Source organism: Microbacterium sp. Leaf436 (assembly GCF_001424715.1).
Lineage (GTDB): Bacteria > Actinomycetota > Actinomycetes > Actinomycetales > Microbacteriaceae > Microbacterium.
The window spans coordinates 673,207-730,135 of record NZ_LMRB01000001.1 but is presented as its reverse complement, the minus strand read 5'-3'; the positions used below and the strand labels follow the sequence as shown (position 1 = coordinate 730,135).

At 71.7% G+C, this 56,929-nt stretch carries 48 protein-coding genes (2 of these 48 running past the window's edge); 16 read left to right on the top strand and 32 right to left on the bottom strand.

What is annotated here, in order from left to right; all coding sequences use genetic code 11:
• The 6 genes in view from ASG45_RS03465 to ASG45_RS03440 are tightly spaced (at most 44 nt apart) and all read left to right on the top strand, a layout consistent with a single transcriptional unit that may run on beyond the window.
• Positions 1-497, top strand: the 3' portion of a protein-coding gene (locus ASG45_RS03465) for an ABC transporter permease (RefSeq protein ID WP_082516434.1). The gene continues 616 nt to the left of window position 1, outside the view; only the last 497 of its 1,113 coding nucleotides appear in the window; its start codon lies beyond the left edge, outside the window; its stop codon occupies positions 495-497.
• Positions 494-2,149 carry an FGGY-family carbohydrate kinase gene (locus tag ASG45_RS03460; RefSeq protein ID WP_055832844.1) on the top strand — a complete coding sequence of 552 codons (1,656 nt, stop codon included), beginning with the start codon at positions 494-496 and terminating at the stop codon, positions 2,147-2,149. The genes ASG45_RS03465 and ASG45_RS03460 overlap by 4 nt, the downstream gene beginning before the upstream one ends.
• A complete protein-coding gene (locus ASG45_RS03455; protein WP_055832843.1) occupies positions 2,146-3,114 on the top strand; it encodes an NAD(P)-dependent oxidoreductase in 969 nt (322 codons plus the stop codon). Before ASG45_RS03460 ends, ASG45_RS03455 begins: the two co-directional genes overlap by 4 nt.
• Positions 3,111-3,815 (top strand): acireductone synthase, encoded by a 705-nt coding sequence (gene mtnC, locus ASG45_RS03450; protein ID WP_055832842.1) that lies wholly within the window; start codon positions 3,111-3,113, stop codon positions 3,813-3,815. Before ASG45_RS03455 ends, mtnC begins: the two co-directional genes overlap by 4 nt.
• Entirely contained in the window at positions 3,812-4,444 is a 633-nt protein-coding gene (gene mtnB / locus ASG45_RS03445; protein WP_055832841.1) for a methylthioribulose 1-phosphate dehydratase, read from the top strand. The genes mtnC and mtnB overlap by 4 nt, the downstream gene beginning before the upstream one ends.
• A gap of 44 nt (positions 4,445-4,488) precedes the next feature.
• Complete coding sequence (locus ASG45_RS03440; RefSeq protein ID WP_055832840.1) at positions 4,489-5,070, top strand: 1,2-dihydroxy-3-keto-5-methylthiopentene dioxygenase; 582 nt, start codon at positions 4,489-4,491, stop codon at positions 5,068-5,070.
• Positions 5,071-5,254: 184 nt separating this feature from the next.
• Here ASG45_RS03440 and arfA read toward each other — a convergent pair whose 3' ends face one another.
• The 6 genes from arfA to ASG45_RS03410 all read right to left on the bottom strand — a co-directional run bounded on the left by arfA (position 5,255) and on the right by ASG45_RS03410 (position 12,363).
• Positions 5,255-6,769 carry an arabinosylfuranosidase ArfA gene (gene arfA / locus ASG45_RS03435; RefSeq protein ID WP_055832839.1) on the bottom strand — a complete coding sequence of 505 codons (1,515 nt, stop codon included), beginning with the start codon at positions 6,767-6,769 and terminating at the stop codon, positions 5,255-5,257.
• A complete protein-coding gene (locus ASG45_RS03430; protein WP_055832838.1) occupies positions 6,766-8,022 on the bottom strand; it encodes a family 1 glycosylhydrolase in 1,257 nt (418 codons plus the stop codon). The genes arfA and ASG45_RS03430 overlap by 4 nt, the downstream gene beginning before the upstream one ends.
• A gap of 11 nt (positions 8,023-8,033) precedes the next feature.
• Positions 8,034-8,927: a carbohydrate ABC transporter permease gene (locus ASG45_RS03425; protein ID WP_055832837.1), complete on the bottom strand. Its 894-nt coding sequence runs from the start codon at positions 8,925-8,927 to the stop codon at positions 8,034-8,036.
• Positions 8,924-9,886: a carbohydrate ABC transporter permease gene (locus ASG45_RS03420; protein WP_055832836.1), complete on the bottom strand. Its 963-nt coding sequence runs from the start codon at positions 9,884-9,886 to the stop codon at positions 8,924-8,926. The genes ASG45_RS03425 and ASG45_RS03420 overlap by 4 nt, the downstream gene beginning before the upstream one ends.
• 70 nt (positions 9,887-9,956) lie before the next feature.
• Entirely contained in the window at positions 9,957-11,216 is a 1,260-nt protein-coding gene (locus ASG45_RS03415; protein WP_235561554.1) for an ABC transporter substrate-binding protein, read from the bottom strand.
• A 136-nt stretch (positions 11,217-11,352) separates the two neighbouring features.
• On the bottom strand, positions 11,353-12,363 hold the full coding sequence (locus ASG45_RS03410) for a LacI family DNA-binding transcriptional regulator (protein ID WP_055832835.1): 1,011 nt from the start codon (positions 12,361-12,363) through the stop codon (positions 11,353-11,355).
• Between the two features lie 196 nt (positions 12,364-12,559).
• Between ASG45_RS03410 and ASG45_RS03405 the strand changes: the two genes are divergently transcribed.
• Positions 12,560-14,656, top strand: a complete 2,097-nt coding sequence (locus ASG45_RS03405; protein ID WP_055832834.1) for an RICIN domain-containing protein — start codon at positions 12,560-12,562, stop codon at positions 14,654-14,656.
• A 153-nt stretch (positions 14,657-14,809) separates the two neighbouring features.
• On the opposite strand, the gene ASG45_RS03400 is transcribed toward ASG45_RS03405, so the two are convergent.
• Positions 14,810-18,631, bottom strand: coding sequence for a proline dehydrogenase family protein (locus tag ASG45_RS03400; protein ID WP_055832833.1), 3,822 nt, complete (start codon positions 18,629-18,631; stop codon positions 14,810-14,812).
• A gap of 189 nt (positions 18,632-18,820) precedes the next feature.
• On the opposite strand from ASG45_RS03400, the gene ASG45_RS03395 reads away from it, so the two are divergent.
• On the top strand, positions 18,821-19,798 hold the full coding sequence (locus ASG45_RS03395; RefSeq protein WP_055832832.1) for an acetylxylan esterase: 978 nt from the start codon (positions 18,821-18,823) through the stop codon (positions 19,796-19,798).
• A 40-nt stretch (positions 19,799-19,838) separates the two neighbouring features.
• Here the strand turns inward: ASG45_RS03395 and ASG45_RS03390 are convergent, their stop codons facing one another.
• Positions 19,839-20,399 carry an acyl-CoA thioesterase gene (locus ASG45_RS03390; protein WP_055832831.1) on the bottom strand — a complete coding sequence of 187 codons (561 nt, stop codon included), beginning with the start codon at positions 20,397-20,399 and terminating at the stop codon, positions 19,839-19,841.
• A 141-nt stretch (positions 20,400-20,540) separates the two neighbouring features.
• Here ASG45_RS03390 and ASG45_RS03385 point away from each other — a divergent pair, with 141 nt between their 5' ends.
• Positions 20,541-21,047 carry a GNAT family N-acetyltransferase gene (locus tag ASG45_RS03385; RefSeq protein WP_055832830.1) on the top strand — a complete coding sequence of 169 codons (507 nt, stop codon included), beginning with the start codon at positions 20,541-20,543 and terminating at the stop codon, positions 21,045-21,047.
• Position 21,048: 1 nt separating this feature from the next.
• Complete coding sequence (gene cofE / locus ASG45_RS03380) at positions 21,049-21,825, top strand: coenzyme F420-0:L-glutamate ligase (protein ID WP_055832829.1); 777 nt, start codon at positions 21,049-21,051, stop codon at positions 21,823-21,825.
• A gap of 161 nt (positions 21,826-21,986) precedes the next feature.
• On the opposite strand, the gene ASG45_RS03375 is transcribed toward cofE, so the two are convergent.
• The 3 genes from ASG45_RS03375 to ASG45_RS03365 are packed head-to-tail and all read right to left on the bottom strand — an operon-like array spanning position 21,987 to position 25,537.
• Complete coding sequence (locus tag ASG45_RS03375) at positions 21,987-23,768, bottom strand: cytochrome b/b6 domain-containing protein (protein WP_055832828.1); 1,782 nt, start codon at positions 23,766-23,768, stop codon at positions 21,987-21,989.
• Positions 23,769-23,795: 27 nt separating this feature from the next.
• Positions 23,796-24,761, bottom strand: a complete 966-nt coding sequence (locus ASG45_RS03370) for an electron transfer flavoprotein subunit alpha/FixB family protein (protein ID WP_055832827.1) — start codon at positions 24,759-24,761, stop codon at positions 23,796-23,798.
• Entirely contained in the window at positions 24,761-25,537 is a 777-nt protein-coding gene (locus ASG45_RS03365) for an electron transfer flavoprotein subunit beta/FixA family protein (RefSeq protein WP_055832826.1), read from the bottom strand. Before ASG45_RS03365 ends, ASG45_RS03370 begins: the two co-directional genes overlap by 1 nt.
• Positions 25,538-25,711: 174 nt before the next feature.
• Here ASG45_RS03365 and ASG45_RS03360 point away from each other — a divergent pair, with 174 nt between their 5' ends.
• Positions 25,712-26,239 carry a MarR family winged helix-turn-helix transcriptional regulator gene (locus tag ASG45_RS03360; protein ID WP_055832825.1) on the top strand — a complete coding sequence of 176 codons (528 nt, stop codon included), beginning with the start codon at positions 25,712-25,714 and terminating at the stop codon, positions 26,237-26,239.
• 88 nt (positions 26,240-26,327) lie between these two features.
• Here the strand turns inward: ASG45_RS03360 and ASG45_RS03355 are convergent, their stop codons facing one another.
• The 3 genes from ASG45_RS03355 to ASG45_RS03345 form a co-directional block, all read right to left on the bottom strand.
• Positions 26,328-27,116: an enoyl-CoA hydratase-related protein gene (locus ASG45_RS03355; protein WP_055832824.1), complete on the bottom strand. Its 789-nt coding sequence runs from the start codon at positions 27,114-27,116 to the stop codon at positions 26,328-26,330.
• Positions 27,117-27,196: 80 nt separating this feature from the next.
• The gene (locus ASG45_RS03350; protein WP_055832823.1) at positions 27,197-28,375 is read right to left on the bottom strand and encodes an acyl-CoA dehydrogenase family protein; all 1,179 of its coding nucleotides are present in this window, start codon (positions 28,373-28,375) and stop codon (positions 27,197-27,199) included.
• A gap of 81 nt (positions 28,376-28,456) precedes the next feature.
• The gene (locus ASG45_RS03345; protein WP_055832822.1) at positions 28,457-29,176 is read right to left on the bottom strand and encodes a VIT1/CCC1 transporter family protein; all 720 of its coding nucleotides are present in this window, start codon (positions 29,174-29,176) and stop codon (positions 28,457-28,459) included.
• Between the two features lie 164 nt (positions 29,177-29,340).
• Between ASG45_RS03345 and ASG45_RS03340 the strand changes: the two genes are divergently transcribed.
• Entirely contained in the window at positions 29,341-32,838 is a 3,498-nt protein-coding gene (locus tag ASG45_RS03340) for a choice-of-anchor I family protein (protein WP_055832821.1), read from the top strand.
• 105 nt (positions 32,839-32,943) lie between these two features.
• Here the strand turns inward: ASG45_RS03340 and ASG45_RS03335 are convergent, their stop codons facing one another.
• The 6 genes from ASG45_RS03335 to ASG45_RS03310 all read right to left on the bottom strand — a co-directional run bounded on the left by ASG45_RS03335 (position 32,944) and on the right by ASG45_RS03310 (position 39,560).
• Entirely contained in the window at positions 32,944-33,660 is a 717-nt protein-coding gene (locus tag ASG45_RS03335) for a Type 1 glutamine amidotransferase-like domain-containing protein (protein ID WP_082516432.1), read from the bottom strand.
• 272 nt (positions 33,661-33,932) lie between these two features.
• Positions 33,933-35,111 carry a thiolase family protein gene (locus ASG45_RS03330; RefSeq protein ID WP_055832820.1) on the bottom strand — a complete coding sequence of 393 codons (1,179 nt, stop codon included), beginning with the start codon at positions 35,109-35,111 and terminating at the stop codon, positions 33,933-33,935.
• On the bottom strand, positions 35,111-36,295 hold the full coding sequence (locus ASG45_RS03325; RefSeq protein WP_055832819.1) for a bifunctional 2-methylcitrate synthase/citrate synthase: 1,185 nt from the start codon (positions 36,293-36,295) through the stop codon (positions 35,111-35,113). Before ASG45_RS03325 ends, ASG45_RS03330 begins: the two co-directional genes overlap by 1 nt.
• A 136-nt stretch (positions 36,296-36,431) precedes the next feature.
• Positions 36,432-37,331 (bottom strand): methylisocitrate lyase, encoded by a 900-nt coding sequence (gene prpB, locus ASG45_RS03320; RefSeq protein ID WP_055832818.1) that lies wholly within the window; start codon positions 37,329-37,331, stop codon positions 36,432-36,434.
• A gap of 76 nt (positions 37,332-37,407) precedes the next feature.
• Positions 37,408-38,934 (bottom strand): MmgE/PrpD family protein, encoded by a 1,527-nt coding sequence (locus tag ASG45_RS03315; RefSeq protein WP_055832817.1) that lies wholly within the window; start codon positions 38,932-38,934, stop codon positions 37,408-37,410.
• Positions 38,931-39,560, bottom strand: coding sequence for a GntR family transcriptional regulator (locus tag ASG45_RS03310; RefSeq protein WP_055832816.1), 630 nt, complete (start codon positions 39,558-39,560; stop codon positions 38,931-38,933). The genes ASG45_RS03315 and ASG45_RS03310 overlap by 4 nt, the downstream gene beginning before the upstream one ends.
• 212 nt (positions 39,561-39,772) lie before the next feature.
• Here ASG45_RS03310 and ASG45_RS03305 point away from each other — a divergent pair, with 212 nt between their 5' ends.
• Complete coding sequence (locus ASG45_RS03305; RefSeq protein WP_055832815.1) at positions 39,773-40,087, top strand: YbjQ family protein; 315 nt, start codon at positions 39,773-39,775, stop codon at positions 40,085-40,087.
• A gap of 85 nt (positions 40,088-40,172) precedes the next feature.
• Here the strand turns inward: ASG45_RS03305 and ASG45_RS03300 are convergent, their stop codons facing one another.
• Positions 40,173-40,760 (bottom strand): TetR/AcrR family transcriptional regulator, encoded by a 588-nt coding sequence (locus tag ASG45_RS03300; RefSeq protein ID WP_055832814.1) that lies wholly within the window; start codon positions 40,758-40,760, stop codon positions 40,173-40,175.
• A 100-nt stretch (positions 40,761-40,860) separates the two neighbouring features.
• On the opposite strand from ASG45_RS03300, the gene ASG45_RS03295 reads away from it, so the two are divergent.
• Entirely contained in the window at positions 40,861-41,835 is a 975-nt protein-coding gene (locus ASG45_RS03295; RefSeq protein WP_055832813.1) for a zinc-binding dehydrogenase, read from the top strand.
• 350 nt (positions 41,836-42,185) lie between these two features.
• Here the strand turns inward: ASG45_RS03295 and ASG45_RS03290 are convergent, their stop codons facing one another.
• The 11 genes from ASG45_RS03290 to ASG45_RS03240 all read right to left on the bottom strand — a co-directional run bounded on the left by ASG45_RS03290 (position 42,186) and on the right by ASG45_RS03240 (position 54,986).
• Positions 42,186-42,665: an NUDIX domain-containing protein gene (locus ASG45_RS03290; RefSeq protein WP_055832812.1), complete on the bottom strand. Its 480-nt coding sequence runs from the start codon at positions 42,663-42,665 to the stop codon at positions 42,186-42,188.
• Entirely contained in the window at positions 42,665-44,323 is a 1,659-nt protein-coding gene (locus ASG45_RS03285; RefSeq protein ID WP_055832811.1) for a DUF4407 domain-containing protein, read from the bottom strand. Before ASG45_RS03285 ends, ASG45_RS03290 begins: the two co-directional genes overlap by 1 nt.
• Positions 44,324-44,435: 112 nt before the next feature.
• Positions 44,436-45,449 carry an aldo/keto reductase family protein gene (locus ASG45_RS03280; protein WP_055832810.1) on the bottom strand — a complete coding sequence of 338 codons (1,014 nt, stop codon included), beginning with the start codon at positions 45,447-45,449 and terminating at the stop codon, positions 44,436-44,438.
• A 74-nt stretch (positions 45,450-45,523) separates the two neighbouring features.
• Positions 45,524-46,156, bottom strand: a complete 633-nt coding sequence (locus ASG45_RS03275) for a response regulator (protein ID WP_235561553.1) — start codon at positions 46,154-46,156, stop codon at positions 45,524-45,526.
• The gene (locus tag ASG45_RS03270; RefSeq protein WP_055832809.1) at positions 46,153-47,400 is read right to left on the bottom strand and encodes a sensor histidine kinase; all 1,248 of its coding nucleotides are present in this window, start codon (positions 47,398-47,400) and stop codon (positions 46,153-46,155) included. The genes ASG45_RS03275 and ASG45_RS03270 overlap by 4 nt, the downstream gene beginning before the upstream one ends.
• Positions 47,397-48,200 carry an ABC transporter permease gene (locus tag ASG45_RS03265; protein ID WP_055832808.1) on the bottom strand — a complete coding sequence of 268 codons (804 nt, stop codon included), beginning with the start codon at positions 48,198-48,200 and terminating at the stop codon, positions 47,397-47,399. The genes ASG45_RS03270 and ASG45_RS03265 overlap by 4 nt, the downstream gene beginning before the upstream one ends.
• Complete coding sequence (locus ASG45_RS03260; protein ID WP_055833235.1) at positions 48,197-49,072, bottom strand: ABC transporter ATP-binding protein; 876 nt, start codon at positions 49,070-49,072, stop codon at positions 48,197-48,199. Before ASG45_RS03260 ends, ASG45_RS03265 begins: the two co-directional genes overlap by 4 nt.
• A 237-nt stretch (positions 49,073-49,309) precedes the next feature.
• Entirely contained in the window at positions 49,310-50,626 is a 1,317-nt protein-coding gene (rlmN, locus tag ASG45_RS03255) for a 23S rRNA (adenine(2503)-C(2))-methyltransferase RlmN (protein ID WP_235561552.1), read from the bottom strand.
• A gap of 139 nt (positions 50,627-50,765) precedes the next feature.
• Positions 50,766-51,596 carry a PRD domain-containing protein gene (locus tag ASG45_RS03250; protein ID WP_055832807.1) on the bottom strand — a complete coding sequence of 277 codons (831 nt, stop codon included), beginning with the start codon at positions 51,594-51,596 and terminating at the stop codon, positions 50,766-50,768.
• A 44-nt stretch (positions 51,597-51,640) separates the two neighbouring features.
• Entirely contained in the window at positions 51,641-53,092 is a 1,452-nt protein-coding gene (locus tag ASG45_RS03245) for a family 1 glycosylhydrolase (RefSeq protein ID WP_055832806.1), read from the bottom strand.
• Positions 53,079-54,986 carry a beta-glucoside-specific PTS transporter subunit IIABC gene (locus tag ASG45_RS03240; protein ID WP_055832805.1) on the bottom strand — a complete coding sequence of 636 codons (1,908 nt, stop codon included), beginning with the start codon at positions 54,984-54,986 and terminating at the stop codon, positions 53,079-53,081. Before ASG45_RS03240 ends, ASG45_RS03245 begins: the two co-directional genes overlap by 14 nt.
• 263 nt (positions 54,987-55,249) lie before the next feature.
• On the opposite strand from ASG45_RS03240, the gene ASG45_RS03235 reads away from it, so the two are divergent.
• Entirely contained in the window at positions 55,250-56,158 is a 909-nt protein-coding gene (locus tag ASG45_RS03235) for a PRD domain-containing protein (RefSeq protein WP_055832804.1), read from the top strand.
• Between the two features lie 190 nt (positions 56,159-56,348).
• A protein-coding gene (locus ASG45_RS03230; protein ID WP_055832803.1) for a beta-glucoside-specific PTS transporter subunit IIABC crosses the window boundary here: on the top strand, positions 56,349-56,929 show its beginning. Its footprint extends 1,279 nt past the window's final position; 581 of the gene's 1,860 nt are visible here — the first part of the coding sequence; it begins with the start codon at positions 56,349-56,351; its stop codon lies beyond the right edge, outside the window.

The following is a 56,929-nucleotide window of genomic DNA, read 5'->3' as shown; positions in this document are numbered from 1 at the left end:
TGGGCCTGCAAGACCGCGCGGCGGTCGTCGCGGGGCTGCGCACCCGCCGCATCCGCGTGCTCGTCTACGTCGGTGCGGGCGTGCTGTGCGCGGCGGGCGGCATCCTGCTGAGCGCATCGCTGCGCCTGTACACCCCGCTCGCCGGGTTCAGCTACCTGCTCGACGCCATCGCCGCGGTGTTCATCGGCGCCTCGATGCACCCGCGGTCGCGGCCCAACGTCCCCGGCACCGTCGTGGGAGTGCTGTTCCTCGGCGTGCTCGCGAACGGCCTCGACCTGCTCGGCCTCGACTTCAACGTCAAGGCCGCCGTGCAGGGCGTGGTGCTGCTCGTCGCCCTCGTGCTGGCGTACACCGTCGCGCAGCGCGCGCGGGCCGCGGCGGAGCGCCGGCCCGCCCCGGCGGCCCCCGCCGCCGGCACCGTGGGCTCGGCCCCGGCCGGCGAGCGCACCACGATCCCGCCCTCGACCACCGACACCACCTCGGGCGGCACGGCGTGACCCCCGCCGTCCTCGGCATCGACGCCGGCACCACCGCGGTCAAGGCCGTGCTGTACTCGCTCGAGGGCGAGACGCTCGCCGCCGGCCACCGGGCCGTGGGCGTCGTGCGCACCCCCGACGGCGGAGCCGAGAGCGATATCGACGCGGTCTGGGACGCCGTCGTCGGCGCCGTCCGCCAGGCCCTGTCGCTCGCGCGGAGCGCCCAGCCCGATGTCGTCGCGATCGGCGTCACGGGCCAGGGCGACGGCGCCTGGCTGGTCGACGGCGAGGGACGCCCGGTGCGCCCCGCGGCCCTGTGGCTCGACGGCCGAGGCGCCGACCGCGTCGCCGCCTGGCAGCGCGACGGGCGCGACGCCGCCGTCGTCGCCGCAACCGGCTCGGCCAGCTTCCCCGGCACCCTGCCCGTGCTGCTCGACGGCTTCGCCGAGACCGAGCCCGAGACGCTCGCCCGCGCGGCCCACCACCTCAACTGCAAGGACGCGGTGCGCCACCGCCTCACCGGCGAGGTCGCCACCGATCCCTCCGAGGCCTCGCGCACCTACCTCGACCCGGCGACTCTGGCGTACTCCGACGAGATGATCGACGCGCTCGGTCACCGCCGGTTCGCCCACCTCCTCGCCCCGGTGCGCGCCCCGCACGAGGTCGCCGGACCGCTCACCGACGCGGCCGCCGACGAGCTCGGCCTCACCGCCGGGGTCCCGGTGGCCGTGGGGCTCGTCGACTCCGCCGCGTGCCCGGTGGGCCTGGGCGCCCTCGACGATCAAGACGGCTGGGTCGTGCTCGGCACCACCGCCACCGTGGCCGTCAACCGGGCCGATCGGGCCGCCGCCGACAGCGGTATCGGCATCCTTCTCCCCACCGGTCGCGGCACGCAGGTGATCGAGGCCCTGTCGTCGATGGTCGGCACCCCCAACCTCGACTGGGTGCGGGACTCGCTCGGGCTGTCCGATCGCGGGTGGAGCGAGCTGGAGCGCCTCGCCCGCACCGCGACCGACGGCAGCGGGGGCGTCGTCTACCTGCCGTACGGATCGCCGAGCGGCGAGCGCGCCCCCTTCGTCGACTCCGCGGCCTCGGCCTCGTGGGTGGGCATGAGCGTCACGACCACCCCGGCGCAGTTGCTGCGCAGCGTCTTCGAGGGGCTCGCGTTCACCGTGGCCGAGAGCCTCGACCTGCTGGATGCCGGTGACCGGGTGCCCGTGTGCGGCGGCGGCGCGCGCAGCGACCTGCTCTGCCAGTTGCTCGCCGACGTGTCGGGACGCACCATCGTGCGCACCATCGACCCCGAGATCGGCGCGCGCGGAGCCGCGACCGTCGCACTGGTGGCCGCCGGGCTCGCCGACGACCTGGCGGCCGCGGTGCGGGTGTTCCCCGCCGACACGGTCGAGTTCACCCCCCACCTCTCGCTCGCCCTGGGGGCTGCGCGCGACGTGTTCGCGCGCGTGCGCGCGGCGCTGCGGCCGGAGTGGCCCGCGCTGCGCGTGCTGGGTCGACTGTCGCCCCCGGCGGAGACGGCCGCGTCCGATCCCGCGCGCGAGGGCACGCGCCCCGCCACCGACCCCGCCGAGACCGAGCGCGTCGACGCCGCGGCCCCCGCCGCCCACCTCGACGCGTCCCGCCCCGAATCCCCCACCCCCGAGAGGACACGCGCGTGACCCGCACCGTCATCACGGCCCCCTTCGACCCGCGCACCGCCGCCGAGATCGCGGGCGACGTGCTCGTGGCATCCGAAGCCGAGACCGGCCAGTCGCTCGGCGCCCGCGCCGCCGCCGACCCCGCCTTCGCCGCCGCCCTGGCCGACGCCGACGTGGTGATCGCCGAGCTCGACCGCATCGACGATGCGGCCCTCGCGGCCGCCCCCCGCCTCGCGCTCGTCGTCGCGTGCCGCGCGAACCCCGCCAACGTCGATCTGGCCGCGTGCGCCGCGCGCGGGGTCGAGGTGCGCACGACCCCGGGCCGCAACGCCGACGTCACCGCCGACTTCACCCTCGCGCTGCTGCTCGCGACGGTGCGCCACGTGCCCGCAGCCTCGGCATGGCTCCGCGAGGGCCACTGGAGCGCCGACGACGTGTTCGAGCCCTACGCGCGCTTCCGCGGCATCGGGCTGTCGGGCCGTCGGCTCGGCGTCGTCGGCGGCGGAGCGGTCGGCCGCCGCGTCGTCCGGCGCGCCCAGGGCTTCGGCCTGCGCATCGCCGTGTACGACCCGTTCCTCGCCCCCGGCGCCCTCGGCGACGACGTACAGCACGTCGAGCTCGACGACCTGCTCGCCGAGAGCGACATCGTCACCCTGCACGTCCCGCTGACGCCCGAGACGACCGGGCTGCTGGGGGCGCGCGAGTTGGCGCTCCTGCGCTCCGACGCCTACCTGATCAACGCCGGGCGCGCCGCCCTCGTCGATCGTGACGCGCTGCTCGCGGTGCTCCGCGACCGACGCATCGCCGGCGCCGGGTTCGACGTGTTCCACGGCGAGCCCCTCGCGCCCGACGACGAGCTGCTCAGCCTGCCGAACGTCACCCTCACCCCGCACATCGCCGGGGCCTCCGACGACGTCGTCGTCGAGCACTCCCGCCTGGCGGCCGCGGCCGTGGCATCGTTCTTCTCCCGGAAAGAGACCTCATGACCGTCACCCCCACCGCCGACGTCGTCGTGCTCGACATCGAGGGCACGACCTCGGCCGCCGGCTTCATCCTCGGCGACCTCTACGACTACGCCCGCCCGCGCCTCGACGAGGTGCTCGGCCGCGACGACGACACCGTCCGCGCCGCCCGCGCCGACGCGATCGTCGAGACGGGCCTGGATGCCGATGCCTCCGACGCCGAGATCGCCGAGGCGCTGCGCGGACTCATGGCGAAAGACGTCAAGTCGACGCCGCTGAAGACGCTCCAGGGCATCATCTGGGCCGAGGGCTTCGCCGCGGGCGAGATCCACTCGCAGTTCTTCGACGACGTGCCGCCACGCCTGCACGCGTGGCACGAGGACGGCATCCGTCTCGCCGTGTACTCCTCGGGCTCGATCGCCTCGCAGGTGCCGTGGTTCCGCCACGCCCCGCAGGGCGACCTCACCCCCCTCGTCGAGGACTTCTTCGACACCGTGAAGGCCGGGCCGAAGAAGGAGCGCGCGTCGTTCGACGCCATCGCCGCGGCCCTCGATGTCTCGCCCGAGCGCGCCCTGTTCCTCACCGACCACCCCGACGAGGTGACCGCCGCGCTCGCCGCGGGCTGGCAGGTCGTCGCCCTCGACCGCGCGGGCGAGCCGTGGGCCGGCGCCGACTTCGCCGCCCCCGCCGTGGCGTCCTTCGACGAGATCGAGGTCACCCGATGAGTCTTCCCGCCGCCGGTCGCGTGCAGGCCGCCGGGGCCGCCCTCGCCGCCGAAGCCTCGCGCTTCTCGGGCTACGGCTGGATGCGAGGGACCTCGGGCAACCTCTCGGTCGTCGTCGACCGCGACCCGCTCGTGCTCGCCGTCACCGCCTCGGGCCTCGACAAGTCGCTGCTCACCGACGCCGACGTCGTGCTCATCGACGCCGCCGGTCACGCCATCGACGCCGACGACCCCCGTCCCCCGTCGGCCGAGTCGGGCCTGCACGCGCACATCGCCGCCCGCACGGGCGCGAACGCCGTGTTCCACGTGCACGCGTTCGACGCCGTCGTCGCCGGGCACCGGTGGCCGAGCGGCGTCGAGATCCGCGACATGGAGATGCTCAAGGGCATCGGCCACCTCGCCGACGACGAGACGGTCACCATCCCCGTCATCCGCAACCACCAGGACATGACCGTCGAGGCCGGCTGGTTCGACGAGGTCTACCGACCCGCCACGGCCTCGGTGCCCGAGGTCCCCGCCCTGATCGTCGCGAACCACGGCATGTACGCCTGGGGTGCCGATGTGGCTGCGGCCCGTCGCCACCTCGAGATCACCGAGTGGCTGCTGCGCTTCGCCGTCGCGACGCGCTGAGCCACCGGCATCCCTCTTCCCCACCCCCAACGAAAGGAGCGGCCATGACCCTGCTGACCGTCTGGAAAGCGACCGACCCGAGCACGCCCGTGCTCGAGACCACCGAAGAGAGCGAGATCCGCGAGGCCCTCGCCGAACTCGGCGCCCGTTTCTCGCGCTGGGAGGTCAAGGACGTCGCCACCGGCGCCTCGCAGGACGAGGTGCTCGCGCTGTACGCCGACGAGATCGGCGAGGTGAAGGAGCGCGAGGGCTACACCCTCGTCGACGTCGTCGCCCTCGACCCCGCGCAGGACGACTACGACGAGGTCAAGACGCCGTTCCGCGAGAAGTTCCTGTCGGAGCACGCGCACGACGACGACGAGGACCGTTACTTCGCCAAGGGCGCCGGGGTGTTCTACCTGCACGCGAACGAGAAGGTGCACGCGGTGTACTGCGAGGCGGGCGACCTCATCTCGGTGCCGGCGAACACCACGCACTGGTTCGACATGGGCACCTCGCCCCACTACGTGAGCGTGCGCTTCTTCCACGACGACGACGGCTGGGTCGGCCACTTCACCGGCAGCCCGATCGCCGAGTCGTTCGCGTCGTTCGACCAGCTGGCGGAACGTCGCGCGCAGCTCGCCTGAGCCTCCGCTCGGGCCAGCCGGCCCCGGCCGGTCGCACCTCGCAGAAACGCCCGATCCCCGCAGTCTTCCCCACGGATTCTGCGGGGAACGGGCGTTTCTGCGTGCCCGGGTCGCCGTGACGACCCGGGCACGGCGACCGAGGAGATCGCGCTGTCGCGACGAGCCCCTCGCGCTCGTCAGGCGATCATGCCCGCGCGAGCGAGAGCGCAGCCCACGCGATGGGCGGCAGGCTCACGTGCAGGATGCCGCCGTCCAGCCGAGCCGCGACGGTTCCCGGCTGCACGCGCTCGGGCTCGTCGAGCGTGTTGCGCGCGTACGGGTCGTCGTCGTGGAGCAGGTGTGTCTCGACGATCTCGACGTCGCCCAGCCCGCTGACGTCGATCGCGAGGTCGACGGCCTCTTCGCGACCGCGGTGCACCACGAAGATCGCGGTGGCACCGGTCTCGGCGTCGTGGGTGGCGACCGCGTCCACCGCCGGGACCGCGCCGAACTTCTCGGTCCGGATGAGCGGTGCCTCGACCTGCAGGCGTACCGCGTCGCCCTGCGCGAGCCGCGAGGTGATCGCGAAGGGGAAGAACGTCGTCTGGCGCCAGGACGGTCCGCCGGGCTCGGTCATGATCGGGGCGATCACATTGACGAGCTGGGCCAGAGACGCCGATGCCACGCGGTCGGCGTGCTTGAGCAGCGAGATCATGAGGCTGCCGAAGACCACGGCATCCAGAGCCGAGTACACGTCCTCGAGCAGGCGCGGGGCGACCGGCCAGTTGTCGACGCCGGTGATCTGGTCGACGTCGTGGAAGCGGGTCTGGTACCAGATGTTCCACTCGTCGAACGAGATCTCGATTCTCTTCGCGCTGCCGCGCACGGCGCCGACGTGGTCGGCGGTCGCGACGACGGCCTCGATGAAGCGGTCGGTGTCGACGGACGAGGCGAGGAACGAGTCGATGTCGCCGTCGTGCTCCTGGTAGTACGCGTGGCACGAGATCATGTCGACGTCGTCGTACGTGTGCTCCAGCACGACGCGCTCCCATTCGCCGAACGTCGGCATCGACGCTCCCGACGATCCGCACACCACGAGTTCGATCGAGGGGTCCAGCTGGCGCATGCCCTTCGCGGTCTGAGAAGCGATCTTGCCGTAGTCCTCGGCCGAACGGTGGCCGAGCTGCCAGGGCCCGTCCATCTCGTTGCCGAGGCACCACACGCGCACGGCGAACGGCTCAGCCCGACCGTTGTCGATGCGCTGCTGAGACAGGGTCGTGCCCCCGGGGACGTTGCTGTACTCGAGCAGGTCGAGGGCCTCGAGCGTGCCCCGGGTGCCGAGGTTGACGGCCAGCATGAGGTCGCTGCCGGCCTTGTCGAGCCAGTCCGCGAACTCGTGCAGGCCGATCTCGTTCGTCTCGGTCGAGTGCCACGCGAGGTCGAGGCGGCGCGGGCGCTGTGCGCGCGGTCCGACGCTGTCCTCCCACCGGAAGCCCGAGACGAAGTTGCCGCCGGGGTAACGGATCGTCGAGACCCCGAGCTCGCGCACGAGCTCCAGCACGTCGCGACGGAAGCCCTGCTCGTCTGCCTCGGGGTGGCCGGGTTCGTAGATGCCGTCGTAGACGTGGCGGCCGAGGTGCTCGACGAAACCGCCGAACAGACGGCGACGGACGGCCCCGATCGGGAAGCGGGGGTCGAGAGTCAGGCGGGCGGTGGTCATCGTGCTCCTCGGGATGCGTACTCGGCGAATCGGTCGGCGACGGGGTTACGGCGGCGCGCGAGCCCGGTCTCGGTCTCCACGAGGTCGTGGAGCCCCATGGTCAGAAGATGGGCGGACCGCGGCTCGTCGCTGTGCCGGTAGGTCCACTCGTACATGTCGAACAGCGGCCACCACGTGTAGCCGACGACGTCGACCCCGTCGGCGCGAAGCCCCTGGACGGTGGCGACGGAATCGTCCAGCCACCGCAGGCGGGTGGCGACGTCGTCGGTCACGCACGTCTCGGCGAGCATCACCGGCGCGCCGTAGCGGGCGGCGTAGGTGCGCAGCATCTCGGCGAGCCCCTCGACCCCGTCGTCACGCGTGGGACGGGGGTCGGCGAAGCCGCCGGAGTGATGGATGCCGCTCTCGAACAGTTCCGTCGAGTGCCGGGGGTAGTAGTTGACGCCCATCACATCGGGCTGCACGGCGTTCTCGGCGAACCACGCGAGCGTCTCGTCCGAGGTGCCGTGCGCGCGCAGCAGAGGGAGGAGCGGATGGTCCGCCCCGACCGCACCGGTCACGAGATCCTCGACGAGGAAAGCCTGGTGGCGGTATCGCTCGGCCGTCTCGCGGTGTTCGGGAGCATCGATGTCACCGGCGTACCGCATCGACGCGTCGACGTGCACGAAGGTGGCGCGATCGCCGAGCACCTCGGCCACCGCCCGCTGGGTCTCGACGAAGCCGCGGGCGATCGCGGTCGAGATCTCGACGAGTCCGGCGAGGCCCCGACGGTACGGGGGCCAGTAGGCGTACTCGCCGCTGAACAGGGAGTGCAGCATCGGCTCGTTGACGGGGGTGTAGTCGGTGGCGAGGTCGCGATAACGCTCCGCGGCGCGCGCAGCGTACTCGGCGACGAACGAGGCGTAGTCGGGGTGGGCGAACTCGCCCTCGATCCACGTCGGCGTGCCGTAGTGCAGCAGATCGACGATCGGCCGTATGCCGCGAGCGGCGAAGCCGTCGAGCACCCGGTCGGTCCACGACCAGTCCCACGTCCCGCGCTCGGGCGACACGACGTGCCACGGGATCCCCCAGCGCAAGAACTCGGCATCCACCGACACCGCCAGGTCGAGGTCGTCACTCCAGCGCTCGTAATGCTCGGTGAGGGCGTACTCGTCGATCGCGCGCTCGCCCGGGCGTTCTTGCGGCACGAAGGTGTTCTCGATGCCGGCACCGAAGTGCAGCCGGCCGTCGCGATACCAGGGGGTCGTCGACATGGGGGTCTCTCTCATTTCAGTCCCGACGTTCCGACGCTCTCGACGAACCGCCGCTGGATCAGCAGGAACAGGATCGCCAGCGGCAGCACCGCGATCAGCGAGCCCGCCATCATCACGCCCTGCGGGATGATCCCGCCCGGCCCGGTCAGCAGCGTCAAGCCGGAGGTCACCGTGCCCATCTCGGAGTCGGTCGTGAAGACGAGCGGCCAGAGCAGGTCGTTCCAGTTGTTGACGAACGTGAAGATGCCGAGCGTCAGCAGCGCCGGCACCGCGTTGGGCAGAACGATGCTGCGGAAGATGCGCAATTCGCTCGCCCCGTCGATACGCGCAGCGTTGTCGAGGTCGCGGGGCAGCGACAGGAAGAACTGCCGCAGGAAGAAGATGCCGAACGCGTCCGCGGCGCGCGGGGCGATAAGCCCGGCGTAGGAGTTGACCCATCCCAGGTCAGAGACGAGTTGGTAGATCGGGATCAGGGTCGCCTGGAACGGGATCATGAGGCTCGCGATGATCGCGATCAGCAGGATCTTGTTGCCCCGGAAGTCCAGGCGGGCCAGCGCGTAGGCGGCGAGGGAGTCGAACACCAGCGCGAATAGGGTGACCCCGCCCGCGAAGACGAAGCTGTTGGCGATGAGGCGGGCGAAGGGCAGCTCGGTGAAGATCCGCGCGAAGTTGTCGAGCGTCCACTGACCCGGCAGCAGGGTCGGCGGATACGCATTCACCTCGGCCACGGGCTTGAAGGCCGTGAACACGATGATGAGGATCGGCAGCATCAGCACGAGGGTCGAGGCGGCGACCACGACGAGCAGGGTCGCCGACACGAGGCGGCGGCGACGGGCCTGCGGCGAGTTCCGACGGACGGGGATCGCGGATGCCGGGGCGGCGGGCGCGGGAGCGAGGGCGGTCATGCGGCATCCTGCTCTCGTCGTGAGAAGAAGAGGAACTGGGTCAGGCTCAGCACGAGGGTGATGAGCAGCAGGACGTACGACAGGGCGGACGCGAAGCCGAGCTCGAGCTTGCGGAAGCCGGACTGGTAGATCTCCATGACGATCGTCTGCGTGGTGCCGTAGGGGCCACCGCCGGTCATGACGTAGATCTGGTCGAATGCCTGCAGGGCCGCGATGAGCGCGACGATCACGACGAAGCCCATGGTGTTGCCGAGCATCGGGAACGTGATGCTGCGGAAGCGCTGCCATGCGCTCGCGCCGTCTACGCGGGCCGCCTCGTACAGGCTCGTCGGGATGTCCTGGAGCCCGGCGAGGAAGATGACCATGTAGAAGCCGAAGCTCTTCCACACCGCGACGAGCACGACGGCCGGCATGGCGAGGTTGGGGTCCTGCAGGACGTTTCCGAGCTGGATGCCGAGACCCCGCAGCCAGTAGTTGAGCAGACCGACCTGCGGGTCGAGCAGGTACGACCACGCGAAGGCGGCGACCGCGAGAGACACGATGAACGGCGTGAACAGGGCGGTGCGGAACAGGCCGCGCAGCGGCAGCAGCGGATTGTTCAGCAGCAGCGCGAAGCCGAGGGCCAGCGCGATTGCGATCGGGGTGAACATCACGGCGTACAGAGCCGTGTTCCCCATCGCGCGCACGATGTCGGGGTCGGTGAAGACCCGCGCGTAGTTCTCGAGGCCGACGAATTTCTCGCGGCCGAAGCCGCTGGCATCCGTGAACGACAGACGCAGGGCCGAGACCATCGGCCAGGCCACGAAGACCGTCAGGATGACGATGGCCGGGGCGAGGAAGGCGACCACCGTGAGGCGGTGGCGGGGGCTGTGCCGGAGGGGTCCGCGGCCGCCGAGCGGAGCCGGTGGGCGGTAGGCCCCGCGCCGGCGGGGCGGCGCGCTCGGGGCGTGAGTGGTCATGGTCGTCCTGTTCGAGAAGCGGAGGCGAGGACACGGGAGGGGCGACGCGGGCGCCCCTCCCGTGCGTTGGTCACTCGATGGCCTGCTGGATCTTGGTCTGGGCCGTCGAGAGCAGCTCGGTGACGTCGCCACCCGCGACGGCCTTCTGGGTGAGCTCGTCGACGTCCGAGATGACGTCGGTGCTGTTGACCACACCGGGCAGCAGCGCTCGACCCGTCGGGGCGATCTCGCTGAGGGCGGCGACGACCGGGTTGGACGCGACGTCGCTGAGCGGGATGTCGGTGCGCAGCGGAGGCCAGCCCGAGGCGAGCGACCACTGCGTCGCCACGTCTTTCTGGAAGAAGTAGGTGAAGAACGCCTCGGCACCCGCACGCTGCGCGTCGTCGGCCGACTCGGTGACGCCCATCGCGACACCGATCGCCGAGGCCGCCTGCTCGGCGGGACCGGCGGGGAGGGCGGCGATGCCGTAGTCGATGTTGTTGTCCTTGGCGATGGATGCCATCCACGGTCCGCCGACGTGCATGGCGGCCTTGCCCGAGCTGAACAGTTGGTCGGCCGCGATGCCGTCGAGACCCGTGGGCGAGATCTTGTCCTTCGTGATCGCGTCGGTCCAGTACTGGATGGTCTCCGCATTCTCGGGCGAGTCGATGACGGCCTTGTCGCCGTCGACGATCTGACCACCGCCGCTGAGGAGCAGGCTCGGCCACAGGCCGTTGGCCACCGTGGCGTGATCGGGGATCGCGACGCCGTACTGCTCGGGCGTGCCGTCGGCGTTCTCGTCCACGGTGAGCTTCTTGGCATCCGCCACCCATTCGTCCCACGTCGTGGGGGCCTCGGTGATGCCGGCCGAGGCGAACAGGGTCTTGTTGTAGAACATCGCCAGCGGCACGAACCCGGTGGGGACGCCGTAGGGCGTGCCGCCGACCGTGATCATGTCGACGGCCTGGGGCACGAGGTCGGCGGTGTTGCTGTCGGACGACGCGTAGAAGTCGCTCAGGTCGGCGAAGGCGCCGCGATCGGCGTAGACGGGCATGCGCTCCGCCGGCATGGCGACGATCTGGGGGCCCTCTTCGGAACTGAGCGCGGGCAGCAGGGTGTCGTCGATGACCGCCCAGGTCTTGGTCTCGGTGGTGATCTTGTACTTCTGCTGCGAGGCGTTGAAGTCGGCGACGATCTGGTCGAGGACCTTGCCGTCGGCTTCGGTGTAGCCGTGCCAGAACGTGATCTCTGCGGGGCCGTCGGCCGCGGGGCTCGACGAGCCGGAACAACCCGCGAGGAGCAGGGCCGCGGCCCCCACCGTCGCGAGGACGGGCAAGCTGCGCTTCATCATCTTCGATGCCTTTCGTGTGACTGCGTCGTCTTCTCGGCTCGGGCGCCGAGTCTGGTGCAAAGCAATTTACAACGATGGAGGTAAACGTTGTAAATGGATGATCACCCCACCGTCGTGGGATGTCAAGGGCGGGATCTCAGCCCGCCGTGGATTCGCGCTCGACGAGGCGGAAGTCCGCGAGCACCTCGCGCGGTTCGGCGACCGCGTCACCCGTGATGCGCTGGACCAGCAGGTCGACCGCCACGCGCGCGATCTCGGAGCGGCCAGGATCGATCGTCGTCAGCGCCGGCAGTGAATAGCGGGTCTCGTCGAGGTCGTCGAAGCCGACGAGGGCGACCTCCTCGGGGATGCGGATACCCCGTTCGAGCATCACGCGCATCGCCCCGAGCGCGATCGAGTCGTTGAAAGCGACGACGCCGTCGAAATCGAGGCCCGTATCGAGCACCGCGCGCATCGCATCGGCACCGTCGACGCGATGCCACCGGTCGACGGGCACCACCAGAACGGGATCGACCTCGAGTCCCGCGTCGGCGAGAGCAGCCTCGTAGCCGCGCAGGCGGAGCCCCGCGGACCCGACGATCTCTCCCGGGTGCGAGCCGAGAGCCAGCACGCGTCGACGCCCCGCGGCAAGCAGGTGCGCCGTGGCCGCGCGAGCCGCCTCGGTGTTGCGCATCGTCACGTGGTCGTGGGCGGAGTGGAAGATCCGCTCCCCCAGCAGCACCATGGGCATGCCGACCTCGTCGAGCAGGGGCGCGTCGTCCTCCCCGAGGGAGAGCACCGAATACAGCACGCCGTCGAGACCCCGGCGACGCGCCCCACGCAGGGCCGCGAGCTCACTGTCGCGATCCGCGTCGAACTGCTCGATGAGCACCGAGAACCCGTGCGCGCGCGCCGCGCGCATGACATCGTCAGCGAGTTCGGCGAAGTACGGGTTGCGCAGATCCGGCACGATCAGGCCGATCATGTCGGTGCGCCCCGATCGCAGGGTGCGGGCGGCCTGGTTGGGCCGATACTGAAGCTCGTCGATCGCCGCTTCGACCCGCTCTCGTGTCGCGTCGCGCACGTGCGGATAGTTGTTGATCACGTTCGAGACCGTCTTGATCGACACCCCGGCCGCACGGGCCACGTCGTGCAGCGTCGCCGTCATGGCATCCCCCTCGTTCTGGTCGAGACTCTACAACGTTGCACAACAAAGCCTTGACGGCGAAGCTCGCGGCCGTTTACGGTCGTGCCGTCTCTACAACGTTGTAGTAGCGCGGTCGAGACTCCATCCGCACCGAGCGGGTCGCTGCGCCGACGCGGGCGCGCACCGGCAGCCGCCTCCACCCAGAGGAGCACAGAACATGCCACACCCTTCTTCCCTCGCGCGACGACGATCGCGCCTTCTCGCCGCGGCACTGACCGCCGCGGTCCTGGCCGTCGGCGGGATCGCCGCCTCGGCCCCCGCCTCAGCGGTGACGACCGGCAACGGCTCGGTGGTCTATTCGCCCCCGGCGGGGTCGTCGTTCAACCCCGAGGGCGGCACTCCCGCCGGCACGACGTACGCGAAGATCGTCGTCCTGAAGAACAACGGGTCGAACAACGGCACGCAGCTCGTCACCTTCGACAAGCTCGTCCTCCAGAACGGGCGACAGGTCTATCCCATCTATCGCAGCGCTGACGACGGGTCGTCGTGGACGAAGATCGCCGACGTCGACCCCAGCAGCACCTTCCCCGGATACACGCGCACGGCGCAGCCGTTCCTCTACGAGCTCCCGCAGGCTTCGGGCTCGCTCCCCGCGGGCACGCTCCTGCTGACCGGCATGATCATGCCCGAGGACCGCTCGAGCAGCCGGCTCGTCGTCTACAAGAGCGCTGATCGAGGCGCCACCTGGTCGTTCCTCAGCACCATCGACTCCGGCGGCCCCGCGGTGTACGACCCCAGCCCCTCCTCCACGACGACCACCGTCTGGGAGCCCTCCTTCGCGGTCGACGGCGGGGGCGGTCTCGTGGCGTACTACTCCGACGAGCGGCAGAAGGCATCCGGCGTCCTCCAGGCCGTGTCGTACCGCCGCTCCACCGACGGCGGGCAGACGTGGGGCGCGCTGTCGAATGTTTCGGCACCGCCGAACCAGAGCGACCGCCCGGGAATGATCACGGTCGCCAAGCTCCCCGACGGGCGCTACATCGCCACCTTCGAGGTCGTGAATCGCCCGAGCCAGTCGCAGAACACCGCGCCGGTCTACTTCAAGACGTCCGCCGACGGGCTGAACTGGGGCGACACGACCAGCATCGGCACCCCCATCCGTCTCGCCGACGGGCGCGGGATCGGCTCCTCGCCGTACGTGAAGTGGGTGCCGGGCGGGGGCCCGAAGGGCATGGTCATCGTGGCATCCAAGTGGTCGCTGACCTCGTCGGGGGCCATCGACGGCGGCCAGAACCTCTACGTCAACTACAACCTGGGCGCCGGCGCCTGGGAGCGCCTCCCGATGCCCGTGACGTACGACGCGAGCGACACGCAGGGCGGGAACTTCAGCGGCTTCGCGCAGGGTCTCGACGTCGGCACCGACGGGCGCACGCTCTACCAGGCGACCAACGTCGAGAACACCGCCACCGGACTCAACGACATCCGCGTCGGATCGATCCCGGTGGATGCCCAGCAGTACGAGGCGGAGAAGGCGACGATCACGGACGCCACGGTGGTCGCGCACGTGCAGGCGTCGAACGGTCTCAAGGTTGGCAACATCAACAACGCCGGGAGCTCGGTGCAGTTCACCGTCCGCGCCCCGGCCGCGGGTCAGTACACGCTGAACGTCCGGTACGACAACGGCAGCGGCAGCACGTCCACCCACGGTGTCAGCGTCAACGGCGGGACCAGTTCGGCAATCTCCTACCCGCCGACCGTCGACTGGGGCCGCTACGCCTGGGCGCAGAAGACGGTCACCCTGACCTCGGGCGTCAACACCATCCGGTTCACCAAGGGCACGGGCTTCGCCGAGATCGACACGCTGCACGTGTGGCGCTCGAGCACACTCGACCCGCAATTCCAGGTCGTCAACCGCAACAGCGGGAAGCTCCTCGAGGTCGGATCGGCCTCCCTCGCCGACGGCGCTGCTGTGGGGCAGTGGGGCCCGACGGAGAACGCGACACAGAGGTGGACGCTTCGCCCCACCGGAGTGATGACGCAGCTGGTGAACCTCAACAGCGGCAAGCTGCTCGAGATCCCGGGAGCCGCGACCGCTGACGGCGTCGACGCCGCACAGTGGGGTCCCACGGGCAACACGACGCAGAACTGGAACGCCGCGACGAGCGGCGGCTGGTGGACCTTCACCAACGCGAACAGCGGCAAGCTGCTCGAGATCGACGGCTGCTCGACCGCCGACGGCGCCGCCGCGCAGCAGTGGACCGCCAACGGTCTCACGTGCCAGCAGTGGCGGCTCGTGCGCGAGGGCATCCAGTAGGACCCGAGCCCGCCCGGCGTGCCTCGGCGGCGCCGGGCGGGCTCCCCGCGCCGCCGAGGCCGCACCGGATCGCCGAAGCCGCATGCCATGGCCCCGATCGGCTGCGTCCTCTACGAACGAGTGCGGTCTCGGCGCTCGGTTGCGCCGTCGGCGTCAGATGACCTCGGCGCTCCACGCGTCGCGCCGGCCGAAGCGGAACGCGCCGATCGACACCGACTGCTCGCGCAGGAACGGCAGCAGCTCCAGGCGCCCGGCCGTGGTCACCTCGTCGGCGTAGACCGTCAGCGACACGTCGCCCGCGACCGTCTCGGCGACGGCCGCCCGCAGCATCGACACGGTCGCCGCGGGGCCGACGAGTCGCACACGGGCGAGCCGCGGGGCGGCGATCAGGTCGGTGGCCTCGGTCTCGGCGGCCTCCGGGGTGCCCCCCGCCAGCCGTTGCAACCACTCCGCGTCGCTCTCGACCGAGACGGCGACGTTGCTCTCGCTGAGCAGGTGGCGCACCGCCGCGGGAAGGCCGACGGGCGAGCTGAGGGTGAATGTCGACCCCGAGCGCACCGCGGCGACCAGCACGCGCAGCACCGCCTGCCACGCGGCATCGGCGGTGGCGCGGATGGCGACGTCGGCCGGGCGGTACCGCCAGAGGTTGCGCTCGACGCCGAGGCGCGAGACGTCCTTCACGCGACCGAACTCGCGGTCCCACGCCACGGCGTCCGACAGCGCGCCGCGCCGCAGCCAGTCGAAGGCCTCGTACGACAGCGTGGGTTGTGCCGCCTCGATGAGCCCGGTGATGCGACTGTCGAGCCCGCGCAGGTGCAGGGTCGACGATGCGGCCCCGCCCGACGACGGCCGCCACGACCCCAGCGTCACGAGGCGGTGCGGTCCGCCCGACATCGCGCCGGTGCCGACCGCGGCTTCGCCCCAGCCGCCGAGGGGCTCGCGCTGCACGACGGCGCCCGAGGTCGGCCGGTTCACCCGCAGCACGGCCGCCTCGGCCGTGTCGAGCCAGAGTTCGAGGTCGGCGGCATCGCGGGTGTGGAGCCCGGCGATGAAGCCCGAGCCGATCTCGTTCTGCATCTCGATCGCGCGGGTGACGGTCGGCGCGTGCAGGATGCCGAGCACCGGGGCCGCGATCGCGGCACGGGTGAGGTGCGACCCGGCGGTGACACCGGTGCGCACGCCCGGCGTCCAGAAGCGTCCGGCCGTCTCGGGTCCGAGGTCGAGTTCGCGCGGCTGCACCAGCCACCGTTCGCCGTCGCCGAGAACGGTCAGCGCGCGGCGCACCTCGCCCGTGGGCTCTTCGACGAGCGGGCCGACGTCGGACAACGGATCGACCGCCGGCCCGACGCGCAGCGACGAGACGGCATCCTTCAGCTGGTCGGTGAAGCGCGACGAACGGGCCACGGCGCCCACGAGGATCACGAGCGAGGCGGCGGTGGCCGCTTGACCAGCGCGCGCGAAGGCGCTGTCCACGATGTCGGCGACGGCCTCGTCGAGATCGGCCGACGGCGCGACGATCACGGCGTTGCGTCCGGCGGTGAACGCCTGCACCGGCAGGGCCGGGCGCCACGCGGCGAAGCGCTCCGCGGTCGAGCGGGCACCGGCCAGCAGCACGCGGTCGACACCGGGGTGCACGATCAGCGCGCGCCCCGAGGCGTCTTCGTTGAGGTCGACGAACGCCAGCAGGTCGCGCGGAACACCGGCTGCCCACAGGGCCTCGGCCACGACGGCGCCGCTGCGACGCGCCCGTGGTGACGGGGTGAGCAGCACCCCGGAGCCGGCGGCCAGCGCGGCGAGCGTCTCGGCGGCGCAGAGCCCCACGGGGGCGTTCCACCGCGGGGCGACGACGGTGACCCGATCGGGGACGAACACCGCTCCCGGCACCCGGTCGAGTTCCTTCACCGTCGAGGCGTAGTACCCGGCCGCGTCGACCGCCTGGCTCACCTCGACATCGGCCTCGGCGACGAGGGCCCCGCCCTCCGACGCCAGCACCTCGATGAGCTCGGCGCGGCGTTCCTCGAGCGCGCGCGCCGCCGACAGCAGCACGGCGGAGCGGTCCGCCGCCGCGAGCGCTCCCCACGGCTCGGCGGCGGTGCGCACGCGCTCGATCACGGCGTCGAGGCCGGGTTCGTCGTCGATGCGTCCCGCCGCGGCGGTGGCGTCTCCGGCGGTCGACCCGTCGGCGCGACCGAGGGCGGCGAGCGCCCAGGCACGGTCGTCGGGCACGGTGGGGTCGGTATCGGCGACGTTGCGGAAACCGGGCGCGCCGCCCGCGAGCTCGGCGCTCTCACGTGCCGAGAAGACGGCGGTATCGACGAACGCCTGCCCGCCGAAGAGCATCTGCTGCACGTCGGGGCCGAGGGCGGAGGTGTCTCCGGATGCCGCGGCCTCCCGCGCGATGCCGAGCACCGCCTGGGTGAGTCCGGGCTCGGCGGCGTCGTCGTCGGCCCGCTCGCGCAGGATCGCGGGGTCGGCTGCGAGGTCGCGGTGCGGGGCGCGCCCGGCGGGCGCAGGAGCGTCGGCGGCGGCGAGGGCGCGACGCGCACGGGCAGCCACCGCCGCGGTCTCGGGCGCGACCGCGTCGGGCCGTGACACCTCGTCGAGGGGGGCGGTGTCGGCTCCGTCCCCGGGGTCCCGCTCGGCGGACGCGTCCGGCGCGTCGGCATCGCCCGCGTCGTCGGGGTCTTCGGCGCGCTCCGCTCCCGCGGCGGGGCGCGGGGCGGCGGGCGCCGTCACAGGCAGCGCGGGAGCGCTCGCCACGACGCGCGCGTATGCCGAGGCCAGGCGGGCAGCGACCGCGTCGAGGTCGTCGGGGTGCACGGCCGCGGCCGCGACGACGTGTGCGGCGTCGGGGAACCACGACGCCGAGGCGGGCAGCACCAGGGTCGGCTCGGCCCCCGCGCTCGCGGCGACGGCGAGCACCAGGGCGGCGCGTTCGGGATCGGCGGTCGCGAACTCGACGGTGAGACCCTCGCGGCCGCGCGCACTCACCGCGTCGCGGAGCGCCCGCACGGCGAGGGCGTCGATATCGTCGCGTCCGGTCGCCGCGGGGGCGGCCCATCCATGTCGGGCCGCGGTCACGGCATCCGGGCTCTGCGAGGGCGCATCGCTCAGCCGCACCGTGAGGCGGGCACCGCCGTCGGCGACGCGCACGCGCGCCCACGCGGCCAGCTCGCGCACCGCGTCGAGGCTCTCCACGACGGCGACCGGCAGCGCGATCCCCGCCGTGAGATCCCGCAGGCGGGGCTCTTCGAGCACGCGGGTCAGTACGGCGACGGTGAGGTCGAGGTCGTCTCGGCCCTCGACGACGAGCGTCAGATGGGTGCCGGTCGCCGCGGCATCCAGGTACAGCGGCAGAAGCCGCTCGGCGGCGTGCTCGACGTCGGCGTCGAACGCCCAGGGCGAGAGCCCCGCCACCGCGTCGGCCACCGCGAGCGAGAGGCGGTCTACGTCGTCGCGGGCGGCCAGGGCACGGATGCCGTCGAGTCGGCGCCGCGCCGAGGCCTCGCCGAGCACGGCGGGGCCGACGAGCCGCACGTCGACCGCGGCGTCGGGGGTACGGAGGGCGCCGATGCCGGCACCGAGGCGTTCGGGGCGGGCATCGAGCGCGAGGCCCGCGAGCAGATCGCGCAGGGCGCGGCGGGCGAGGGGAACCGCGGGCGTCGGCAGCACGGGCGCCACCGCCCCGCCCAGCTGGATCGCTCCCCGCACGAACCAGGGCAGGATCGCGGGCACGTCTTCGGCGAGACGATGCAGCGCCGCAGCCGCGGCCGTCGTGCTCTCGGGGCGCAGCACGCCGTCGGCCACCGCGGCGGTGAACTCCGCGGCCTCGGCGTCGAGCGGCATCTCGCCACGGCGGGTCGGCGCGGCGGGGGCGGGGTGGCGCGGCACGAAGGTCGCCGCGCGCGCGGCTGCCCGGGCGGGAACGTCGGAGGAGAGCGCAAAACCGGTGGCGCGCGGGTCTTTCGTGCTCATGCGGCCAGCCTAGGGATCGCGCGCGTGGCATCCCGACGGCCCGCCGCGCAACCCGCGGATCGGCGCGGAGCGCGGGTCGCGGCGCGCCGGTCGCGGCGCACGGTTCGTTACGTGGCCGGTCGCGGCGCGGGGCGAGGCGCCGTCGGTTCGCTACTGTCGGGTCAGCCCTTCACCGACGAAAGACCACGCATGGCTCAGACCTTCACCGACCTGCCGCTCGAGCTGCTGCGCGAGTACCGCCCGGCGCTCACCGCACCCGCCGACCTCGACGCGTTCTGGGGCGAGACGCTCGCCGCGGCCCGCGAGGCCGCCGGCCCCACGGTCCTGACCCCGGTCGACGGCCCCGTGCGCGCACTGAGCGTGCACGACCTGACGTTCACCGGTTTCGGTGGCGACGAGATCCGCGGCTGGGTGGTGCGCCCGCACGGCGACGAGGTGCTGCCCGCCGTCATCGAATACATCGGCTACGGCGGAGGCCGCGGCCTCCCCGGTGAGCGCACGAACTGGGCCGCCGCCGGGTACGTCCACGTCATCATGGACACCCGCGGCCAGGGATCGGCCTGGAGCGTGGGCGAGACCCCCGATCCCCACGGCTCGGCCGCCGCGTTCCCGGGCGTGATGACCCGCGGCATCCGCGATCCCCGCGACTACTACTACCGCCGCCTCTGCACCGACGCCGTGCGTCTCGTCGACGAGGTCGGGCGAATGCCGGGAGTCGACGCCTCACGCATCGCGGTGACCGGAGTGAGCCAGGGCGGCGGACTCTCGATCGCCGCCGCGGCCCTCGCCGGCGACGCCGTGGCCGCGGTGCTTCCCGACGTGCCGTTCCTGTGCGACTTCCCGAACGCGATCGTGCGCACGCCGTCGGCCCCCTTCACCGAGATCACGAGGTTCCTCTCGGTGCACCGCGACGACGCCGCCCGCGTGCTCGAGACCCTGTCGTACGTCGACGGCGCCATCCTCGCCCGGCGCATCACGGCGCCGGCGCTCTTCTCGGTCGCGTTGATGGACGACGTCGTGCTGCCCTCGGGCGTGTTCGCGGCGTTCCACGCCCTGGCATCCGAGGACGCGGCGATCGAGGTGTACCCGTACAACGGGCACGAGGGCGGCGGGTACCGCCACTGGATGCGGCAGGTCGCCTGGCTCGACGTGCGCTTCGCGCGCTGAGCCAGGCCGGGTCGGGCCGGACCGGGGACCGGCCCCGACGTCACTCCCAGACGCTGGGCGCCGGACGCTTCGTCGACGGCAGCGATGAGCCGTCGGCCCACTCGTGCACCCACGCCTCGATGTCGGGCAGCCCCTCGGGCCGGCCGACCGCGGCGAAGAGCTCGTCGTGCGGCACCGTTCCGCCGGTGCGTCGCAGGATGCGGGCGCGGATGATCGCGCGCGCGTAGATCTCGCCCTTCACGAGCGCCCGGTGCTCGAGGTAGACCGCGCGGTCGTCGTGGCCGATCAGACGCGTCTCGAGGTCGAAGCGCTGCCAGAGCTCGAGCGAGCGGCGGAACGTGATCGTCTCGGCCGCCACCACGGCGTACCAGCCCTGCGCGGTCATCGCCGAGACGAGGCCCGCGCGGGTCAGCAGGTCCCACCGTCCGAGGTCGAACAACGACAGGTACCGACCGTTGTTCAGGTGCCGCAGCAGGTCGATGTCGGTGGGCAGCACGCGGATGCGCAGCCGCGTCACCGTGTTCGGATCGAGGGGTCCCTCACGCCGCAGGCGACGGCGGGCACGGACGAGCACGAGAAGGGTGCGCCAGAGGACGTTCACGAGGGGCGAGCGTAGCGATTCGACGACGAACCGGCGATTGCTTTGTCGATTCACCACAGCACGCGCGGCGTGCCCCTCCGGCATCCGCGGCGCGTCCTCGCCCGATTTCCCGCGCGCCGAGCCCGCGCGTAGAGTCGCGCCATGACTGCGGAATCCCGAACCGACATCGTCGTCCGTCCGGTGCGAGACGTGGATGCCGAGGCCCTGGGCCGCGTGCACGCCACCTGCTGGCACGAGACCTACGATCACCTGATCAGCACCGCCGCCCTCGAAGCGGTCTCCCCCCGCCGCATGGCCGAGCTCTGGACCCATTGGGCTTCGCAGGGCGACGACTACCGCATGCACGCCGCCCTCGTCGACGGCGAGATCGTCGGCTTCGTCGGCTCGGGTCCCGCCCGCGACGACGACGCCCCGCGCGAGCGCGAGCTGTACTTCATCTACCTGCTCGACGCCTTCCACGGCACCGGGATCGGCCAGCAGCTCTTCGACGCCGCGATCGGCGACGGCGAAGGCGTGTACCTGTGGGTCGCCGACGACAACCCGCGCGCGCACCGTTTCTACGCCCGCAACGGGTTCTCGCTCGACGGTGCTTCGCAGGTGCAGCCGTTCCTCGGTGAGGAGCTCACCGAGGTGCGCTTCGTCCGCTGACGTGTTGCAGATCTGGGCCCTCGACGGCATCCGTGAGATCACCCCGGGCGACGACCTCGTCGGGGTGATCCTCGATGCCGTGACCTCGACGCCCGGCGACGAGACGGCCCTGCGCGACGGCGACATCGTCGTGGTCACCAGCAAGATCGTGTCGAAGGCCGAGGGCCGCATCATCCACGCGTCGGATCGCGAAGACGCCATCACGCGCGAGACCGTGCGTCTGGTGGCCTCGCGCACCTCGCCGGCGGGACACGTGACGCGCATCGTCGAGAACCCGCTGGGCATCGTGTCGGCCGCGGCCGGCGTCGATGCGAGCAACACCCCCGAGGGCACGGTGCTGCTGCTGCCGGTCGACCCCGACGCCTCGGCGCGGGCGCTGGCCACCGGGCTGCGCACCGCCACCGGTGCCCACGTCGGTGTGATCATCACCGACACGCTCGGCCGCGCGTGGCGCGAGGGTCAGACCGACCACGCGATCGGGGCGGGTGGCATCCACGTCTTCGAGGATCTCCGCGGAACCACCGATGCCGAGGGCCGCCCGCTCGTGGTGACCCTGCCGTGCGTCGCCGACGAACTCGCCGCCGCCACCGACCTGGTCAAGGGCAAGGCCGCCCGCCGCCCCGTGGCCGTCGTGCGGGGTCGCGCCGACCTGGTCGGCGACCTCGACCTGCCCGGCGCCCGCTCGATCGTGCGCGACCCGGCGCGTGACATGTTCCGCCAGGGCGCCGACGAGGCCTACGCCGAGGGCTTCGCCGCGGGTCGAGCGACGGCGGTCTGACCACCCGCCCGCGCGGCCGCCGCGCGGCGCCGGCACGGGCGGCGGGGACGGGCGAGGGGCGGTCGTCGCGAGACCGCAGTTGATCGTCGAAGACGCACCCGTTCGTCGACGAACACATACGTCCTGGGCGATCGAGTGCGGCCTCGGCACCCCACCCCGGATCAGCGCTGCTTGACGTCGCCGAACAGGCGGGCGATCGGCACGAGCACGCGCGGGCGGGCGGCCACCCATCCGGCGGCCATCACCAGCAGGGATGCCGCGAAGATCAGCAGACCGGTCGGATCGCTGGTGTACTCGCCCGGGTCGACAGATCCGCGGGCGGCGTACATGTGATTCAGGTTGCGCAGGGCACCGGTGGCCAGCACGAGGCCGACGTGCACCACGATGAACGCCACGAAGAACAGCATCACCGGGAAGTGGATCTTGCGCGCCCACTCCACCGGGTACAGCCGGTTGAGACGCTCGGCGTCTTTCGGCCATACGCCCGACAGTCGCACACCGCTGATGATGGCCAGGGGCGCGGCGACGAACGTGATCGCGAAGTACGACAGCTGCTGCAGGCTGTTGTAGTTGACCCAGCCGTTCTCGGTCGGCCAGTCGAGCGACACGTACTGCAGGGCCGCCGACAGGGCGTGGGGGAAGACCTCCCACGAGGTGGGGACGATGCGCATCCACTGCCCCGTGGTGAACAGCAGCACCACGAAGATCACACCGTTCGCGATCCACAGGATGTCGACCGCCTGATGGAACCACAGGCCCAGGCTGATGCGGCGCCGCTTGTTCTTGCGTGGTGACCAGAACGCCGCGGGGCGCTTCTCGCGGCGCACCTGCCAGCCGGTGCGGATGATGAACAGCAGGAAGAAGCTGTTGAGGAAGTGCGACCAGTTCAGCCACACCGGCAGACCGACGGGCGCCCCCTCGGGCAGCGGGTACTCGCCCGGGAACGCCGCCAGGAACTCCCTCCCCGGCTCGAGCGCCAAGACGAAGCGGGCGAGCAGCACCACGATGGCCGCGAGCGCGAGCGCGAACACGCCCAGCACGGCGGCCGATCCGAGCCACTGCACCGCCGTGTACGGACCGAGCCGCTTCGGCTCCGCGCCTTTCGACCGGTGTGCGGATGCCGCGGCCCCCGGCCAGACGGTTCGGGGCACGGTCAGCGGCGGTCGAGGCGCGGCGGGGGTGACGGCATCCGGCGACGGCATCTCCGCGTCGGTGGGAGCGGACGCGGGCGCCTGGTCGGCGGACGGGGTCGGCGTCGAGGGGGAATCGGAGCGCGATTGCTCCGCGGGCGCCGCCGCGGCGGGCGGGGTCGGCGTCGAGACGGAACCGGAGCGCGATTGCTCCGCGGGCGCCGCCGCGACGGACGACGGCTCCGACGGCGCGGACGACGGGCGCACGGATGCCGGCGGCCAGGGCTGGCCGCCCGGCTCGCGCGGCAGTCCCCGGCGGACGCCCGACGCGGCTTCGCCCGACGCTGCTTCACCCGACGCCTTCGCGACGGTGTCGTCACCGGCACCGGTCGACCCGGACGGAGGGACCGTCTCGGCCGCCGCGGCGCCCACGCGCGGACGCGCTCCGGCGATGGTGGGCTCCGCCGCGGTCTCGGGCGTGATGTCGGTCGGCGCCGGCGCGAGAGCCGGCGGCCAGGGCTCGCCGCCCGGCTCCCGCGGCAGCCCCCGCCGCACCTCGGGCGTGCTCGCACGCGCGGTATCCGCAACCGCGGGGCCGCCGGTGGCGGGGGGCGCGGTCGGGAGCGCGGCGTCGGACTGTGACTCCGGCTGGTGCGACGCGGCCTGCTCCGGCTCGGCCGATCCGGTGCCGAGCGGTGCCGCCGACGCGTCGGCGGAGTCCTGCCCGGGCGCGCCGGACGCCGCGGGCGGCCAGGGCTCCCCGCCGGGGATGCGCGGGAGCCCGCGACGCGGGGTGGGTGGTGTGGACGCCATCTACTTCGTGGGGCTACTTCTCGCGGGCTACTTCTTGCGCGCGGCGAGCGCGCTGAGGAGTTGCGGGACGACGGTGAACAGATCTCCGACGATACCGAAGTCGGCGATGGCGAAGATGGGCGCGTCGGGATCTTTGTCGATCGCGACGATCGTGCGCGCGGTCTGCATGCCCGCGCGGTGCTGGATCGCCCCCGAGATTCCGAGGGCGACGTACAGCCGCGGCGACACCGACACCCCCGTCTGCCCGACCTGCGCCGCCGCCGGCACGTATCCCGCGTCGACGGCCGCGCGCGAGGCGCCGACGGCCGCTCCGAGAGCGTCGGCGAGCTGCTCGACGAGAGCGAAGTCCTCGCGCGAGCCCACCCCGCGTCCGCCCGCGACGACGGCCGCGGCTCCGCGCAGTTCGGGGCGCGACGAGGGGGCGGCGGTCTCGGCGAAGCGCTCGATCCGGGCCGCGGGGGCACCGGATGCCGTCACCTCGAGCCGGTCGACGACGAGGGGCTGCGCGTCGAGGCGCCCGTCGACGGCGCCGGGGCGCAGCGTCGCGACGAGGGGGCCGAAGGTCGGGGCTCCCTCGACGGTGAAACCGCCGCCGAAGGCCGAGTGCCGCGCGACGACGCCGAGGTCGTCGCGGCCCAGGCCCACGATGTCGGTGGCGAGCGGGAGCCGCATGCGCGCCGCCAGTCGCGCGACGGCGTCGCGCGCTTCGACGGCGTTCGAGGCCAGCACGAGGGCGACGTCTTCGCGCGCCACCGCCGCCGCCAGCGCATCGACGACCGGCACGGTGAGGGCGTCGGCGTCGGTGCCGGCGATGAGCACGCGCACGGCCCCGAGCTCGGCCGCCTCGGCGGCGGCGCCCTCGAGCGCCGCCTCGGGGGCGGCGATCAGGGCGACGGGATCCCCCACCGCGGCCGCCGCCGTCAGCAGCCCCGGCGCCGATGCGGCGAGCGCGCCCCCGGGAAGCACCTCCAGCAGAACGAGCGCCGCGCCCATCACGCCACGCCCTCGGCCACGAGGAACGCGGCCAGCTTCTCGCCCGCATCGCCCTCGTCGACGATCTTCGTGCCCGCCGTGCGGGGCGGACGTTCGGCGACCGAGAGCATGATGTAGCGCGGCACGGCGGGGTTCTCGGCCTCGACGCCGAGCGCTCCGGCATCGAGGGTCTCGTACGGCTTCTTCTTCGCCGCCATGATGCCCTTGAACGTGGTGAAACGCCCCTCGGGGAGCGCCTCGGTGATCGAGACGACCGCCGGCAACGCCGCCGACACCCGCATCGTCCCCGCGTCGCTCACGCGATCACCGGCCACCGCGGCCTCCGATACGTCGAGGCTCGACAGGGCGGTCAGCTGCGGCACCCCGAGCATCTCGGCGATCATCGCGGGAACGACCGCTCCGCCGCCGTCGGTCGACAGGTTGCCCGCGATGACGAGGTCGAACCCGGTGCGTCGGATCGCGGTGGCCAGCACCTCGGCGGTCAGCAGCAGGTCGGCGCCGCGCAGGGTGTCGTCGACCACGTGCACGGCCGACGTCGCCCCCATCGCGAGGGCCTTGCGCACGGTCGCGGTCGCCGAGGCGGGCGCCATCGTCAGCACCACCACCTCGGTCCCCTCGTGCGCGTCGGCGTAGGCGAGGGCGGCCTCGACGGCGCGTTCACCGATCTCGTCGAGCACCGGCGCCGACGCTCCCCGGTCGGTCAGACCGGTTTCGAGGTCGAGACGATGCTCCCCCCAGGTGTCGGGTACTTCCTTGATCGCGACCACGATCTTCATCGACGCGGCTCCTTCGGTCGGGGGACGGATGCCGCGGCCTCGCCGCGGTCGGAAAGCGGCGGCGCCGAATGCACGGTCCTCGCGCCCGCCGAGGGGGCGGGAACCCGCCGCCCGGCGCACCGCCGCCCGGCGCGGGCCGCGCGCGAGGGGTACCGTGAAGCGCGAGGAGGACCGATGACGCGACGACTGCCCGCCGACCCGATCGCCGAGGCCAAGCGCCAGTGGCTGGCGCACGGGTGGGACGACGCCGCCGACGGCATGACGGTCGTGACCTCGGTGATCCGTGCGCACCAGTTGCTGATGGCATCCATCGACCGGGCGCTGAAGCCCTTCGACCTGTCGTTCTCGCGGTTCGAGCTGCTGCGGCTGCTCGCCTTCACCCGCGAGGGACGGATGCCGATGGCCAGCGCCATCGCGCGTCTGCAGGTGCATCCGACGAGCGTGACGAACACGGTCGAGCGACTCGCGCGCGACGGATACGTGACCCGCGAACCGCACCCGACCGACGGCCGGGCCGCGCTGCTGTCCCTCACCGAGGCCGGTCGGCGGCGCGTCGACGAGGCGACCGACGCGCTGAACGCGGTGTTCGCCGACCTGGGGCTCGACGACGACGACGCGACGGCGCTGGTGCGGATCATCGCGCGCTTTCGCAAGGGTGCCGGCGACTTCGCCGACCCCGCGCCCGTGCCCGACCCGCTCTGAATCTCGCCGAGGCCCCGTGCCGCGGTCGTCCCGCGCGGCAGCAGCACGCGACGGACGCCCGCCGCGAGACCCCGCCGCGCCACGCCGTTCATCGGTGGGTGAACGACGGAGCCCGCTTCTCGCGGAACGCCGCCATCCCCTCTTTCTGGTCGGCGGTGTCGAAGAGGGCGGCGAACGCCCGTCCCTCGAAGCGCAGCCCCTCGGCGAGGGTCGACTCCATCGCCACGTCGAGGGCGGCCTTCGCCGCGTACAGCGCGGGCAGCGGATTCTCGGCGATCGCCGTCGCGACCGCCTCGGCCTCGGTGAGCAGGTCGGCGGCCGGGACCACGCGCGACACCAGTCCCGCGCGTTCGGCCTCGGCGGCGTCGATCATGCGGCCCGTCAGCACGAGCTCGGCGGCCTTGTAGTAGCCGAGCGCCCGCACGAGCCGCTGCGTTCCGCCCATGCCCGGAATGACCCCCAACTGCACCTCGGGCTGACCGAACTTCGCGCGATCGGAGGCCAGGATCACGTCGCACATGAGCGCGAGCTCGCACCCGCCGCCCAGGGCGTACCCCGACACCGCGGCGATGACCGGGGTGCGGACGGCGGCGAACCGACTCCATGCTCCGAAGTGGTCGGTGAGCGTCATGTCGAGTCCCGACATCTGCTCCATCTCTTTGATGTCGGCGCCCGCGGCGAAGGCCTTCTCGCTGCCGGTGACGACGATCGCGCCGATACCCGTGTCGGCGTCGAAGGTTTCGGCGGCGGCGACCACGTCGCGCATCGTCTGGGTGTTCAGGGCGTTGAGCGCCTCGGGACGGTCGAGCGTGATCCACCCCACGCGACCTCGCCGTTCGACTCGGATCGTCTCGTACCCGGCATCCTGCTCCGTCATGTCACTCCCGTCGTGTCGGCGCGGACGACCCCGCACCGGCATGCTCGCACGCTCCCCCGACATCGGGCGAGCCTCTGGCGTCAGGCGGCCAGCACGCTCCGGCCGACGATCAGACGCATGATCTCGTTGGTGCCCTCGAGGATCTGGTGCACGCGCAGGTCGCGCACGACCTTCTCGATCCCGTACTCCTGCAGGTAGCCGTAGCCGCCGTGCAGTTGCAGGGCCTCGTTCGCGACACGGAAGCCCACGTCGGTCGCGAAGCGCTTCGCCATCGCGCAGCGGGTCGCGGCATCGGGGGTCTTCGCATCGAGTGCCCGCGCCGCGTCGCGCACGAGCAGCCGCGCGGCCTCGAGCTCGGTGGCCATGTCGGCGACGGCGAACACCACCGACTGCTTCTCGGCGAGCGCCTCGCCGAACGTGAAGCGCTCGTGCACGTACGCGACGGAGCGGTCGAGGGCCCAGCGGGCGCCACCGATCGAGCAGGTCGCGATGTTGAGTCGCCCGCCGTTCAGCGCGGTCATGGCGATCGAGAACCCCCGGCCCTCGCCCCCGAGCAGGTTCTCGGCCGGCACGCGCACCTCGTCGAGGATCACGGGACGGGTGGGCTGGGCGTTCCAGCCCATCTTCTTCTCGTTCGCGCCGAACGACAGGCCCTCGGCGTCGGCGGGCACGAGGAACGCGCTGATCCCGCGCGCCCCCGGCTCGCCCGTGCGGGCCATGACGACGTATACCGAGGCCTCGCCGGCACCCGAGATGAACTGCTTGACGCCCGTGAGCACGTAGCTGTCGCCGTGGCGGATGGCCGAGGTGGTGATCGCCGCGGCGTCGGATCCGGCGCCCGGCTCGGTGAGGCAGTACGCACCCAGGTCGTCCATGGCGACGAGGCCGGGGAGCCACTGCGCTCGCTGCGCCTCGTCGCCGTAGGCGTCGATCATCCACGCGACCATGTTGTGGATCGTGATGTAGGCCGTCACGGTCGGGTCACCGTAGGCCAGCTCCTCGAAGATCGCCACAGCGTCGGCCCGCGACAGCCCGGCGCCGCCCACGTCTTCGCTGACGTAGACGCCGCCGAGACCCAGCTCTCCCGCGCGCCGCAGCACGTCGCGGGGGAAGTGCTTCTCGGCATCCCATTCGAGGGTGTGCGGGGCGAACTCCGTCGCGGCGAAGTCGCGGACGGCGTCGAGGATGGCGGTGCGCTCTTCTGCCGACAGCGCGCCCGCGGGTGCGGCGGCGAGCGCGGGAGCAGGGGTGGTGTCCATGCGGCTCTCCTTCGTGGAGCGACGGCGTCGTCGCTTTCCTCAGATTACCTGGACGTCCTTGTAATTGATAGGGGGGTCGACTTACCCCGCCAGGCCGCCGAACAGCGAGCCGACGAGGTACGTCGCCCCGAGCGCGAGCGCCCCGCCGACCACCATCCGCACCACCGCGCGCCCCCGGCGGGCCCCGCCGATCCAGGCGGCGATGTACCCGGTGACGGCCAGCGCGAGCAGGACCGCCGCGAACGTCGCCGCCACGCGCACCTCGACCGGGAGGAGCAGGATCGTCAGCAACGGCAGCAACGCCCCGACCGTGAAGGCCACCGCCGAGGCGAACGCCGCCGTCCACGGGCTCACCACGTCGTCGGCGTCGATGTTCAGCTCGACCGAGAGGTGGGCCTTCAGGGCATCGGATGCCGTGAGCTCGGTCGCCACCCGCGTCGCCGTCTCGGTCGACAGACCCCGCGCCTCGTACAGTCCCACGAGCTCGGTGAACTCGGCATCCGGGGCCTCCGCCAGTTCGCGGCGCTCCTTCTCGATGAGCGCGTGCTCGCTGTCGCGCTGACTCGAGACCGAGACGTACTCGCCGAGCGCCATGGACACCGCCCCACCGACCAGCGCCGCCATGCCCGCCACGAGCACGGGGGCGACCTCGCTCGTCGCCCCGGCCACGCCCACGACGACGGCCGCAGTCGACACGATGCCGTCGTTGGCCCCGAGCACCCCGGCGCGCAGACCGTTGAGTCGCTGCGCGAGGCCCTGACGGTGCGGTTCGTCGGGGTGGGCACCGGACGGCGTGGTCATGCGCTCAGGCTAGACCGGCTCGGCCGCGACGGGAGCGCCGCGTCGCCGTTCGCCCCGCGTTCACCCGCGGGACACCGCCCCCGGGCAGACTCGCCCCGTTCGCCGCCCCCGCGGCGTGCCCGTGCCGCCCCACCGCACGCCACCCCTGCCCCGAGGACACAGCCATGCCTTCGCCCTTCCTTCGCCGTACCGTCGCGCTGACCGCGACCGCGGCGGCCGTGTGCGCGCTCGCCCTGTCGAGCGTCACCGCGGCGTCCGCCGCCATCGTCGCCGATCCGGTGCGCGACTCCCCCGCCGACAGTGCGGTGAGCCTGCGCCCGATCGGCACCTACGAGACCGGGGTGTTCGACCAGTCGGCCGCCGAGATCGTGCACGCGTACAAGAACCGCCTGTTCGTCGTCAACGCCCAGGCCGGGGCCGTCGACGTGCTCGACAGCAGCACCCCGACCGCTCCCGCCAAGCTGTACTCGATCACCGGGACCGGCGTCGCCAACTCGCTCGCCGTGCGCGCCGACGGACTCGGCGTGATCGCCCTCGAGAACGTCGACAAGACGGCCCCGGGTCGCCTGGTGTTCTTCGACGCCGACGCCGCCGAGCCCACCGTGCTCGGCGAGGTCACCGTCGGAGCCCTCCCCGACATGGTCACGCTCTCGGCCGACGGCACGGTCGCCGTCGTCGCCAACGAGGGCGAGCCCGCCGACGACTTCACGATCGACCCCGAGGGGTCTGTCGGTATCGTCACCCTGCCCGCCGAGAAGGCGGCCCCGAGCCAGGATGCCGTGCGCACGGCCGGCTTCGGAGCCTTCGAGCAGGGCGGGTCGATGACCCTCGACCCCGCCGTCCGCGTCTTCGGCCCCGACGTCGCCGCCCCCGATCAGGGCGACACCCCGCTCGACGCGAACCGCGTGAGCCGCAACCTCGAGCCCGAGTACGTCGCCCTCGCCGGCGGCACCGCCTACGTCGCCCTGCAGGAGGCCAACGCCGTCGCGACCGTCGACCTGGCGTCGGCCTCGGTCACCGGCATCCGCCCCCTCGGGTTCAAGGACTACGGCGTCGAGACCCTCGACGCGAGCGACCGCGACCCCGAGGACGCGCCGACCTATACGCAGAAGACCTACCCCGGCCTGTTCGGCATGTACATGCCCGACGGCATCCAGGCCTACGAGGCGAACGGCGAGACGTACCTCGTCACCGCCAACGAGGGCGACGGCCGCGAGTGGGGCGCGTACAACGACACCGCCCGGGTGAAGGACCTCGGCGACGACGGCCTCGCCCCCGTCTGCGCCGACAGCCCGCTCGCCGGCTCGCTCGGCGACGCCGACCTGGGCCGCCTCAACGTCGCCACCGACATGGGGCTGAACGCCGACGGCACCTGCTACTCCGAGCTGTACACGTTCGGCGGCCGCGGCTTCTCGGTGTGGACCACCGAGGGCACCCAGGTGTTCGACTCGGGCTCCGACTTCGAGCGGATCACGCACGACGCCAACCCGGAGTTCTTCAACTCGAACCACTCCGAGTCGAACCTCGAGGGCCGCAGCGACGACAAGGGCCCCGAGCCCGAGAACCTCGCCATCGGGCAGGTCGACGGACGCACCTACGCCTTCATCGGTCTCGAGCGCGTGGGCGGCGTGATGACCTACGACATCACCGACCCCGCCGCCGCGAGCTACGCCGGATACGTCAACAACCGCGACTTCTCGGTGTCGGTCGAAGACCAGCTGACCGGAGACGAGACCGCCGACCGCGCGCTGCTCTCGAACGCCGGCGACCTCGGCCCCGAGGGCATCGACTTCATCCCCGCCGACGCCTCGCCCACCGGTCGTCCCCTCGTCGCCGTCGGCAACGAGGTGTCGGGGACGACGACGCTGTTCGCGGTCGAGAACCCGAACGTGAAGAACATCGACATCCTCACGATCAACGACTTCCACGGTCGTCTGGAGGCAGGGTCCCAGGGCGAGGCCGGCGCCGCGGTCATCGCCGGAGCGGTGAAGGCCGCCGAGGCCGCCAACCCGAACACCGTGTTCGTCTCGGCCGGTGACAACATCGGAGCCTCGACGTTCACCTCGCTCATCCAGGACGACTCCCCCACGATCGACACCCTCGTCGCCTCCGGCCTCGACGTCTCGGCCGTCGGCAACCACGAGTTCGACCGCGGCTTCGCCGACCTGACCGACCGGGTGCTGCCCGAGTACGGCGGCGGCGAGTTCGGGCTCGGCGCGAACGTCTACAAGAAGGGTACGAAAGAGCCCGTGCTCGACGAGTACGCGATCAAGGTCGTCGACGGCGTGCGCGTGGCCTTCATCGGCACCGTCACCCCCGACACCGCCACCATGGTCGACCCGGCCGGCGTCGCCGACCTGGAGTTCGGCGACCAGCTCGAGGCCGCCGACCGCGTCGCCGACGAAATCACGGCCGCGGGCTCCGCCGACGTCATCGTGCTGCTCACCCACTCGGGCGCCGCGGTGTCGGACGACTGCGCCGCCATCGCGGCCGACCAGGCCGGCTTCGGCAACCTGGCCGTGAACGCCTCGCCCGAGATCGACGCGATCGTCTCGGCGCACACGCACCAGACGTACGCCTGCGACCTGCCCGTGGCCGGAACCGACCGCACGCGTCCGGTGATCCAGGCGTCGGAGTACGGCAAGGCGATGGGTCAGCTCTCGCTGAGCTGGGACACGCGCACCGGCTCGCTGGCATCCGTCACCGGCGCGACCTTCCCCCTCGAGGGCGCGTTCGCCCCGGATGCCGCGATCGAGGCGCGCGTGGCCGAGTACGTCGCGCAGGCCGACGTCATCGGCGCGAAGCCCGTCGGCGAGATCAGCGGCGACATCCTGCGCGGCGGCACCCCGTCGGGCAGCGACCGCGGCGTGGAGTCGTCGATGGGCAACTCCGTCGCCGACGTGTACCTCTGGGCGACGTCGCAGAACCCCGCCTTCGCCGGCACGAAGGCGCAGATCGCCCTGATGAACCCGGGCGGCCTCCGCGCCGACCTGCTCAAGGGCGATGACGGCGTGGTCACCTACAAGGAGGCGGCCTTGGTCCAGCCCTTCGCCAACACGCTCGTGACGGTGACGCTGACGGGTGCGCAGATCCGCGACATCCTCAACGAGCAGTGGAAGGCCGAGGGCGACCGCCCCAAGCTGCACCTGGGCGTGTCCGACGGCTTCACCTACGAGTACACGCAGGATGCCGCGAACCCCCGCGTGGGCTCGGTCGTCTCGATGGCGTACGAAGGCACGGCGATCGCCGACGGTGACACGTTCACCGTGGTGACGAACTCGTTCCTCGCAAACGGCGGCGATGGGTTCCCGACCTTCGCGGCCGGCACCGACCGCACCGACACCGGTCAGATCGACCTCGACGCGACGCTCGCGTACTTCGCCGCGACGCCGCTGGTCGACCCCGCGCCGCTCGGTCGCGCGATGGTCGCCTCGGGCGAGAACCCGGGCGGCGGTGACCCCGGCCAGCCCGGTGCCGAGCCGACTCCCGCGCCCGGTCAGCCGGCACCCGGTCAGCCCGCGCCGGGCCAGCCGTCGGGCGACCGCCCCGGCAGCGACCTCGCGAACACCGGCGCGCAGGCACCGTGGGGACTCGCCCTCGCCGGCGGCTTCCTCGTGGTGGCCGGCGGCCTGGCCTTCGCCCTGCGGCGGCGCACCGTCTGACGCACGGACGTCGGAACGGCCCTCACCCTCACGGGTGGGGGCCGTTCTGGTCAGGGCTTGTCGACGCGGGGATCCCACGAGCCGGCCGTCGACAGGCCGACGAGATCAGGCAGAACGGAGGGCGACGCGAACGCCGGGGGACGCCGCGGTGACGTGCCAGACGTGCCCCGAACCCGACACGGTGCTCGCGCCTTCGGTATCCACGATGAGCACGGTGTGCTCGTCGATCGCCACGCCCTCCGTCACGAGTTCCGCATCGACCGCGGCCACGAGACGCGACAGGGTTCCCCACTGCGCCGCGTGCGCGTCGACGGCGAACCGCACCAGGCCGAGGCCGTCGCGGATCTCGAGTTCGTCGAGCTCCTCACCCGCATCTTCGGACGCCACCTCGATTCCGCCCAGTCGGTAGCCGCCCACGAGCGCCGTTCCCGCCGCGATCGCCGCGCCCGCCGAGAACCCGGCGTAGGGCATGCCGTCGCGCACGCTGCCCGCCACGGCAACCAGGATCGGCGCGAGAGCGTCGAGGTACGCGGGCGTGAGGCCCCCGCCCACGAACACCGCATCGGCCCTCGACACCTCGGCGTCGAAGGTCCCACCCTCGACGATCGCCGCGACGCGCAGCTCGGCGGCCGCCGCCCCCGCCGCCTCGAGCACCGCTGCGAAGCGAGCGACCGAGGAGTCATCGTCGGCCTCGAGTACGAGCAGCACGGCGATCACGGGAGGGCGGTCGTCGGCCCGCGCCCGCGCCTCGACGACGAAGGGACGCAACAGCGCGCCGCAGCGCGCGACGTCGCGCCCGCCGCCGAGAAGGTGAACGCTCATGCGCCCCAGTATCGCGGCCCCGAGGCGCCGCCGGAGCGCGCACAACGGCGGACGACACAGTCGACGCGCCGGTCACCCCACCCCCACGACGGTGCGCCGGCCGCCAGCCCCGCCGTTGTGCACGCCGCCCCGACCCGGCCGTGCCGCGCGACCTCAGCCCCGAGGCGCCGCCGGAGCGCGCACAACCGCGGACGACACAGCCGACACGCCGATCAGCCCACCCCCACGACGGCGCGCCGCCAGCCGGCCCCGCCGTTGTGCACGCCGGGGCGTCAGTACCGCCGCAGCAGCGCCGCCAGCGCCTGGCCGCCGCCGATGCACATCGTCACGACCGCGTACTCGAGGTCGCGGCGCTGCAGGTCGAGGGCCGCCCGCACGGTCAAGATGGCGCCCGTCGCGCCCACCGGGTGGCCCAGGGCGATCGCGCCTCCGTAGGGGTTCACCTTCTCGGGGTCGAGTCCGGCGTCGCGGATCACGGCGACCGCTTGAGCGGCGAAGGCCTCGTTCAGCTCGATCACGTCGACGTCGGCGGGGGTGAGCCCGGTCTGCTCCCACAGCCGTTGCAGCGCGAGCACGGGGGCGTAGCCCATGATCTCGGGGTCGACGCCCGCGGTCGTCACGGCCTCCAGGGTCGCCAGCCCCGTCAGGCCGCGCTCGCGCACGTCGTCCTCGCGCATGAGCACGGTCGCGGCGGCGCCGTCGTTGATGCCCGACGAGTTGCCCGCCGTCACCGACCCGTCCTTCTCGAATGCCGGGCGCAGCACCGCGAGCGCCTCCCTCGTGGTGCCGGGTCGCGGATGCTCGTCGACCGAGACCTCGACCGGCCGCTTACCGCCGGTGGTCACGGGCACGATCTCCTCGGCGAAGGCCGCGCGCGCGGCATCCGTCGCCGCCCTGCGCTGGCTCTCGACCGCGAAGGAGTCCTGCTCCTCGCGCGAGACGGAGTACCGGGATGCCACGACCTCGGCCGTCGTTCCCATATGCCGGCCGCTGAAGGGGTCGGTGAGGATCGCGAGCGTGCCGTCGAGCAGTGTGCGGTCGCCGAGGCGGGCGTTTCCGCGGGCCCCGTACTCGAGGAAGGGGGTGCGCGACATGCTCTCGTCGCCGCCGGCCACCGCGACGTCGATGCCACCCCAGCGCAGTTCCTGCGCCGCCGACCAGATCGCCTGCAGGCCCGAACCGCAGAGGCGGTTCACCGTGAACGCGGGCACGCGGGTCGGCAGCCCCGCCGCGAGGGCGACGCGGCGAGCGTTGTAGGCGTCGGGGCCGTTCTGGGCGATGCAGCCCATCACGACCTCGTCGACGGCGTCCTTGTCGACGCCCGCTCGCCGGAGCGCCTCGGTCACGGCCACAGCGCCGAGCTCGAAGGCATCGACGCCCGACAGCGCCCCGCCGAAGGAGCCGATGGGCGTGCGCGCCCCCGACACGACGACGATGCGCGGTGCGGTCATCAGCCCGCCGCCTCTTCGGGGCGCTCCTGGGCGTCGATCACGGCCTCGTCGGGGACGTACCCCGCGATGTGCCGCTCATCGGGGCCGACGTACTCCGACAGGGGCCGGATGAGGGCGTTCGACGCCTGCTGCTCGCGGATGTGCGCCGTCCAGCCGGTGATGCGCGCGGCCACGAACAGGGGCGTGAAGGTGAGCGTGTCGAAGCCCAACAGCGCATACGCCGGACCCGAGGGGTAGTCGAGGTTGGGGTAGATGCCCTTCCGCTCCACGAACTGGCTCTCGAGCGCGTCGTACAGCGCGGCGACGTCGGGGCGGTCGTAGTGGGCGACGAGGGTGTCCAGCGCGGCCTTCATCGTGGGCACACGCGAGTCGCCGCGCTTGTACACGCGGTGACCGAAGCCCATGATCTTGCGCTTCTCGCCCAGGGCGGTGTCGAGCCAGGGGCCGACGTTCTCGGCCGAACCGATCTCGTCGAACACGTGCAGCACGGCCTCGTTGGCGCCGCCGTGCAGCGGCCCCTTGAGCGCGCCGATCGCCCCGACGACGGCGGAGTACAGGTCGCTGAGCGTCGACGCGATCACGCGCGCGGTGAACGTCGAGGCGTTGAAGGAGTGCTCGGCGTACAGGATCATCGAGCGATTGAACGCGTCGACGACGACGGGGTCGGACTCCTCGCCGAACGTCATCCACAGGAAGTTGGCCGAGTAGTCCAGGTCGTCGCGGGGCTCGATGAGCTCCTCGCCCCGCCGGCGGCGCTGACCGTACGCGACCACGGCGGGCAGCTGCGCCCACAGGCGGATGCTGCGCTCGAGGTTCTCTTCGGGGGTGCCCACGGCATCCATCACGTTCGCGATGCCCGCGGTCTCGCGCGCGCCGATCACGCTCACGGCCGTCCGCACCTCATCCATCGGGTGAGCTGAGGTGGGCAGCAGGTCGATCGCGGCGCGGACGTCGTCGGGCAGCGCCCGGTGCTGACGCTCGGTCCGGCGCAGGGCGGCGAGCTGCGCGGCATCCGGAAGCTCACCGTTCCACAGCAGGTACGCCACCGCCTCGAACGGCTGCGTCGCGGCGAGCTCCTGCACGGGGTACCCGCGGTACAGCAGGCTGTTGGTGTCGGGGTTGACCTTGCTGATGGCGGTCTCGTCGACCGTGACGCCGGCGAGGCCCTTCTTGATGTCGGTCATCGTCTCTCCCTCGAGTCGTGCTCGGTTCTACTCTGTCTCACCCCGGCCGCCTACCGGCAACCCACCCGTGTCCCACTTCGAGCAGAAAACAGGCGCATAACCTGGACGGAGTGGGACACGCTGGCCTGCCGCCGCCTCAGCGCTCGACGGTGAAGTCGAACACGTCGGCGTCGAAGCGCGTGTAGCCCTCGTAGTCGATGAGGTCGTACAGGTCGGCGCGGTGCTGCATCTCGCCGAGCTGGTCGCGCAGGTGCCCCTCGGATGCCAGGGCGTCCAGGCCCCGACCGGCGGCGCCCATCGCGAGGCGCAGCAGCGACACCGGCCAGATGACCAGGTTCACCCCGGCGTCCTGCAGCTGGGCGGTCGAGAACAGCTCGCTCTTGCCGAACTCGGTCATGTTGGCCAGGATCGGCACGTCCAGCGCGGTGCGCATCGCCTCGAACTCGCCGAGATCGCGCATCGCCTCGGGGAAGATCGCGTCGGCGCCGGCGTCGACCAGGGCCTTCGCGCGGTCGATCGCGGCATCCAGTCCCTCGACGGCCCGCACGTCGGTGCGCGCCATGATGAGGAAGTCGGGGTCGCGCCGGGCGTCGACGGCCGCGCGGATGCGCTTGATCGCGGTGTCGGCATCCACGACGCTCTTGCCGTCGAGATGGCCGCAGCGCTTCGGATTGACCTGGTCCTCGATGTGCGTGCCGGCGAGCCCCGCGTCTTCGAGCGTCTGGATCGTGCGGGCCACGTTCATCGGCTCACCGAACCCGGTGTCGGCGTCGATGATGGCCGGCAGCTCCGTCATGCGAGCGATCTGCTGCCCGCGTCCGGCGACCTCGGTGAGGGTCGTCAGGCCGATGTCGGGCAGGCCCAGGTCGGCCGAGATGACGGCCCCGGAGATGTAGACGCCGTCGAAGCCCTTGCGCTCGATGAGCCGAGCCGACAGCGGGTTGAAGGCTCCCGGCATCCGCACGAGTTCTCCGGATGCCAACTTCTCGCGCAGCGCGCGACGCTTCTGCTGCGGAGTGATCTGGGCGTACAGCATCAGCGGGCTCCCTCGGGGGTGTGGAGTTCGCGCACCGGCGGCTCGGGCTTCTCGGGCGCGCATCCGCCGCCGCGCATCAGAACAGCCCCTTCGGGGCGGGGGCCAGGGCCAGCACGCCGGGCTTCGCCACGATCGTGAGCTGCATGACTTCGGCCGGGGTCAGTTCGGGCAGACGCTGCACGAGCTCGAGGAAGCGCTCGATCTCCTCCGGCTGCAGCACGGGGTCGGCGAGCGTGCGGAACTTGCGGATGTAGTCCTCACGCGCGAACGGACGGGCACCGAGCGGGTGGGCGTCGGCGACGGCGATCTCGTCCTGCACCGTCGAACCGTCGATCAGCGTGATGACGACGCGGCCGCCGAACGCCTTCTCGTTCGGATCCTCCGAGTGGTAGCGGCGCGTCCACTCGGCATCCTCGGCCGTGGTGACCTTGTGCCAGAGGGCCACCGTGTCGTCCCGGCCCGCGCGCTCCGGCGCATAGGAGTCGACGTGGTGCCACGCGCCGTCCTGCAGGGCGACGGCGAAGATGTACGGGATCGAGTGGTCGAGCGTCTCGCGCGACGCGGTCGGGTCGTACTTCTGCGGGTCGTTCGCCCCCGAGCCGATCACGTAGTGCGTGTGGTGGCTGGTGTGCAGCACGATGGATGCCACGTTCGAGGGGTCGCGCAGGTCGGGCCGCTCCGTGCCCAGGCGGCGGGCCAGGTCGATCCAGGCCTGCGCCTGGTACTCGGCCGAGTGCTCCTTCGTGTACGAGTCGAGGATGCCGCGCTTGCTCTCGCCCTCGCCGGGCAGCGGTACGTCGTACGAGGCCTGGGGGCCGTCGAGCATCCACGCGATGACGCCGTCCTCCCCCTCGTAGATGGGCGAGGGGCTGGTCTCGCCGCGCATCGCCCGGTCGACGGCCTCGATCGCCATCTTCCCCGCGAAGGCGGGGGCGTGTGCTTTCCAGGTCGAGATCTCGCCCTTGCGCGACTGGCGCGTGGCGGTGGTGGTGTGCAGGGCCTGACCGATCGCCTGGTAGATCGTCTCCTGGTCGAGGTCGAGCAGGGTGCCGATACCGGCGGCCGCGGCGGGGCCGAGGTGGGCGACGTGGTCGATCTTGTGCTTGTGCAGCGAGATCGCGCGCACGAGGTCGATCTGGATCTCGTACGCCGTGGCCAGGGCGCGCACCACGGCGGCGCCGTCACGTCCCGTGTGCTGCGCGACGGCGAGCACGGGCGGGATGTTGTCGCCCGGGTGCGAGTAGTCGGAGGCGAGGAAGGTGTCGTGGTAGTCGAGCTCGCGCACGGCCACCCCGTTCGCCCACGCGGCCCACTCGGGGCTGGAGCGGCGTTCGAGCGCGCAGCCGAACACCGTGGCGCCGGACCCGCCGATCGACACGGCGTGATCGAGTGCCTGCTGGCGCGCGGCGCTGACCGGCTGCCGCGTGATCGACGCGGCGGCGACGGCGGCGTTGTCGATGAGGCGGTTCACGATCATGTCGATCACGTCATCGTCGACCGCGACGGCGTCGGTGGCGACCCGGGCGAGCGCCCAGGCGAGCTGTCCCTCGCGAGCGAGGTTCTCGTCGCTGCGGTGTACGCGCACGTGGTGGGTGATCGTCATGAGGGGTCCTCCGTGAGGGCTTCGAGGATGGTGGTGAGGGCGTTGTGCAGGTGCACGTGGGTGGCGTGGGCGGCGAGTTCGGGATCGCCGGCGCCGATCGATCGCGCGATCAGTTCATGCTCCCCGGCGGAGGCCGAGAGGCGGAGGGGGTTGTCGCGTGCCATGCGCCGCACGCGCACGAGGTGGGTGCGGACGCTGCGGAGGGCCGCGGAGAGGTAGGGGTTGGCGACGGCATCGTCGATCCGGGCGTCGAAGCGCGCGATGAGGGAGTAGTACGCGTCGGCATCGGCGGTGTCGACGGCGGCGAACTCGCCCGCGAGCGCCGTGAAGAGGCGACCGTCGCCCCGAACCGTGGCGCTGCGCGCCGCCTGGGTCTCGAGGGCGCGGCGGAGTTCGAACAGAGCCCGGATGTCGTCGGCGTCGATCCCGGCCACGACGGTGACGCGCGGCGAGGCCTGGGCGACGAGACCATCGGATGCCAGCCGACGTAACGCCTCGCGCAGGGGGGTGCGACTGACACCGAGGCGGGTGGACTGCTCCACCTCGCCGAGGACGGTTCCGGGGGCGAGAGCGCCCGTCTGGATCTCGTCGAGGAGGGTCGCGTAGGCCCGTTCTCCTGCTCGCATACCGCACCCCCTCGTCGTGTATACATTACGCGCCGTTTGGACGGATGGCCAGCCGACAGGAGCCCCCTGGGTATACACACGGCGTCGCCAGCGGGCGGCATCGCGGCCGCCCTCTCGCTCACCGCCGCACCGCTCGGCATCCGCTCGACTCGCCGCCCCGCGTCGCGGATCCGCACTGGCGCGCCCGCCCGCCGCGCTGCCACACTGGGCGCATGCTCGTCACAACCATGAACGATGTCCCCGGCCGCCAGATCGTCGAGGTGTACGGCGAGGTGACCGGCCTCACCGTGCGCGCCCGCAACATCGGCGTGCAGTTCGGCGCCGGCCTCAAGTCGATCTTCGGCGGCGAGCTCGAGGGCCTCACGAAGCAGCTGCAGCAGAGCCGCGACGAGGCCAAGCAGCGCCTCGTCGAGCAGGCGCAGGCCCTGGGCGCCGACGCGGTCATCGCGATGCGATTCGACACGAGCGAGGTCGCGCAGAACTTCCAGGAGGTCGTCGCCTACGGCACGGCCGTGAAGCTGGCCTGATCCCGCCGCACCCGTCGCGCTCCTTACGCGCGAGGTGCCGGATTTCGTTGCTGAGGTGGTCGCGCGAGCGACGATCTTCGGCGACTCACGCGCTTCGTTGCCACGACTCCAGGGTCGTCGGAATGGATGCCAGGGTCGCCAGCGACGCGTCACGGTCGGCGCGCGCGAGGGTGAGCCCGGCCACCACGAGCGAGGCGCAGACCGCGGCGAGGGCGTCCACGGCATCCGGGGCCAGATCCGGACGACGATCGGCGACCGCCGCGCGGATGGCGGTGCGCATCTCGGCCGCGTAGTCCGAAACGAGGGTGCGCACCTCGGCGTCGTCGGTGGCGAGCGGTGACGACCCGGCGTTGAGCAGCAGGCAGCCGAGTCGAGCGCGCGGGGTGTCGGCCTCGATCGCCGCGCACATCTCGTCGACGTACGCCTCGAGGGCACCGGGGTCTCCCCCGCCCAGGGGGCGCAGACGCGTGCGCACGACGTCGTCGAGGTAGCCCGCGAGCACGGCATCGAACAGACCGCGTTTGCTGCCGAAGGCGTGGTAGATGCTCGAGCGGGTGAGGCCGGTCGCCTCCTCGAGCTCGGCGATGCCCGCCTCGGCGTAGCCGCGCCGCCAGAACACGTCGCGCGCGGCGTCGATCACGACGGAGCGCTCGAAGCTCGGCATCCTGCCCATGGGTGTCCTTCTCTCGCGCCGCTGACGAACTCCCGGGTTGCGGTCTCAGACCCGAGGTCTATATTAGACCGGTCGTTACAAAATAACCACAGGAGGAATCATGCGCGCAGTCATCCACCACGAGTTCGGCGAGCCGGCCGACGTCGTCGGCGTCGAAGAGGTCGAGAACCCGACCCCCGGCCCCGGCCAGGTGCGCCTGCGCGTGCTCCTGTCGCCCATCCACAACCACGACCTGTGGACCATCCGCGGCACCTACGGCTTCAAGCCCGAGCTGCCCGCGCGCGCCGGCACCGAAGCCGTCGGCGTGATCGAAGAGCTCGGCGAGGGCGTCGAGGGCCTGACCGTCGGTCAGCGCGTCGCTACCGGCGGCACCTTCGGCGTATGGGCCGAGCAGGTCGTCGCGCAGGCCGCCGGGCTCATCCCCGTCGCCGAGGGGCTGTCCGACGAGGTCGCCTCGCAGCTCGTATCGATGCCCTTCAGCGCCATCAGCCTGCTGCACTCGCTCGACCTGAAGCCCGGCGACTGGATCGTGCAGAACACCGCCAACGGCGCCGTCGGCCGCATGGTCGCGCAGATCGCCCGGGCGCGCGGCGTCAACGTCGTCGGTCTCGTGCGTCGCCAGAGCGCCGTCGACGAGCTCGCCGAGCAGGGCATCGACAACGTCGTGTCGACCGACACCGACGACTGGCGCGACAAGGCCCTCGCCCTCGTCGGCGACGGAAAGGTCGTCGCGGGCGTCGACTCCGTCGGCGGATCCGCCGCGGGCCAGGTGCTGTCGCTGCTCAGCGAGAACGGCACCCTCGTGATCTTCGGCTCGATGGGCGCGGGCACGCTCGAGCTCGGCGCCGGCGACCTCATCTTCCGTCAGGCCACCGTGAAGGGCTTCTGGGGCAGCGTCGTCAGCAAGACGATGGATGCCGAGACCCGCGGCGCCCTGTTCGGCGAACTGTCGCGCTACCTCGCCGACGGCACCCTGACGCTCCCCGTCGCCGCCACCTTCGGCCTCGACGACATCGTCGAAGCCGTCACCGCGAGCGACGCCCCGCGCGTGGGCAAGGTGCTGCTGCGCCCGTGACCCGGTAGCGCCGCGGTGCCCGCCCTCGCGGGGGCACCGCGGCGCGCCCGCCGCGCGCCCCGCGCCCCGCGCCCCCACCCGACGTTGAGTGTCCAGGACACGCCGCAGCGCGCACCGGGGGCGCGGCGTGTCSTGGACACTCAACGGTTCTYRCCCGCMCGGGCGRCGGCGAGACGCCCCACCCCCCACGCCCCCACGCCCGCGCCCAAATACGCGGTCGAGCCCGCGCCCGCCCCCGCGCCGCCCAAACCCGACGTTGAGTGTCCAGAACACGCCGCACCACGCACCGAGGACACGGCGTGTCCTGGACACTCAACGGTTCTCACCCGCACGGGCGACGGCGAGACGCCTCACGCGCCGCGCGAAGCCTCCAGCGCCGCGGCCAGCGCGTCGATCGCGGGACGTTGGCCCTTCACGAGGGCGTCGCGGGCGGCATCCAGGCCCATCCATTCGACGCGGTCGACCTCGGGGAACGCGACCGTTTTTCCCGAGCGCGGTGGCCAGACCATCTCGAAGGTGCCGAACGTGAAGCCGGATGCCGTGAACCCGGCGCCGTCTCCCGCGAAGACGACGACCTTCTTCCCCGACGAGTACGCGAACGTGCCGAGCTCGGCCCACGGCGTCGCGGGCGGTTCGACGCCGAGCTCCTCGCGGAACTCGCGGTGGGCGGCATCCAGAGCTCCCTCGGTCTCGGGGTCGAACTCCCCCTTGGGGATCGACCACGCACCCGCGTCCTTCTTCGCCCAGAAGGGCCCGCCCATGTGCGCGACGAGCACCTCGGGCGCGGGGGTCAGCCGGTACAGCAGCAGCCCCGCGCTCCAGACGACCATCAGGCCGTCGCCACCGGCACGCGGGCGGCCTCGTCGGCGATCACGTCGGCCCGTTTGCGGAACGTACGGGCGGTGACGCGGTCGAGGGCGATCTGCCCGCGCATTTTCTCGGCCTTCTCGTACAGCGACGGGCCGCCGAAGCCGGTGAGCACCTTCACGAGCACCGGGAGCAGCTCGATCATGAAGAACAGCGCCGCGATCAGGTAGTGCGCCCAGCGCAGGGCGGGCTCGCGGTCCGACAGGCGCTCGAGGGCCGTGATCTGGCTGAGCAGTCCGACGGCGCCCGCATTGCCGTCGGCGATCGACGACGCGCGCGCGTTGTACGCGGCCAACGCCGACTCGTACTGGGTGCGGGCAGCGGGCAGCTGGTCTTCGGCCTGCTGCTTGTTCTGGTCGGCCGACGATGCCGCAGCCTCGGCGCCCGAGGTGTTGGCGGCGGCGAGGGTGGACTGCGCCTGCTGCAGCTGCGTCGACAGCGCGTCGTACGACGACTGCGCCTGGGCGAGCTGGGCTTGGGCGGCGTCGGAGCTCGCGCCGGTGCCGGCGAGACCGGTGCAGCCGGGCACGATGCCCGCGCCCTGGCCGGTGAGCTCGCACTGGTACACCGCGCGCGCCTGGTCGATGACGCTCTGCTGAGCGGCGAGCTGCTGGGTGAGCTGGTCGACCGTCTGCTGCGCCGCGGCCGACTCGGCCGACGTCGACGAGGTTCCGCTGACGATGCCGGTGGCCGCCTGGTTCTCGAGGGCCGACACCTGGGCGCTCGCGGCGTCGAGCGCCTGCTTCTCGGGACCGCTGGTCACGGCATCCTGATCGGTCAACGCCTGGGTGACGTTCGTGGAGTTCACCTCGCGGGCGATGTCGTTGTGGAACACCTGCAGCACGAGCGGCTCGGCGACGACGATGCCGATGAGCGCCGCCATGATGATGCGGGGGAACGCGAGGCCGAGCAGGCGGAAGACGTTCTTCGTCGAGCGCATCGTCGAGGTGAGGAAGCGGTCGAGGTTGTAGATGATGAGGCCCCAGATCAGGGCCAGCGGGATCGCGAGGAAGATGCTGACGCGCACCCCGGTGAGTAGGGCGAACATCATCGACAGCGACGAGACGAGCGCCGTTCCCGCGAGCACCAGGAACATCTGCACGAAGCGCGGCACCTCTTCGGGAACCTCGTCGAGCACGTCGTTGTCGGCCCCGCCCAGCACCGCCATCCGCCGCACGAGCGACAGGCGCGGACGCCGCGGGTCGTGTCGGCGCAGGCGCGGCGGGCGGGGATCGGATGCCACCGGGGCGGCGACGGCGTCGGGCTCGCCGTGCGCTGCGGGCTCGCCGTGCGCTGCGGGCGCCGCGTCGGCCTCGCGATCGAGCACGACCGTCTCGTCGGCGCTGGCGTCTGCGGCCGGGGGCGGGGTGGTCTCGCTCTCGGCGCCCGCGCGATCCGCCTCACGCGGCTCGGCGGGGCGGCGCTCGATCGGGAGCGTCGGGTCGTCGTCGGCGGGCGGGGCTCCCCACGGCTCGGACGTGTGGTCGTGCGGCGCGGGACGGGCCGCCACGGTCTGCGCGGCGAGGATGTCGTCGAGGTACTGCGCGCGTTCCTCGTCCGTCGTGAACTCGATGCGACCGCCGGAGCCGAAGCGGCCGGGTCGTGGATCGGAAAAGGACATTCGATGAGGGTAAGACGCGTTCCTGTCGATCAGATGAGCGAGGGCGGGGGCGCGGCGAACCCGAAACGAGTCGGGCGGGCCGGACGCGAACGCCCGACCCGCCGTACGGTCGTCAGACCAGGCGTTGCTTCGGCGAGACCTCGTACGTGTTCTCGGGGTCGGAGAACACCTCGTCGCCGAGCGCCGCGTCGATGGCGGCGAGCGTGTCGGCGTCGAGGGTGACGCCCGACGCCTTGACCGTGTCGGCGAGCTGCTCGGGACGGGAGGCTCCCACCAGGGCCGCGGCGATGTTGGGGTTCTGCAGCACCCACGCGATCGCGAGCTGCGGCATGGCGAGTCCGGCCTCGTCGGCGATGGGCTTGAGGCGCTGCACGGCCTCGAGCGTGTCGTCGTTCAAGAAGCGCTTGATGAAGGTGGCGCCGCTCTTCTCGTCGGTGGCGCGCGAGCCCTCGGGCGCCGGCTGGCCCGGCAGGTACTTGCCGCTCAGCACGCCCTGCGCCATGGGCGACCAGACGATCTGCGAGATGCCGAGCTCTTCGCTGGCGGGAACCACCTTGCCCTCGATCACGCGCCACAGCATGGAGTACTGCGGCTGGTTCGAGATGAGCTGGATGCCGAGCTGCTTCGCCAGCGCGTGTCCCTCGCGCAGCTGCTCGGCGGTCCACTCGGACACACCGATGTAGAGGGCCTTACCCTGCCGCACCACGTCGGCGAAGGCCTGGAAGGTCTCTTCGAGCGGGGTCTCGTAGTCGAACCGGTGGGCCTGGTACAGGTCGACGTAATCGGTGCCGAGGCGCTTCAGCGACCCGTTGATGGAGTCCATGATGTGCTTGCGGCTGAGCCCGGTGTCGTTCGGACCCGCGGGACCGGTGGGGAAGTACACCTTCGTGAAGATCTCGAGCGACTCGCGCCGCTGACCCTCGAGGGCCTTTCCGAGAACCGTCTCGGCCGCTCCGTTGGCGTAGCCGTCGGCGGTGTCGAACGTGGTGATGCCCGCGTCGAGCGCGGCGTGCACCGTCTTGATGGCCGCGTCGTCCGCGACCTGCGACCCGTGCGTCACCCAGTTGCCGAGGGTGATCTCCGAGATCTTGAATCCACTGTTTCCGAGATAGCGATAACCGACCATCACTCCACGCTAGACCCGGCCTCCGACACCTGGGCCCGAATCCCCTGGTGGCGAAATCGTCCGCGCGCACCGCGTCACAGGATGCCGAGCTCCATCGCCCGTGTGACGGCGCGGGTGCGGTCGGCGACGTCGAGCTTGGCGAACACCTTCAGCAGATGCGTCTTGACCGTGGCCTCGCCGAGGTGCAGGCGCACTCCGATCTCACGGTTGCTGAGGCCCTGCGCGACATGACCGAGCACCTCGACCTCGCGGGCGGTGAGCGCAGGTCTCTCGGCGGGTCGCCCGGTCTGCGCGACGAGCACGCGCGCCACACTCGGCGCGAGGGCCACCTCGCCGGCGGCCACGGCGCGGATCCCCGCCAGCAGCTCCTGCTCGGGCGCGGCTTTCAGCAGGTACCCGCTCGCCCCGGCGGCGATGGCCCGCACGATGACGTCGTCGCTCTCGTAGGTCGTCAGCACGATGATCCGCGCCGTCGGCACGCTCTCGCGCAGCATCGCCGTCGCCTCCTCGCCGTCGCGGCGCGGCATCCGCATGTCCATCAGCACCACGTCGGGGCGTTCGCGCTCCACGACGGTCACCGCCTCGATCCCGTCGGCGGCCACGCCCACCACGCACATGTCGTCGGCGGCATCCAGGATGCCGGTGAGCCCGGCCCGCACGATCGGATGGTCGTCGACGATCACGACGCGGATCACACGGCCGGTCACGCGCGCACCGCCGAGCGCGGAACGCGGGCCGTGAGCACCGTGGCCCCGGGGCTGCCGTCGATCAGCAGGTCACCGTCGAGGTGCCCGAGCCGCGCGCGGAGCCCCTCGAGCCCGAACCCCTGCGCCCGGGCGGCGGGGTCGAAGCCGGCGCCGTCGTCGGCTACGCGCAGTTCCACGCCGTCGTCGAGCTCGGTCAGCGTCACCTCGACACGTCGTGCGCCCGAGTGCCGGCGGGCGTTCGACAGGCCCTCCTGGGCGCACCGCAGCAGCGCGACCTCGCTCTCGCGGTCGAGGCCCGTGACGGCGTCGGCGCGCAGGTCGATGCGCAGACCCGATTCTCGGCCGAGACGGTCGACGAGCACCGTCAGGGCGGCGACCAGCCCCTCGCCGTGCGACACGGGCGCCCCGCCCGCGACGAGGGTGCGCGTCTCGGTGAGGGCCTCGCGCGCGGCCTCTTCGACCAGGCCGAGGGTGGAGTCGGCCAAGACGCCCGCCGCGAGCTCCCGGCGCGAGCGCTGAACCAGCAGCACCGTCCCCGCCAGCGTCTGCGCGATGGTGTCGTGGAGTTCGGCGGCCAGACGTCCACGCTCTTCGACGACGCCCGTATCGCGGTGCAAGGCGGCGAGTTCGTCCTGCGCGGCGGTGAGTCGATCGAGCAGGCCCTGGGTCTCGGCTGCGTGCCGGTAGACGGCGGTGAACCACAGACCGAGGCCGATGTTGCCGGCGAACGACGTCGCCTGGATGATCGCGGCGCGCTCCCACGCGTCGCCGTCGCCGCCCCAGGCCAGCGCGACGAGCACGAGCACGCTCGACAGGGCGGTCCAGGCGATCGCCGCGCGCCGGCGCGACCAGATCACCCAGAGCAGGGGGTACGCCGCGAACTGCAGCATCGCGATCCACGGCACGCACGCGATGGCCAGGGGCAGCAGCAGCGTCGACACCGCCAGCCCCGTGGCGACCCGCGGCGCTCCCTGCTCGCTCAGCACGCGAGGGAGGGCGACGAGCACGAGCGCGGCGTGCACGACGACGGCTCCCAGCGCCACGAGCGCCGGCCCCCAGGGGACCGCCCCGACAACCCCGGCCACGAGGGCGATCGCGACGCCCACGGCACCCGCGATTGCGTAGACCAGGGTCCATCCGCGCACGGCCGAGGCCACGGCATCCGCCCGCTCCCGCTCCCCGCGCGGGCCATCGGTCCCGGTCGCCACGGCGCCGCCGGAGGCGACGGTTCCCGCGCCCCTCACGCGTCTTTCCGGATCCATCGGAACGTCGCCCGCACCACCGCGAGCCCCACGACGAGCCAGAGTCCCGTCACGAGCAGGATCAGCGGGTGCTCCCACGACCCCGACGGCTCGGCCGCGGCGAAGCCCTCGGGCAGGAAGACCGAGCGGAAGCCCTGCGCCAGCCACTTCAGCGGGAACACGCTCGCCACGTTCTGCAGCCACTCCGGCAGGGCGGCGAAGTTGATGTAGACCCCCGAGATGAACTGCAGCAGCAGCACGATCGGGATGACGACGCCCGTGGCGCTGCGACCGGTGCGCGGGAGGGCCGAGAGCCCGATGCCGAGGATCGCGCAGGTGGTGACGCCCAGCAGGAACACCCACGCGAAGGTCAGCCAGCGCTCCGGTTCGGTGGGCAGCGGCACGCCGAAGAAGACCGCCGCGACGACGATCAGCAGCACCGACTGCAGAAAGCCGGTCACCAGCACCTGCCCGAGCTTGCCGATGAAGTACGACACGGGGCTGAGCGGAGTGCCACCGAGGCGCTTGAGGGTGCCGTCGCTGCGTTCCATCGCGATGTCGATCGACATGTTCTGCAAACCCGACAGCAGTACGCCCGCGGCGAGCATGGCGGGCAGGTAGAACTGCGCGGCCTTCACCTCGGCGCCCGGGGGACCGAAGGTCTGCGCGTCGAACGCGACGGCGAAGATGAGCAGGATCATCACGGGGAACAGGAAGGTGAAGAACACCGAATCGCCCTGGCGGAAGTACGCGCGCACCTCGAACCCCACGCGTGCGGCACCGAGCCGCAGGACCCGGCTCACGCGGCACCCCCCGCAGCCGCGGTGCGGCGCTCATCGGCACCGAGGAACGACAGGTACACGTCTTCGAGGCTCGGCCGCACGACCTCGAGCCGCTCGGGTTCGCCGGCTCGGGCGTAGAGGGCCGCGACGAACGCGCCCGGGTCGTCGGTGCGCTGCTCGCGCGTCACCCCGCCCTCGCGCCACCGCACGAACGGCACGCGGGCGTCGGGTCCGCCGAGTTCGTCGATGCGGCCCACGGATGCCACCTGCCCGGCCACGATGATCGCCGCGCGCTCCGAGAGCTCGGCGGCCTCGTCGAGGTAGTGGGTCGTGAGCAGGATGGTGGTGCCCTCCGCCTGGAGCAGGCGGATGAGGTCCCAGAACTGCCGCCGCACCTCGGGATCGAAGCCGGTGGTGGGCTCGTCGAGGAACAGCAGCTCAGGGCGGCCGATGATCCCCAGCGCCACGTCGACGCGGCGACGCTGCCCGCCCGAGAGCTTGCGCACGCTGACCGTGGCCTTCTCGGTGAGACCGACCGCGGCGATGACCTCGTCGACGCCCCTCGGGCGCGGGTAGAACGAGGCGAAGTGGGCGAGGAGCTCGCGCACGGTCGCGGTCGGCGCCTCGCCCGTGTTCTGCAGGACGATGCCGAGTCGCGCCTTCCAGTCGAGGCCCCCGCGGTGCGGGTCGACGCCGAGCACGCTCACCTCACCGCTCGTGCGGTCGCGGTAGCCCTCGAGGATCTCGATGACGGTGCTCTTGCCGGCGCCGTTGGGGCCGAGCACCGCGAACGTCTCGCCTCGTCGGATGTCGAAAGAGACTCCGCGCAGCGCTTCGACGCCTCCGCGGTAGGTCTTGCGCAGGTTCTGCACCCGCACGACGTGTTCGCTCATGCCCTCAGTCTGACCGCGCGCGGCCCCGGCCGGGAACGACGGACCGGTGGACTCGGCATCCACCGATCGGTGGACGCGCGGCCGCCACCCCCACGCAGAAACGCCGATCCTGCGCATGAACGCTCAGCGAGCGCGTTTCTGCGCAGGAAGAGCGTTTATGCCCGGGGCGGCGAGAGCGCTCGACGGGCACCGCCGAACGCACGGGCGGGCGTAAGCCGCCGAACGGACCGGCGGGCGTCAGCCGACGGGCGTCGCCGCGGCGGCCACCGCGTCGTCTTCGGTCGCCACGAGCTGACCGCAGGCGCCGTCGATCTCTTTGCCGCGGGTGTCGCGGAGGGTCGTCGGAATGCCCGCGTCGTTCAACCGGCGCACGAACTCGTTCTGCACGGGCACCTCGGATGCCGTCCAGATCGACCCCGGAGTCGGGTTCAACGGGATGGGGTTCACGTGCACCCAGCCGCGACCGCGGGCGTTGAGCTTCTCGGCCAGCAGGTCGGCGCGCCAGGCGTGGTCGTTCATGTCCTTGATCAGGGCGTACTCGATCGAGACACGGCGGCCGGTCTTGTCGAAGTAGTTGCGCGCGGCATCCAGGGCCTCGTCGACCTTCCACTTGGAGTTCACCGGGATGAGCTCATCGCGCAGGTGGTCGTCGGGAGCGTGCAGCGACAGGGCGAACGTCACCGGGATGTCTTCGTCGGCGAGCTTCTTGATCGCGGGCACGAGTCCGACGGTCGAGACGGTGATGCCGCGGGCGCTCATGCCCAGGCCGTGGTCCTTGTCGACCATCACGCGCACGGCCTGCATGACCCGTGCGTAGTTGGCGAGCGGCTCGCCCATGCCCATGAAGACGATGTTGCTGACGCGGTCGAGCGAGTGGTCGTCGTGCTTCTTGCCGCCCAGGCCGCCGGCGGCGATGAGGGCGTTGGCGCGGACGATCTGCTCGATGATCTCGGCCGCCGACATGTTGCGGGTCAGACCCGCCTGGCCGGTGGCGCAGAAGGGGCAGTTCATGCCGCACCCGGCCTGGCTCGACACGCAGAGCGTGATGCGGCCGGGGTAGCGCATGAGCACCGACTCGACGAGCGCGCCGTCGTGGAGCTTCCAGAGGAACTTGATCGTGTCGCCGCGGTCGGTCTCGAGCCGGCGCACCTCGGTGAGCAGCGGCGGCAGCATTCCCGCGACGAGCTCTTCGCGTCCGGATGCCGGCAGGTCGGTCATGTCGGCGGGGTCCGACGTGTAGTGCGTGAAGTAGTGCTTCTCGAGCTGCTTCGCGCGGAAGCCGGGCAGGCCCAGCTCCTTGGCCTTCTCGACCCGCTCCGCGGGGGTGAGGTCGGCGAGGTGCACGGGGGGCTTGCCGCGCTTCGGGCTGGCGAACTGCAGCAGCGGACGACCGGTCTCGTCTTTCGCCTGCTTCCATCCCTCGGTCGCGGGGCGCACCTGGCGGACGCCCGTCGACGACGCGGGGCGCGTCTCGCGGATGCCGGTGTCGGCCGGGGCCCCCTCGGGGCGCACCTGCCGGGGCGTGGTGGAGCGCACGGGGGCCTGATCGTTCATGCTTTCCAGGTTACCCGGCGCGCCTGCACCGCGGCTGGACGCCCCCGCCCGAGAGCCGCGTGAGTCGCGAGGAATCGTCGCTCCGGGCCCTCGCCGGGCGACGAATTCCGGCGACTCACGCAACGACGCAGCGGGGTGCTCAGGCGGATTGCGCCCGCGCGATGTGCAGAGCGAGGTAGCCGACCTCCTCGTCGGAGATCTCCACCTCGTGCTCCTTGCGCACGAAGGCGCGCACGCGCTCGGCCGTGGCGACCGCCCGCGGGTGCTTCTGCGTCATGGTCGCGAAGAGCAGGTCGTCGTCCTGCCCGGCCAGGCGGCCCGAGAACAACCGCTCGGCGAAGAACTGCAGGTGGGTGAGGAACCGCCGGGTGTGCAGATCGTCGCCGTCGAGCGCCACGCCCCCGGAGTGCGTGACGATCGTGGTGATGTCCGACACCAGCCCCACCACGCGGATCGAGTCGACCGCCGGACGCCCCACCTCGGAGTTGACGAGGTGGAACGCGATGTTGGCGGCCTCCTCGTCGGGCAGGGCGACGCCGGTGCGCTCGCGCAGCAGCGCCAGCGCCCGAAGGCCCACCTCGTACTCGCCGGGGTAGACCGTCCGCACCTCCCACGCCAGGCGGTTGGTCACCTGCAGCCCCCGCCGTTGACGTTCCACGGCGAAGTGCAGGTGATCGGTGAGGGTCAGGTAGATGTGCGCATCGAGCTGGATGCCGGAGTTCTCGGCATCCAGCACGATGGCCCGGGTGAGCTCGACGAACTCCCCCGGAATCTGCGCCAGCAGTTCGACGAGGTTGCGCTGGTCGGCGTCGTCGAGGGCGACGAAGACCCGATCGGTCGCCTCGGGGGCGACGCTGTCGCCCTGCTTCGCGCCGAAACCGATGCCCTTGCCCAGCAGCACGCGCTCCACGCCGCGCTCGTCCTCGACGAGCACGACGCTGGAGTTCAGCACCTTCTTGATGATCTGCATGGGTGTCTCCGTCGACCCCGGGGAACGCGCATCGAGTGCGGCGGTCACTCCAGGTCTGCCCCGTTCGAGGAGATGACCTTCTGGTACCAGAAGAACGAGTCCTTGCGGCGCCGCTCCCCGGTCCCGTTGCCGAGGTCGTCCTGATCGACGTGGATGAAACCGTACCTCTTCGAGATCTGCGACGACGAGGCGCTGATGATGTCGATCGGGGCCCAGCTCGTGTAGCCGCGCAGGTCCACGCCCTCGTCGACGGCGCGGATCATCTCCGCGAAGTGCGAGCGGAAGTAGTCGATGCGGTACGGGTCGTGGATGCGCCCGTCGTCGGTCAGCTCGTCGCGCATGCCCAGACCGTTCTCGACGATGAACAGCGGCTTGCCGTAGCGGTCGTAGAGGTCGATGAGCGCGATGCGGAGCCCCACCGGATCGATCTGCCAGCCCCACTCGCTCGAGGCGAGGTACGGGTTCTTCACGCCCAGCACCGTGTTGCCGGGCGTGCGCTCGGCATCCGGACGCACCGACTCGGTGAGGGTCATGTAGTACGAGAACGAGATGTAGTCGACCGGGTGGTCGCGCAGCAGCTCGACGTCGCCGTCCTCGAAGGGGATGACGACACCCTGCCGCTCCAGCGCGTTCAGCGCGAGGCGCGGGTAGGCGCCGCCGGCCTGCACGTCGGTGCAGAGGTAGAGCATGCGCTCCTTCGCCTGGGTGGCGGCGACGTCGTCGGGGTGACAGGTGTTCGGGTAGGTGGTGAGCATGGTGAGCATGCACCCCATCTCCGACGCGGGCCACATCTCGTGCAGCATGCGGGTGACCGACGCCGACGCCACGAACTGGTGGTGCAGGGCGGTGTAGCAGGCCTGCTCCAGCGACCCCTCGACGGTCTCGTCGATGATGCCGCCCGAGGTGAACGGGTGCCGGATGATGCCGTCGATCTCGTTGAACGACAGCCACAGGTCGACGAGGTGGCCGAAGCGCTCAAAGCACGTGCGCGAGAAGCGCTCGAACAGCGCGATCGTGCTCCGGTCGACCCACGCGTTGTTCTTCAGCGCGAGGGCGAGCGGCGGGTCGTAGTGCGACAGCGTGACGAGCGGACGGATGCCGAGACGGCGCATCTCCGTGAACAGGTCGAGGTAGAAGGCGATGCCCTCCTCGTTCGGTTCGAGCTCTTCGCCGGTCGGGTACAGGCGCGACCACGCGATCGACACGCGCAGCACCGAGAAGCCCATCTCGGCGAACAGCGCCAGGTCGTCGCGGTACCGGTGGTAGAAATCGATGCCCCGGCGCTTCGGGTAGTACGCGATGTCGTCGTCGGCCATGGCCTCGCGGATGCTCTCCAGCGTGTGCTGGTGGTGCACCGCGTACTCACGCGGGTCGACGTGGGGCCGGTATTTCGCGACGTCGGAGACCGCGGGACCGCGACCCCCTTCGTTCCAGGCACCTTCGGCCTGGTTGGCGGCGAGGGCGCCGCCCCAGAGGAATCCGTCAGGCAATCCCATTCGCGGTCTCCTTCTCTTCGGTCGACAGGAGCGCGGCGCCCGCGGCGACGCGTCCGGTCACGAGGGGGGCGACGTCGTAGGCGTCGCCGTTGAGCACGACGACGGGCGTCGTGATGTCGAGGCCCGCGGCTTCGATGGCCGCGAGGTCGGCGATGAGCACGGGCTGGCCCGCGGTCACATGATCGCCCTGCGCGATGAGGGCGGTGAAGGGAGCGCCTTCGAGGCGCACCGTGTCCAGACCCACGTGCACGAGCACTTCGAGACCGTCGTCGCCGAGGATGCCGAGGGCGTGGCGTGAGGGCAGCAGGCTCGACACGGTGCCGGTGATGGGCGCGCGCACCTCGCCGTCGGTGGGGCGGATGGCCACGCCCGGTCCGAGGATGCCGCCCGAGAACACCGGGTCGTCGACCTGATCGAGCGGAACGACCTCGCCGGTCATCGGGGCGATGATCCCGGCGTTCGAGACCGGGCCGGCGTCGGCTGCGGGCGCTGCGACCCCCGCCTGCTCGTCGAGCAGGCGCACCGTGGCGGAGTCGGAGTCCTTCCAGATCACCAGCGACACCGCGAACGACACGATCATCGCCACGAAGGCGCCGATGACGGCGTGCAGCAGGTTCCAGGGGTTGGCCATGTCGATGAACATCGAGATGCTCGCCGCTCCCGGGCTCACCAGGGCGAAGGCCGAGATGGCCGCGATGCCGAGGTACGCGCCGCCCACGAACGAACCGATGACGACCGAGATGATCGCGCGGCGGTTCTGCAGCGTCACACCGTACAGCGCGGGCTCCGTGATACCGAAGAACGCCGAGATGCCCGACGAGATGGCGGTGCCGCGCAGCGTCTTGTTCTTCGTGCGCACGGCGATGGCGAGGCTCGAGCCCGACTCGGCGAGGTTGTGGGCGAGCGAGGCGACGAGGTAGAAGCTCTCCCTACCGCTCGCGGCCATTGTGGCCACGGTGGGCGGGATGAAGGCCTTGTGCATGCCGACCGAGACGATGAAGGGCAGGGCTGCGGCCATGAGGGCGACGGCCACCCAGCCGAGGGTGCCGTACAGCCACAGCATCGCGCCGGTCAGGAGCGAGCCGAGCCAGAACCCGAGCGGACCGAGCAGGAAGATCATGGCCGGAGCGACCACGACGAAGCAGATCAGCGGCACCAGGAACGTGCTGATGACGCTCGGGCTGATGCGGCGGGCGAAGCGCTCGACGACGGCGAGCAGCAGCACGGCCAGGATCGGGGGGAAGACCTGGGCGTTGTAGGCGATGGCGGGGACGGCGATGCCGAAGAGGGCGACGCCGCCTTCCTGCGTCAGCAGACCCGCGAAGGTCGGGAAGACGAGCAGTCCGACGATGCCGAGGGCCAGCGGGATGTTGGTGTCGAGCTTCTTCGCCGCGGTGTAGGTCACGAGCAGGGGCAGGAAGAAGAACACCGCATCGGGGATCGCGGTGAGCACCTGATAGGTCTGGTCGCTGGTCTGCAGCCATCCGAGGGCGACCGCGAGGATCAGGAACGACTTGAAGATTCCGGCGCCCGCGACGGCCGGGATGATCGGGGTGAAGACGCCGACCACGAAGTCCATCGCGATCGATCCGGCGCCCTTCCACGTCAGCTTCGGCTTCGCGGCATCCACGCGGGCCGCGGAGCGGGTTCCGCCCCCGCGCACCTTCTCGATCTCGCGGAAGTAGTCGGCCACGTTCGAGCCGATGATGACCTGGGTCTGGGTGCCGCGCACGACGCCGATCACGCCGGGGGTCGCCTTCAGCGCCGCCTCGTCGGCCTTCGTCTCGTCGGTCAGGGTGAAGCGCAGACGGGTCGAGCAGTGGTGCAGAGCGGCCACATTGGCGGCTCCACCGACGTGCTCGAGAATGCTGCGCGCGCTGTCTGAGGTGGTCATCGACGTCCTTCCTTGGATCGACGGACACATCGACCGGGCGTCGGCGCCGCGGTCGCCGGGCACAAAAAAAGGACCCGAAGGCGGCGCTCTCGCACTGCTTTCGGATCCTGCCTGCATGACCAGTCACATGTCCGTCGGCGACTCTACACGAGTCCGCCGCCCGGCGCCCCGCGCGTGAGTCGCCCGAATTCGTCGCCCGGCACCGCCTCGCGGCGACGAATTCTGGCGACTCGCGCGCGACGCGCCGCTCTAAACTGCATCCCATGCCCGGTGCCGGTGATGCCCCCATCCCGCCCGGCGGCGTGCAGAAACTTCTGAACAACAACGTCGTCGTGGCGATCGACGCCGACGGCCGCGAGCGCGTGCTCATGGGACGCGGCATCGGCTTCCAGCTCAAGCACGAGGGGCACGTCGACCCCGCCAAGGTCGAGAAGACGTTCGTGCTCGACCAGGCCACCGACACCGCACACGCGCAGAAGCTCCTCACCGACGCGCCATACGCCCTGGTGCAGGCGGTGCTGCGCGCGGTCGACGAAGCCGAGCGCGAACTGGGCCGCGACCTCGGGCGTCGGTTGCCGCTCGCCGTCATCGACCACGTCAACTACGTCATCGAGCGCCTCGACCAGGGCATCCGCATCCCCGTCACCTCGATGCCCGAGTTGCGGATCCTCCACCCCGACGAATCGCGTGTCGCCGAGCGCATGGCGGCCTCGATCGCGGCATCCCTCGATCGCGGCCTCCCGCCCGAAGAGGGCGTGTTCCTCACGATGCACCTGCTCAACGCGACGCGCGACGAGCCCAACGGCACCGCGGCCCTGCTGTTCCGGCGCGTGCAGCACGTCGTGCGCACGGTCGAGACGGGCCTCGGCGTCACCCTCGACACCGCCGGCCCCGACTACGCGCGGTTCATCCTGCACGTGCGGTTCCTGCTGCAGCGCCTCGTGGACCGCTCGATGCTCACGAGCGGCGACTCGTCGTTCTTCGAGTTCGCGAAGCACCGCTACCCCCGCGCCTTCGGCATCGCCGAGGCTGTGAAGGCCTACGTGCTCGCGGCGACGAGCTCGACCCTCACCGACGAGGAAGTGCTCTACCTGACCGTGCACGTCGAGCGATTGGCGACGAGCATGGGGCGCGCCGACACCTCTGGCGCACCCGACGCACCGGTGCTATAGTCGCGGACGCAGGTTCACACCTGCCGACGATTTCCGGATTGTTACCGCGCGAGCGGGCAAGACCTGAATCCACATCGCTGACGAGCGATGAACGGATTCGGGTCTTTTTTATTGCCCGAAAACAATCCGGGTCGTCGCCACAGAACATTCGACGGGCCGCATGGATGCGGCGAAAGGCAGGCGGATTCCGATGGCGGATTACGCGAAGACAGCGGCGGCGGTTCTCACCGGCGTCGGCGGAGAAGGCAACGTCACCTCGCTCGTGCACTGCGCGACGAGGCTCCGATTCGTGCTGAAAGACGAGAGCAAGGCGAATGCCGCAGCCCTCCGCGCCACCCCCGGCGTGATCACCACCGCCCAGGCGGGCGGGCAGTACCAGGTCGTCATCGGCAACGACGTGCCCGAGGTGTTCGCGGCGATCCAGTCGCAGACGAAGCTCGGCGCGGGCTCCGACGACACCGGCGAGAAGGGCCCGAAGGGCAACCTCTTCAACCGATTCATCTCGATGATCTCGGCCATCTTCACGCCGATCCTCTGGGCGCTGGCCGGCACCGGTCTGCTCAAGGCGTTCCTCGCCGCGGCCGTCACCTTCGGGTGGATGGATGCCACGACCACCACCTACACGATCCTCAACGCCCTCTCCGACGCGCTGATCAACTTCCTCCCCCTCGCCCTGGCGATCACCGCGGCCCGCTACTTCAAGGCCGCCGAGTTCACCTCGCTCGCCATCGCGGGAGCGCTCGTCTACCCCTCGATCACGGCCCTCACCGG

Excerpts from the sequence above, each read along its gene's own strand:
- mtnC (WP_055832842.1), top strand. The coding sequence starts at position 3,111 with ATGACCGTCACCCCCACCGCCGACGTCGTCGTGCTCGACATCGAGGGC.
- mtnB (WP_055832841.1), top strand. The coding sequence starts at position 3,812 with ATGAGTCTTCCCGCCGCCGGTCGCGTGCAGGCCGCCGGGGCCGCCCTC.
- ASG45_RS03440 (WP_055832840.1), top strand. The coding sequence starts at position 4,489 with ATGACCCTGCTGACCGTCTGGAAAGCGACCGACCCGAGCACGCCCGTG.
- arfA (WP_055832839.1), bottom strand. The coding sequence starts at position 6,769 with ATGACCACCGCCCGCCTGACTCTCGACCCCCGCTTCCCGATCGGGGCC.
- ASG45_RS03430 (WP_055832838.1), bottom strand. The coding sequence starts at position 8,022 with ATGTCGACGACCCCCTGGTATCGCGACGGCCGGCTGCACTTCGGTGCC.
- ASG45_RS03425 (WP_055832837.1), bottom strand. The coding sequence starts at position 8,927 with ATGACCGCCCTCGCTCCCGCGCCCGCCGCCCCGGCATCCGCGATCCCC.
- ASG45_RS03420 (WP_055832836.1), bottom strand. The coding sequence starts at position 9,886 with ATGACCACTCACGCCCCGAGCGCGCCGCCCCGCCGGCGCGGGGCCTAC.
- ASG45_RS03415 (WP_235561554.1), bottom strand. The coding sequence starts at position 11,216 with ATGATGAAGCGCAGCTTGCCCGTCCTCGCGACGGTGGGGGCCGCGGCC.
- ASG45_RS03410 (WP_055832835.1), bottom strand. The coding sequence starts at position 12,363 with ATGACGGCGACGCTGCACGACGTGGCCCGTGCGGCCGGGGTGTCGATC.
- ASG45_RS03405 (WP_055832834.1), top strand. The coding sequence starts at position 12,560 with ATGCCACACCCTTCTTCCCTCGCGCGACGACGATCGCGCCTTCTCGCC.
- ASG45_RS03400 (WP_055832833.1), bottom strand. The coding sequence starts at position 18,631 with ATGAGCACGAAAGACCCGCGCGCCACCGGTTTTGCGCTCTCCTCCGAC.
- ASG45_RS03395 (WP_055832832.1), top strand. The coding sequence starts at position 18,821 with ATGGCTCAGACCTTCACCGACCTGCCGCTCGAGCTGCTGCGCGAGTAC.
- ASG45_RS03385 (WP_055832830.1), top strand. The coding sequence starts at position 20,541 with ATGACTGCGGAATCCCGAACCGACATCGTCGTCCGTCCGGTGCGAGAC.
- ASG45_RS03375 (WP_055832828.1), bottom strand. The coding sequence starts at position 23,768 with ATGGCGTCCACACCACCCACCCCGCGTCGCGGGCTCCCGCGCATCCCC.
- ASG45_RS03370 (WP_055832827.1), bottom strand. The coding sequence starts at position 24,761 with ATGGGCGCGGCGCTCGTTCTGCTGGAGGTGCTTCCCGGGGGCGCGCTC.
- ASG45_RS03365 (WP_055832826.1), bottom strand. The coding sequence starts at position 25,537 with ATGAAGATCGTGGTCGCGATCAAGGAAGTACCCGACACCTGGGGGGAG.
- ASG45_RS03360 (WP_055832825.1), top strand. The coding sequence starts at position 25,712 with ATGACGCGACGACTGCCCGCCGACCCGATCGCCGAGGCCAAGCGCCAG.
- ASG45_RS03355 (WP_055832824.1), bottom strand. The coding sequence starts at position 27,116 with ATGACGGAGCAGGATGCCGGGTACGAGACGATCCGAGTCGAACGGCGA.
- ASG45_RS03350 (WP_055832823.1), bottom strand. The coding sequence starts at position 28,375 with ATGGACACCACCCCTGCTCCCGCGCTCGCCGCCGCACCCGCGGGCGCG.
- ASG45_RS03345 (WP_055832822.1), bottom strand. The coding sequence starts at position 29,176 with ATGACCACGCCGTCCGGTGCCCACCCCGACGAACCGCACCGTCAGGGC.
- ASG45_RS03340 (WP_055832821.1), top strand. The coding sequence starts at position 29,341 with ATGCCTTCGCCCTTCCTTCGCCGTACCGTCGCGCTGACCGCGACCGCG.
- ASG45_RS03335 (WP_082516432.1), bottom strand. The coding sequence starts at position 33,660 with ATGAGCGTTCACCTTCTCGGCGGCGGGCGCGACGTCGCGCGCTGCGGC.
- ASG45_RS03330 (WP_055832820.1), bottom strand. The coding sequence starts at position 35,111 with ATGACCGCACCGCGCATCGTCGTCGTGTCGGGGGCGCGCACGCCCATC.
- ASG45_RS03325 (WP_055832819.1), bottom strand. The coding sequence starts at position 36,295 with ATGACCGACATCAAGAAGGGCCTCGCCGGCGTCACGGTCGACGAGACC.
- prpB (WP_055832818.1), bottom strand. The coding sequence starts at position 37,331 with ATGCTGTACGCCCAGATCACTCCGCAGCAGAAGCGTCGCGCGCTGCGC.
- ASG45_RS03315 (WP_055832817.1), bottom strand. The coding sequence starts at position 38,934 with ATGACGATCACCCACCACGTGCGCGTACACCGCAGCGACGAGAACCTC.
- ASG45_RS03310 (WP_055832816.1), bottom strand. The coding sequence starts at position 39,560 with ATGCGAGCAGGAGAACGGGCCTACGCGACCCTCCTCGACGAGATCCAG.
- ASG45_RS03305 (WP_055832815.1), top strand. The coding sequence starts at position 39,773 with ATGCTCGTCACAACCATGAACGATGTCCCCGGCCGCCAGATCGTCGAG.
- ASG45_RS03300 (WP_055832814.1), bottom strand. The coding sequence starts at position 40,760 with ATGGGCAGGATGCCGAGCTTCGAGCGCTCCGTCGTGATCGACGCCGCG.
- ASG45_RS03295 (WP_055832813.1), top strand. The coding sequence starts at position 40,861 with ATGCGCGCAGTCATCCACCACGAGTTCGGCGAGCCGGCCGACGTCGTC.
- ASG45_RS03290 (WP_055832812.1), bottom strand. The coding sequence starts at position 42,665 with ATGGTCGTCTGGAGCGCGGGGCTGCTGCTGTACCGGCTGACCCCCGCG.
- ASG45_RS03285 (WP_055832811.1), bottom strand. The coding sequence starts at position 44,323 with ATGTCCTTTTCCGATCCACGACCCGGCCGCTTCGGCTCCGGCGGTCGC.
- ASG45_RS03280 (WP_055832810.1), bottom strand. The coding sequence starts at position 45,449 with ATGGTCGGTTATCGCTATCTCGGAAACAGTGGATTCAAGATCTCGGAG.
- ASG45_RS03260 (WP_055833235.1), bottom strand. The coding sequence starts at position 49,072 with ATGAGCGAACACGTCGTGCGGGTGCAGAACCTGCGCAAGACCTACCGC.
- rlmN (WP_235561552.1), bottom strand. The coding sequence starts at position 50,626 with ATGAACGATCAGGCCCCCGTGCGCTCCACCACGCCCCGGCAGGTGCGC.
- ASG45_RS03250 (WP_055832807.1), bottom strand. The coding sequence starts at position 51,596 with ATGCAGATCATCAAGAAGGTGCTGAACTCCAGCGTCGTGCTCGTCGAG.
- ASG45_RS03245 (WP_055832806.1), bottom strand. The coding sequence starts at position 53,092 with ATGGGATTGCCTGACGGATTCCTCTGGGGCGGCGCCCTCGCCGCCAAC.
- ASG45_RS03240 (WP_055832805.1), bottom strand. The coding sequence starts at position 54,986 with ATGACCACCTCAGACAGCGCGCGCAGCATTCTCGAGCACGTCGGTGGA.
- ASG45_RS03235 (WP_055832804.1), top strand. The coding sequence starts at position 55,250 with ATGCCCGGTGCCGGTGATGCCCCCATCCCGCCCGGCGGCGTGCAGAAA.